Genomic DNA, 57,457 nt, shown 5'->3' with positions numbered 1-57,457 from the left:
TCGCGCAGGCCCTGGAAGTTGACGCCCTTGACCACGCGCCCCGCCGCCACGTCGAGGCACGGGATGACGCGGACGACGACGTCCATCAGATCCTCGCCGCGTGGATGGCGCTCACGAGGATCGCGCGGGCGCCGAGCGCGTAGAGCTCGTCCATGACGTGGTTCATGTCGCCGCGCGGCACCATGACCCGCACGGCCACCCACCCCGTGTCGCGCAGCGGCGACACGGTGGGCGATTCGAGCCCGGGTGTGATGGCCGACGCCCGGTCGACGAGCTCGGCCGGCAGGTCGTAGTCGATGAGCACGTACTGGTGCGCCACCATGACGCCCTGGATGCGACGCCGGAGCGTCTCGAGTCCCGGCACGTCGTCGCGCGACGCGATGAGCACGGCGTTCGACTCCAGGATCACCGGGCCGAAGATCTCGAGACCCTGCTTGCGCAGCGTCGAGCCGGTCTCGACGACGTCGGCGACGGCATCCGCCACCCCGAGCCGCACGGCGGACTCGACGGCGCCGTCGAGGCGCACGACGGTCGCCGTGACGCCTTCGGCGGCGAGGAAGTCGCGCACCAGGGCGTCGTAGCTCGTGGCGACGCGCACGCCCTCGAGGTCCTGCAGGGTCTGGAAGCGCCCGATCGGTCCCGCGAAGCGGAAGGTCGACCCGCCGAAGTCGAGCGAGTCGATCTCGGTCGCCGCCGAGTGCGAGTCGAGCAGCAGGTCGCGACCCGTGATTCCGACGTCGAGCGCACCCGAGCCGACGTAGGTCGCGATGTCGCGCGGACGCAGGTAGAAGAACTCCACGTCGTTGCGGGGGTCGGAGACGATGAGCTCCTTGGGGTCGCGGCGCGTGGCGTAGCCCGCCTCGTGCAGCATGGCGGTCGCGGTCTCCGACAGCGTGCCCTTGTTGGGCACGGCGATTCTCAGCATGTCTGTGCTCTCTCTTCGTGAACGGTCATCGGCGGATGAGGGTTCACAGATGTCGGGAGACGTCCTCCAGCGTGAGGCCCTTCGCGATCATCAGCACCTGCAGGTGGTACAGCAGCTGCGAGATCTCCTCGGCCGTCTCGGCGTCGGACTGGTACTCGGCGGCCATCCACACCTCGGCGGCCTCCTCGACGATCTTCTTGCCGATCGCGTGCACGCCGGCGTCGAGCTCCGCGACGGTGCGCGACCCCTCGGGGCGCGCGACGGCCTTGGCGCTGAGCTCCTCGAAGAGGGCGTCGAAGGTCTTCACCCGCCCAGGCTACCGGGCGGACGATGCCCTCACTTGACGGCGAGGAGGTCGATCACGAAGACGAGGGTGCGACCCGAGAGGCGATGACCGGCTCCTGCGGGGCCGTAGGCGTACAGGGGCGGGCAGACCAGCCGGCGCCGCCCGCCGACCTTCATGCCCGGGATCCCGTCCTGCCAGCCCTTGATGAGGCCCGCGAGGGGGAACTGGATCGAGCTGCCGCGATCCCAGCTCGCGTCGAACTGCTCGCCGGTCTCGAAGTCGACGCCCACGTAGTGCACGTCGACGGTCGCGCCGGGAGCGGCCTCCGGGCCGTCGCCCACCTCGAGGTCGGTGATGACGAGCTCCGTGGGCGCGGGGCCCTCGATGAAGTCGATCTCGGGCTTGGTCTTGTCGCTCATGCGTCCAGGCTAGTGCCGATGCGCTGCCGCAGCGCGGAGTCCCGCGATCGCGGCGTCGACATCCGCAGCGCCGTACACGCTCGACCCGGCCACGAAGGTGTCGGCCCCCGCCTCGGCGGCGACCGCGATGGTGTCGAGGGCGATGCCCCCGTCGACCTGCAGCCACAGCTCGATGCCGTGGCGCTCCGCCGCGACGCGCAGGGTGCGCAGCTTCGGCATCATCTCGGCCATGAAGCTCTGGCCCCCGAAGCCCGGCTCGACCGTCATGACGAGCACCTGGTCGAACTCGGGCAGCAGATCGAGGTAGGGCTCGACCGCGGTGCCGGGCTTGAGGGCGAGAGACGCGCGCGACCCGATCGCGCGGATGCGGCGGGCCAGGGCGACCGGATCGTTCGTCGCCTCGGCGTGGAAGGTGACCGAGAACACCCCGAGCTCCGCATAACCGGGGGCCCAGCGGTCGGCGTCGGTGATCATCAGGTGCACGTCGAGCGGCACCGTCGACACGCGCTGCACCGCCTCGACCATCTGCGGGCCGAAGGTGAGATTGGGCACGAAGTGGTTGTCCATGACGTCGACGTGCACGCCGTCGGCGGAGCGGATGCGCGCCACCTCGTCCTGGATGTTGGCGAAATCCGCGGCCAGGATGCTCGGCTGGATGCGAGGGACGTTCGAGGTCACTCCTCGACCTTAGTGAGCAGCTGGATGAACATCGCGTCGGTGCCGTGGCGGTGCGGCCACAGCTGCGCGGATCCGCGCTCCGGAAGCGCGAGCGGGGCGCGTGAGATGCCGCCGAGCACGGCGGGGGTGTCGACGGCCCGGAGCTCCGGATGCCGCGCGAGAACCGCGTCGACCTGGTCGAGCGTCTCCGCGGGATGTGGCGAGCAGGTGACGTAGGCGAGCAGACCGCCGGACGCCAGCGACGCGACTGCGGCGTCGAGCAGCTGGGCCTGCAGCGCGGTGAGCGCGGCCAGGTCGGCCGCGGACTTGCGCCAGCGCGCCTCGGGTCGCCGTCGGAGCGCACCGAGACCGGTGCACGGCGCATCCAGCAGGACGCGGTCGAAGCGCGCGCCCGCTTCCCCGAAACGGCGACCGTCGCCCTCGACGACCTCCGGCGCATCCGCACCGGAGCCGAACGGGGCGAGCGCGTTGCGGACCAGTCCCGCACGGGCCGGGACGACCTCGTTCGCCTGCAGGTGGGCGCCGCCGACCCGCGCCTCGGCGGCCAGCACGGCCGCCTTGCCTCCGGGACCCGCGCACAGGTCGAGCCAGCTCTCGCCGGCCGTCACGGGCCGCGCGCGGGTGAGGGCGAGCGCCGCGAGCTGGGATCCCTCGTCCTGCACGCGCACGGCTCCGGCGGCGACCTCCGGTCGGTCGGCCGGGTCGCCGCCCGTCGACCCGAGCGCGAGCGGCGACAGCCGCCCGGGCCGGTACCCCGCGCCTGACTCGAGCGCGACGGGGTCGGCGAGGCCCGGAAGCGCCGCGAACGCCACCTGGGGCGGCAGGTTGTCGGCGGCGAGTGCAGCGTCCAGCTCCCCCGCCGCGTCCTCCCGTGCGAGGGCGGAGGCGAGGGCCCGGACGACCCACGCGGGGTGCGAGAACTCCACGGCGAGACGGGCGTCACCGTGCAGCCCGGCCAGGGACCGCTCGCGCCAGGTGTCGGCGTCGTCGCGGGCGACGGTGCGCAGCACCCCGTTCACGAAGCCGGCGGCCGATGCCTTGCGCGCGATCCGCACGAGCTGCACCGACTCGTCGATGACCGCGTGCGCGGCGGTGCGCAGGCTGAGCAGCTGGTGGACGCCGAGCCGCAGCACGTCGAGCACGGGACCGTCGATCTTCTCGGCCGGTCGGCGCGACGCGAGCTCGACCACCTTGTCGTAGTACCCCTGCATCCGGAGGGTGCCGTAGACGAGCTCCGTGGCGAAACCGGCATCGGCGGACGACAGGCCGGCCTCTCGGATGCGGACCGGCAGCAGCAGGTTCGCGTACGCGTCCGAGGTGCGGACCGCGCCGAGCACCTCCGCGGCCACGCGACGCGACGGCTGGACGCGGCTCACACGAGCTCCGTCGGAGCGTCCGCGGGGCGTCCGCGCCACCAGTCGCCCGCCGGCATCGCCCGTCGTCCGGCCGGCTGCACCGTCAGCAGTTCGAGGGGATCGTCGCCGGTGCCGACCACGACCGACCGTCCGCGCTGCGCGACCCGGCCCGGGGCGAGGGGCGGCGCACCGTGGGCGATGACGGCGTCGAGGATCTTGAACCGCTCGCCGTCGAGGGTGGTCGTCGCCCCCGGCTCGGGGGTGACGCCGCGCCGGCGGGCGTCGATGCGGGCGGCCGGCTGCGTCCAGTCCAGTCGACCGTCCTCCAGCGTGAGCTTGGGGGCGAGCGTCACCTCCCCGGTCTGTCCGACGGCGACCGCGGTCCCCGCCGCGATGCCGTCGACGACGCCGGCGAGCAGTCGCGCGCCCGACTCGGCGAGGGACTCCAGCAGATGCCCGGCGGTCTGCACGCGGCCGACCGCGACCCGCTCGCTCGCGAACACCGGGCCGGCGTCGAGCTCGGGAACCAGCTGGAACACCGCCGCCCCCGTCTCCGCATCGCCGGCGATGATCGCGCGCTGGACGGGCGCCGCTCCGCGCCAACGCGGCAGGAGCGAGAAGTGCAGGTTGATCCAGCCGTGCCGGGGCGCGCTCAGCACCGGTTCGCGGATGAGCCCCCCGTAGGCCACGACCACCCCCAGCTCCGCACCGAGCCCCCGCAGCTCGTCCTGCACGGCGGCGAGACGATTGGCCTTGATCACGGGAACGCCCGCTGCGTCGGCGGCGTCGGCGACCGGGGTCTGGGTCAGCACGCGCTTGCGCCCGAGCGGCGCATCCTCGCGGGTCACGACGGCGATGACCTCGTGCGGGCCGGCGATCAGCTCCCGCAGGCTCGGGACGGCCGCGGCCGGGCTGCCGGCGAAGAGAACACGCACACCCCCATCCTGCCCTGTGCGGGCGCCGCGGGCGGATCAGCTCTCGTCGAAGGGCTCGGGGTCGTCGAAGCGGGCGCGCAGGGGCAACGGTGCGCGACCGGGGTGGGTGCGACCGGGCAGCGGCTTCCGGCGGGTCGCGGCCTGCCGGATGACCTCCCCCCGCACCACGCGTGCGACCTCGGCCCCGTGGGCGTAGTCGAAGCGGATGAGTGCCCGGGTGCGGCCGTCGACGGTGCGCTCGGCGATCACGTCGGCCCCGGACGGGAGCGCGGCCAGCGCGGCCGAGACGGCGTCCGGCACCCCGTCGAGGGTCGCCGTGCGGGTGGCGGGCGGGAAGCGGAGGGCGCGGCGGTCCGCGAGCTCCGCGCGGGCGAAGGCCGTGACGCCGCCGGTCGCGAGGGCGCTCGCCAGCCGACCTCCGACGCCGACGAGGAAGACCGTCGCGTCGTCGGCGGCCAGCGCCGCGGCGCCGCTCCACCAGCGCAGGCAGTCCTCCGCGATGCGCAGCGACTCGCGAGCCACCATCCGCTCGCCGTCGAGCAGCAGGACGGCACGGTAGCCGCCCGCGGCGATCGGCTCGGCGCCCCGGGTGGCGACCACGAGTGCCGGTCGTGCATCCACCTCGAGCACGCGGCGCTCGCCGTCGGCCACGACCACGCGGATGCCCGGGAACGCCCGGCCGAGCTCCTCCGCGGTGCGGGCGGAGCCCGCGCCGACGCGCGTGAGCTTGGACGAGCCGCACTCGAGGCACCGGAACGAGCGCTCCTCGAGCCCGCACCAGAGGCAGCTGGGCGGCGCCCCGGACCGCTGGACGCGCAGCGGCCCGGCGCAGCGGCGGCAGCGCGCCGACGTGCCGCACTCCGCGCACCGCAGGCCCGGCGCGTATCCGGGGCGGGCGACCTGCACGAGCACGGGACCCGTCTTCGCGGCCGTGGACGCCTCGCGCCACGCGATGCTGGGGATCCGGGCGTGATCGTCCGCACCGGTTCCCGTCGCGTGGGCGGTCGGGACGACGTGCACCCGCCGGGGTCGCTCGGGCGCGAGCTCGGCGAGCCAGCCCAGCTCGACGAGCCGCTGCACCTCCGTCGTCCGGGTGTGCCCGGCGAACAGGAGCGCGCAGTCCTGCTGCTCCTGGCGGATGAGGGCGGCGTCGCGGGCGTGCACGTAGGGCGTGAGCGGCTCGGCGAGCAGCGGGTCGCCGTCGTCCCAGAGTGCGATGAGCCCGAGTCGCGCCGCGGGGGCGTACACGGCCGACCGGTTGCCGAGCACGACGACCGGGCTCTCGCCCATGGCCCGCAGCACGGCGCGGTAGCGGTCGGAGTCGGGCTGTCCGGTGTCGAAGCGCACGATGCGCTCCTCGGGCAGCAGCTGCGCGAGGGCCACCTCGAGCTGCCGCGTATCGCGGTGGTCCGGCGCGATCAGGATGGCCGACCGCCCGGAGACGACGGTGCGGGCGGCGAGTTGGGCGAGCGTCACCGCCCAGCGGCCGACCCACTCCTCCCCCACGGCGACCACGCCGGGCGGCACGGCGAGGGCGGCGCGCCCCGAGGCGAGGACCGTGTCGACGTCGTCCCCGCGGTAGCCCGTGACGTCGGGCGCGTCGAGATCGAGCGGTGCCGGCTCCGCCCGGCCCGCGTCACGTGCCGCGAGCCAGGACTTCTCGACGCGCACCTGTCGTTTCGGGATCGCGAGGCGCAGCACGTCGATCGCGGATCCGGCCGCACGGTCGGCCACCGCGCGCGCAAGCCGCCACACCTCGGGGCGCAGCACCTCGACGGGAGAGACGACGGCGTCGAGATCGGACAGCGGGCCCGGGTGCTCCTGCTGCTCGGCCAGTTCCACCACGAAACCCTGGGTCATCCGGTTGGCGGAGCGCAGCGGAGCGCTGACGCGCACACCGGGCGACACGCCCTCCATCCCCTCGGAGATGCGGTAGTCGAGCAGGCGGTCGAGCTGCGGCAGCGGCGTGTCGAGGACGACCCGCGCGATCGACGGTGCGCCGCCCGCCGGCACCGTCAGAGTCCCGCTGCGGCCCGCAGGTCCTCGACGCGGTCGAGGCGCTCCCACGTGAAGTCGGGGAGTTCGCGGCCGAAGTGCCCGTATGCGGCGGTCTGGGCGTAGATCGGACGCAGCAGGTCGAGGTCGCGGATGATCGCGGCCGGTCGCAGATCGAACACCTCGCGGATGGCCGCGGTGATCTGCTCGTCGGGGAGCACCCCGGTGCCGAAGGTCTCGACGTACAGGCCGACCGGCGCGGCCTTGCCGATCGCATAGGCGACCTGCACCTCGAGGCGGTCCGCGAGGCCGGCGGCGACGGCGTTCTTCGCGACCCAGCGCATCGCGTAGGCGGCCGAGCGGTCGACCTTGGAGGGGTCCTTGCCCGAGAACGCTCCGCCGCCGTGCCGTGCCGCTCCGCCGTAGGTGTCGACGATGATCTTGCGGCCGGTGAGCCCGGCATCGCCCTGCGGGCCGCCGATCTCGAAGCGCCCGGTGGGGTTGATGAACCGCTGCGCCTGCTCCCACGGCAGCTCGACCCGCTCGAGGACGGGGCGCACCACCAGCTCGAAGAGCTCGGAGCGCAGCTGCTCGTTCGACACCTTCGGCGAGTGCTGCGCCGACATCACGACGGTCTCGATCGTGCGGGGGGTGACCCCCTCGTAGCCCACCGTGACCTGCGTCTTGCCGTCGGGGCGGAGGTAGTCGACCTCGCCGCGGTGACGCACCTCGCTGAGGCGCTCGGCGAGGCGGTGCGAGAGCCAGATCGGCAGCGGCATGAGCTCGGGGGTCTCGCGGGTCGCGAAGCCGAACATGATGCCCTGGTCGCCCGCCCCCTGCTTGTCGAGGTCGTCGACGCTCGTGCCCTCGCGGGTCTCGAAGGCGTCGTCGACGCCCTGGGCGATGTCGGGCGACTGCCCGCCGATCGACACGGAGACGCCGCAGGAGCGCCCGTCGAACCAGACGTCCGAGGAGTCGTAGCCGATGTCGGTGATCGTCTTGCGCACGATCGCGGGGATCTCCACGTAGCCGGAGGTGCTGACCTCGCCCGCGACGTGCACGAGGCCCGTCGTGACGAGGGTCTCGACGGCCACCCGGGCTCGCGGGTCGACCGCGAGCAGTGCGTCGAGGATCGAGTCGCTCACCTGGTCGCAGAGCTTGTCGGGGTGCCCCTCCGTGACGGATTCCGAGGTGAAGAGACGCAGAGGAGAACTCACGGACAGCCTGTTTCGGTCGAGTCGTCGGTCGATGGACGGGGGGCGAACGATCCGGGCTCAGCCGACCAGGTCGAGGATCGCATCCGCGACCTGTCGCTTGGATCCGCTCGCCTCGGTCACTATATCGCCGCCCCTGGACACGATGACGATGCTGTTGTCGGGGGTGGCGAAGCCCTCCGTCCACCCCACCCTGTTGAGGACGAGAAAGTCGCACCCCTTGCGCGCGATCTTGTCGCGACCCAGCGCGAGGAGCGCCTCGTCGCCCGGCTCCGTCTCCGCGGCGAAGCCGATGACCGTGCGGCCGGCGGCCGGATGCGCGGAGAGCTCGGCGAGGATGTCGGGGTTCCGCACGAGACGCAGCGTCAGCTCGTCGCCCTGCTGCTCCTTCTTGATCTTCGCCTCGGCGACCGACTCCGGCCGGTAGTCGGCGACGGCCGCGGCCATCACGACGACGTCGGCGTCCGCGGCGACGGCGAGCGTCGCGGTCCGCAGCTCCTGGGCGGTCGCGACCTCGCGCAGCTCGACCCCGGGCGGTGCCGGCACCTCGAGGTGCGCCGCGATCAGCACGACCTCGGCCCCGCGATCCCGTGCCGCCTCCGCGATGGCGACCCCCTGGCGCCCGCTCGAGCGGTTGCCCAGGAATCGCACCGGATCGAGGGGCTCGCGGGTGCCGCCTGCGGTCACCACGACGCGCCGCCCGGCGAGGTCGCGCGGACGCAGCGCGGCGAGGGCCGCGTCGACGATCTCGTGCGGCTCCGCCATCCGTCCCGGCCCGCTGTCGGAGCCGGTCAGCTGACCGGACGCCGGACCCACCAGGTGCACGCCCCGCTCGCGGAGGGTGGCCGCGTTGGCCCGGGTCGCCGCGTTCTGCCACATCTCGGTGTGCATCGCGGGCGCCACGACCAGCGGCGCGGTCGAGGCGAGGATGGTGGTGCCCAGCAGGTCGTCGGCGATGCCGGCGGCGAGCTTCGCCAGGAAGTTCGCCGTGGCGGGTGCGACGACGACGAGGTCGGCCGACTGGCCGAGGGCCACGTGCCGCACCTCGGCGACGCCGTCGAAGAGCTCGGTCTCGACCGGGTTGCGGCTGATCGCCTCGAGCGTGGGACGGCCGACGAACCGCAGCGCCGACGCGGTCGCGACGACGTGCACGTCGTGGCCGCGCAGCACGAACTCGCGCGCCACCCCGACCGCCTTGTAGGCGGCGATGCCGCCGGTCACGCCGACGACGACCCGCAGCGAATCGCTCATGGGCGCGAGGCTACCGCGGTGCGCGACGCGTTACTCGGCGAGCGGGCTGAGGACGAGCTTGTCCTCGTTGATCTCGTGGAGGGCCACCGAGAGCGGCTTGTCGTCGATCGTCGAGTCGACGAGCGGTCCCACGTTGTCGAAGAGCGAGCCCTCGTGCAGGTCGGCGTAGTAGTCGTTGATCTGGCGGGCGCGCTTGGCGGCGAAGATCACGAGCTGGTACTTCGAGTCCACCTTCGACAGCAGCTCGTCGATGGGCGGGTCGATGATGCCCTTGTTGTCGGCCATTCCGGCACTCCTCACGATCGCGTGCGCGCGGACGGGGTTCCGGGCACTGCCAGCAATTCTACGACCTCGCGCGCCGCACGGCCGACGTCGCGGTTGACGACCTTCACATCGAACTCGTCCTGGGCCGCGAGCTCGACGCGCGCGGTGTCCAGGCGACGTGCCTGCTCGGCCGCGGATTCGGTGCCGCGGCCGGTGAGCCGGCGCACCAGCTCCTCCCAGCTCGGGGGCAGCAGGAAGACGAGCAGCGCCTCCGGCATCGCCTCCTTGACGGCGCGCGCACCCTGCAGGTCGATCTCGAGCAGCACGCTCCGGCCGGAGGCGAGGGCGGCGTCGATCGGCGGTCGCGGAGTCCCGTAGCGGGACGCGTTGTGCACCGTCGCGTGCTCGAGGAACTCGCCGTGCTCGACCATCCGGTCGAAGGCCTCGTCGTCGATGAAGTAGTAGTGCTGCCCGTCGACCTCGCCCGGGCGCGGCGGGCGCGTCGTCGCCGACACGCTGAGCAGCACCTCGGGGTGGTGATCGCGGATGTACGTCGAGACCGTGCCCTTGCCGACGGCGGTGGGGCCGGCCAGCACCACGAGACGGCTCTGCGGGCGCGGCTGCGGCCCCTCGCGGAGCTCGAGCCACTCCCGGAGCTTGTCCCGCTGACGGGCGCCGAGACCGCCCACCCGTTTCGAGTCCGCGATCGCGAGCTCGGCCATCACACGCGCCACGCGCGTCGGTCCGATTCCCGGGATGCTCGTGAGCAGCTCGCGGACGCGCAGCGTCCCCTCGGGGGTGGTGGGGTCGGCCCACGCGGTCTCGGCGACGTCGAGCGCCCGGCGCTCCCGCCGGTGGACGGCGTCCTTGACCGCCGCACGGGCGCGGCGCGCCGCGATGGCGGCTCGACCGGCTGCCGCGCGGTCGACCTCCGGCATCGTCATGAGGCCCACGATGCCACGTCGCGCGCCGCCACGTCGATCGCCGCGGCGAGACCGTCGGGGCCGGCACCGAGCACGCTGCGCGAGACGTTCGGCAGGATCGCGCCGAGCGCCGCCCGGAAGGTTGCGGGCGCCCCCGCGAGCGAGGCGCCCTGCGCGCCGAAACCGGGGGCGAGCACCGGCACCTCGGCGAGCACCGACGGGTCGACGCCGACGGCCGCGAGGTCGACGGTGGCGCCCACCACGACCCCCGCGACCCCTCGGGTCGACCGGGCGTGCTCGACCATCCGCTGGGCGATCGTCGTGCCGTCGGGCACACGGAGCGTCTGCACCTCGGCGCTCTCGGGGTTCGAGGTCGCGGCGAGCACGAACACGCCCTTGCCGTTCTCGGCCGCCCGCGCGAGCACGCCGTCGAGCGACCCGAAGCCCTGATAGGCGACCGCGGTCATGGCATCCGCCTCGAGGGGCGAGCCGGGCGTCAACCACGCCTCGCCGTAGGCGTCGACGGTCGACCCGACGTCGCCCCGTTTGACGTCGGCGATCACGAGCAGACCGGCCGCGCGCGCCGCGGTGAGGATCTCCTCCAGCGCCGCATAGCCCGCGGACCCGTGCCGCTCGAAGAAGGCGATCTGCGGCTTGACGATGCCGATCCGCGGCGCGGCCGCGTCGACGACCCGCAGGCCGAACTCGCGCAGCCCCGCGGCGTCGTCGGCCAGCCCCCAGTCGCGCAGCAGCGGTGCGTGGGCGTCGATCCCGACGCACAGCGGGCCGCGCTCGGCGACCACCGCGGCGAGACGGGCGGCGAACACCTCCGTCATCCGGCGCTCACCCGACGGGACGCGCGGTCGAGCGCGTAGTCCTGGAGGCTCCGCACCTGCACGGCCGAGTTGCGCGCCTCGAGCGACCCGACGGCCGCACCCACCTGGGCGATCGTCGTGAACAGGGGCTTGTCGGCCGCGACGGTGGCCGTGCGGATCTCGATCCCGTCGGCGCGTGCGCTGCGGCCGCTCGGGGTGTTGATGACGACGTCGACCTTGCCCTGGTTGATGAGGTCGACGATCGTGCCCTCCACGCCGCCCTGCCCCATCGAGTACTTGCGCACGGTGGTGGCCCGGATGCCGTTGCGCCAGAGCACCTCGGCGGTGCCCTCGGTGGCGACGATGTCGAAACCGAGCTGCTGCAGTCGCAGCACCGGCAGCACGACCGCGCGCTTGTCGCGGTCGGCCACCGACACGAACACGGTCCCGCCGGCGGGGAGTCCGCCGTAGGCGGCGTCCTGGCTCTTCGCGAACGCGCGCGGGAAGTCGGCGTCGATGCCCATGACCTCGCCGGTGGAGCGCATCTCGGGCCCCAGCACGGAGTCGACGACGTGGCCGTCGCGCGTGCGGAAGCGCTTGAACGGCAGCACCGCCTCCTTGACCGAGACCGGCGAGTCCAGCGGCACCCGCGATCCGTCGTCGGCGGGCAGCAGCCCCTCCACCACGAGCTCGACGATCGAGCGCCCCGTCATGATGAGCGACGCCGCCTTCGCGAGCGGGATGCCGAGCGCCTTCGAGACGAACGGCACCGTGCGGCTCGCGCGCGGGTTCGCCTCGAGCACGTAGAGCACACCCGCACCGATCGCGAACTGCACGTTGAGCAGGCCGTTCACGCCGATGCCCTCGGCGATGCGGCGCGTGGCCTCCACCACCCGGTCGAGCACGTCCCGGCCGAGCGTCACGGGCGGCAGGGTGCACGCCGAGTCGCCGGAGTGCACGCCGGCCTCCTCGATGTGCTCCATGATGCCGCCGACGTAGAGCCGCTCGCCGTCGTACAGCGCGTCGACGTCGATCTCGATGGCGTCGTCGAGGAAGCGGTCGACCAGCAGCGGCGAACCGGGGCCGATGATGGCCTGGTCGCGCACGCGGTCGAAGTAGTCCTCGAGGCTCGGGGTGTCGTAGACGATCTCCATGCCGCGCCCGCCGAGCACGTAGCTCGGGCGCACGAGCACCGGGTAGCCGATCGCCTCCGCGACCGCGACGGCGCTCGGCGCGTCGATCGCGGTGCCGTTGCGGGGCGCGACGAGTCCCGCGCGGTCGAGGATGCCGGAGAACAGGCCCCGCTCCTCGGCGAGGTCGATCGCGGCGGGGCTGGTGCCGAGGATCGGCACGCCGGCCGCCTCGAGACCCTTCGCGAGACCCAGGGCGGTCTGCCCGCCCAGCTGGACGATGACGCCGACGAGCTCGCCCGACTGCGACTCCGCGTGGATGACCTCGAGCACGTCCTCGAGCGTGAGCGGCTCGAAGTAGAGCCGATCGCTCGTGTCGTAGTCGGTCGAGACCGTCTCGGGGTTGCAGTTGATCATGATCGTCTCGAACCCGGCGTCGTGCAGCGCGAAGCTCGCGTGCACGCACGAGTAGTCGAACTCGACGCCCTGGCCGATGCGGTTGGGACCGGACCCGAGGATCACGACCTTGCGCGCGTCGCTCGGCGCGACCTCGGTCTCGAGGTCGTAGCTCGAGTAGTGGTACGGCGTCAGCGCCGGGAACTCGCCCGCGCAGGTGTCGACCGTCTTGTAGACGGGTCGCACGCCCAGCTGCCAGCGGAGGTTCCGCACCTGCTCCTCGGTGAGCCCGCGCAGCTGAGCGATCTGGGCGTCCGAGAAGCCGTGGTCCTTGGCCAGGCGGAAGAGCGCCTCGTCGAGGGGCCGCAGGCTCGCGATCTCGTCGGCCACCTCGTTGACGAGCGCGATCTGGTCGAGGAACCAGGGGTCGATGCCGGTCGCGGCATACAGCTCGTCGACCGTCGCGCCCGCGCGCATGGCCTGCTGCACCGTCACGATGCGCCCATCGGTCGGGGTCTTCGCGACCTCGATGAGCCGGTCCTTCGGAGCGAGGTGGGCGTCCCAGTGGAAGCTCGACCCGCGCTTCTCGAGCGAGCGGAGCGCCTTCTGCAGCGCAGTCGAGTAGTTGCGGCCGATCGCCATCGCCTCGCCGACCGACTTCATGGTGGTCGTGAGGGTGGCATCCGCCGAGGGGAACTTCTCGAAGGCGAAGCGCGGGACCTTGACCACGATGTAGTCGAGCGTGGGCTCGAACGACGCGGGGGTGACCTTCGTGATGTCGTTCGGGATCTCGTCGAGCCGGTACCCGATGGCGAGCTTCGCGGCGATCTTCGCGATCGGGAAGCCCGTGGCCTTCGAGGCGAGGGCGGAGGAGCGCGAGACGCGCGGATTCATCTCGATGACGATGACGCGGCCGGTCGACGGCTCGACGGCGAACTGGATGTTGCAGCCCCCGGTGTCGACGCCGACGAGCCGGATGATGTCGATGCCGATGTCGCGCAGGCGCTGGTACTCGCGGTCGGTGAGGGTGAGCGCGGGTGCGACCGTGATGGAGTCGCCCGTGTGGACGCCGACCGGGTCGACGTTCTCGATCGAGCAGACGACGACCGTGTTGTCGGCCGTGTCGCGCATGAGCTCGAGCTCGTACTCCTTCCAGCCGAGGATCGACTCCTCGAGCAGCACCTCGGTCGTGGGCGACTGGTGGAGGCCGTCGGTCACCATCCGCTCGAGCTCCGCGCGATCGTGCGCGAACCCCGATCCGAGGCCGCCCATCGTGAACGACGGGCGCACGACGAGCGGGTAGCCGAGGTTGTCGGCGGCGACGACCGCCTCGGCGAGGGTGTGCACGATGTGCGAGCGGGCGACATCCGCCCCTGCCTCGATCACGAGCTCCTTGAAGAGCTGCCGGTCCTCGCCCTTCTGGATCGCCTCGACCTTGGCGCCGATGAGCTCGACGTCGTACTTCGCCAGGATTCCGGCCTCGTCGAGCGCGATGGCCGCGTTCAGCGCCGTCTGGCCGCCGAGGGTCGGGAGCACCGCATCCGGGCGCTCCTTCGCGATGATCGCCTCGAGGATCTCGTTCGTGATCGGCTCGATGTAGGTCGCGTCGGCGAAGTCGGGGTCGGTCATGATGGTGGCCGGGTTCGGGTTCACCAGGATGACGCGCACCCCCTCGGCGCGCAGTACGCGGCACGCCTGGGTGCCGGAGTAGTCGAACTCGGCGGCCTGTCCGATGACGATCGGGCCGGACCCGATGACGAGGACGCTCTGGATGTCGGGACGCTTGGGCACTAGTTCTTCTTCTCCGAGAGGTTCGCCGCGACCATGTCACGGAAACGGTCGAACAGGTAGTTGGCGTCGTGCGGGCCCGCCGCCGCCTCGGGGTGGTACTGCACCGAGAAGGCCGGGATGTCGAGGGCCCGCAGGCCCTCCACGACGTTGTCGTTGAGTCCCACGTGGCTGACCTCGAGGCGGCCGAAGCCGGCGGGGCTCTCGATGACGCCCTCGAGCGGCGCATCGACGGCGAAGCCGTGGTTGTGGGCGGTGATCTCCACCCGCCCCGTCGTCTTGTCGAGCACGGGCTGGTTGATGCCGCGGTGGCCGTAGGGCAGCTTGTAGGTGCCGAGGCCGAGCGCGCGACCGAGCAGCTGGTTGCCGAAGCAGATGCCGAAGAACGGCAGTCCCTCCCGCAGCACACCCTGCAGCAGCTCGACGTGGTCGCCGGAGGCGGCGGGGTCGCCGGGACCGTTCGAGTAGAACACCGCCACCGGCCGGATCGCGAGGAGCTGCTCGAGGGTGACGTCCTGCGGGAGCACGTGCACCTCGAAGCCGCGGTCGGCGAGGTTCTCGATCGTCGCCTGCTTCACGCCGAGGTCGAGCACGGCGAGGTTGCCGAGCCGCTCGCCCCGCGCCGGCGTCACCGACACGGTCTCGACCGACACCTGGGCGGAGAGGTTGAGGCCGGCCATCTCGGCGCCCGAGCGCACGATCGCGAGCTGCTCATCCGCGGCGAGGTCGGCGTCCGGGCCCGAGAAGACCCCTGCGCGCATCGATCCGGCGTCCCGCAGGCGACGGGTGACGGCGCGAGTGTCGATGCCGCTGATGCCGACGATCCCGTTGCGGCTGAGGTCGTCGCCGAGGCTGCCGTTCGCGCGGAAGTTGGAGACCACGCGGGAGGGATCGCGCACCACGTAGCCGGAGACCCAGATGCGCCGCGACTCCGGGTCCTCGTCGTTGACGCCCGTGTTGCCGATGTGGGGCGCCGTCATCACGACGATCTGGCCCGCGTAGCTCGGGTCGGTGAGGGTCTCCTGGTAGCCGGTCATGCCGGTCGCGAAGACCGCCTCGCCGAGTGTGCGCCCCCGGGCGCCGTAGGCGCGGCCGGTGTAGCGGCTGCCGTCCTCCAGCACGAGGACTGCGGGGTCGGTGTCGATCATGCGGATGCCTCTCCGTCGGGGGTCGAATCGGTGCGGTCGGCGCGGCTGGCGGCCGCGGCGGTCGGCGAGAGCTCGGTGAGCCGGTCGAGCAGCTGCTCGGAGCGTTCGGAGCGCAGGTAGGTGTCGACGGCCGTGCCGCCGAGCTCCCAGCGCACGAAGACGAGCCCGCCCTCCTCCACGCCCTTGTCGATGGTCCAGCTCGCGAGACCCACCCCGCGGATGTCGGCGACCGGGATGAAGGCGGGGCGCGCTCCGGCCAGATCGAGCACGGCCCCGCCGCGGGCGATGCGCACCTCACCCCGGGCGCGGAACGCGAGTCCCTCGACGACGACCCGCTCGAGCGGCTGCTCCGCCAGGGTGGTGGCCACGTAGAGCACGCGCTCGGTCGCGAGCGGCTCTCCGATCTCGTCGGGCGGCACGGGCACCACGTCGAGCGCGGACTGGCTCCGGCGGCGGTTACGCCAGCCGAGGGCCATGAAGACGAGTGCGACGACGAGCATCGCACCGACCACGAGCGCGGGGATCAGCCGCTCATCCATGGGTGACCTCCTCGGGCGAGCGCAGCTCGCCGTCCAGAACCGTGGGGACACCGCCGTGGATGGTGGCGACGACCCGACCCGGCAGCGTGCGCCCCAGGTACGGCGAGTTGAGGCCCTTGCCGCGCAGGGCGTCCACGTCGAAGACGCGCGATGCGCTCGGGTCGACGAGCGTCAGGTGCGCCGGGCTCCCGACCTCGAACGGCGCGTCGTATCCGGCCAGCCGCCCGATCTCCGCGGGTGTCCGCGACAGCACCCGTGCGACGTCGCTCCAGTCGAGCAGCCCGCTGTCGACCACCGCGGCCTGCACGACCGAGAGCGCGCTCTCGAGCCCGACCATCCCGAACGAGGCCTCCTGCCAGGCGCACTCCTTGGTCTCGATCGGGTGCGGCGCGTGGTCGGTGGCGACGATGTCGATCGTGCCGTCGGCGAGGGCCGCCCGCAGGGCCTGCACGTCCTCGTCGCGACGCAGCGGCGGATTCACCTTGAACCGGGCGTCGTAGCCGTGGCTGTAGGGGCCGCCGTCGCCGCTGCCGGCGATGAGCTGCTCGGTCAGCAGCAGGTGGTGCGGCGTGACCTCCGCGGTCACCCGGATGCCGCGCGCCTTCGCCCAGCGCACGACCTCGACGCTCCCGGCGGTCGAGACGTGGCACACGTGCAGCCGCGCCCCGACCGCGTCGGCGAGCAGCACGTCGCGGGCGATGATCGCCTCCTCGGCGACCGCGGGCCAGCCGGCGAGCCCGAGCTCCGAGCTGAGGGCGCCCTCGTTCATCTGAGCCCCCTCGGTGAGACGGGGCTCCTGGGCGTGCTGGGCGACGACGCCGTCGAAGGTCGCGACGTACTCGAGCGCACGGCGCATGAGCAGGGCGTCGTGCACGCACCTGCCGTCGTCGCTGAAGACCCGGACGGCGGCGCGGGAGCGCGCCATCGCGCCGATCTCCGAGAGCCGCTCCCCCGCGAGCCCGACGGTGACCGCGCCGATCGGGCGGACCGTCGCGTAGCCGTGCTGGGCGCCCAGCGAGGCGACCTGCTCCACGACCCCCGCGGTGTCGGCGACGGGTGAGGTGTTGGCCATGGCGTGCACCGCGGTGAACCCGCCCGCGGCGGCGGCGCGGGTTCCGGTCAGCACGGTCTCGCTCTGCTCGAAACCCGGCTCGCGCAGGTGGGTGTGCAGGTCGACGAGCCCGGGCAGGGCGAGCAGGCCGGCGGCGTCGATCACCGTGGCGTCCCGGTGCGAGAGCGAGGTGCCGCGTTCGGTCACGACGCCGCCCTCGAGCAGGAGGTCGGTGGTCGTCGCGTCGGGGAGGCGCGCCCCCCGGATGAGGATCGTCGTCACGCCGCGACCTCCCGCGGGTCGGAACCTGAGAGCACGAGGTAGAGCACCGCCATCCGTATCGACACCCCGTTCGTGACCTGGTCGAGGATGACCGACCGGGGCGAGTCGGCGGCCCGCGCCGAGATCTCGAGCCCGCGGTTCATGGGTCCGGGGTGCATGACAATCGTATCCGTCGCGAGCCGCTCCAGTCGGGCGTCGTCGAGCCCCCATGCGCTCGTGTACTCGCGCTCGTGCGGGAAGAACGCCGCGTGCATGCGCTCCTGCTGTACGCGCAGCATCATGATCGCGTCCGGCCGCTCGGCGATGGCCGCGTCGAGGTCGGTTCCGGTGGTGACGGGCCAGGTGTCGACGCCGGTCGGCAGCAGCGTGCGCGGCCCCACGAGATGCACCTGCGCGCCGAGGGTGGTGAGGAGCCAGACGTTCGAGCGGGCGACCCGGGAGTGCAGGATGTCGCCGACGATCGTGACCCGCACGCCGTCCAGGTCGCGTCCCCGGGAGCCGTCGCCGTGCAGGGTCTTGCGCAGCGTGTAGGCGTCGAGCAGCCCCTGGGTGGGGTGCTGGTGGGTGCCGTCGCCCGCGTTGACGACCGCGGCATCGATCCAGCCGGAGCCGGCGAGCACCTCGGCGGCTCCCGAGGCGGCGTGCCGCAGCACGACGGCGTCGATGCCCATGGCGGCGATGGTCTGGGCGGTGTCCTTGAGGCTCTCGCCCTTCGAGACGCTCGACCCCTTGGCGCTGAAGGTGATGACATCCGCCGAGAGGCGCTTGGCCGCGGCCTCGAAGCTGAGCCTGGTGCGGGTGGAGTCCTCGAAGAACAGGTTCGCGACCGTGCGGCCCCGCAGCGTCGGGAGCTTCGGGACGGCGCGGGTGGCGACATCCGCCATGTCCTCCGCGACGTCGAGGATCGACACGGCCTGGTCGTGTTCCAGTCCCACCGTCGTCAGCAGGTGCCTCATGCCGCCCCCTCGATCGCGACGGCGTCCTCGCCGTCGATCTCGGTCAGCCGCACGAAGATCCGTTCGGCGGCCGCGGTCGGCAGGTTCTTGCCCACGAAGTCGGCCCGGATGGGCAGCTCCCGGTGGCCCCGGTCGACGAGCACCGCGAGCCGCACGGCGCGCGGGCGGCCGAGATCCCCGATGGCGTCGAGCGCGGCCCGGATGGTGCGGCCCGAGTACAGCACATCGTCGACGAGCACCACCGTCTTGCCGTCGATGCCGCCCGCCGGCAGGCGCGTGGGGCTCGGCGTGCGCGTGGGGTGGCGGTCGAGATCGTCGCGGTACATCGTCACGTCGAGGGCGCCGACGACACCCGCCCCGGGTTCCAGGGCGGCGAGCTGGGCGGCGATCCGCTCCGCGAGCAGCACCCCGCGGGTGGGGATGCCGAGGAGGACGAGATCGGAGGCTCCGCGATTGGACTCGAGGATCTCGTGCGAGATGCGCGTGAGCGCGCGCTGAACGTCAGCCTGCTGCAGCACGACACGTGCCGGCATCCTGACCTCCTTCCCCGCCTCTCGGGACGGACTTAAAGGATGTCTGTTGGAGCCAGTGTAGCGGGTCCGAGGAGAAGGCCGGGGATCAGCCCCAGCGCTTGAGCAGCTGGCGCTCGAGCAGCCCTACGAGGGTGTCGGTGATCTTGCCGAGCACGGCGAGCACGATGATCGCGAGGAACAGCCGGTCGATGCGTCCGTTGTTCTGGGACTCGATCAGCAGGAAGCCGAGGCCCATCGTGGAGCCGAGCAGCTCCGCCGCCACCAGGAACAGCCACGCCTGGGCGAGCGCGAGTCGGAGGCCGGACACGATCGCGGGGATCACGGCGGGCAGCTGCACGGCGGACAGCAGCCGCAGTCCGTGGAATCCGTAGGCGCGACCCAGCTCGACCAGGTGCGGGTCGACGTGGCGCAGCGCACCCGCGACCGTCGTGTAGACCGGGAACACCGCGCCGATCGCGACGAGGGTCACCTTCGAGTCCTCGCCGAAGCCCAGGTAGAGCACGAGGAGCGGCACCCAGGCGAGCGACGGCACCGCGCGCGCCGCGCCGATCGTCGGGGACAGGAACGAGTCGGCCAGTCGCGACAGTCCGACGAGCGAGCCGAGGGCGAGCCCGACCACCGAGCCGATCAGGAAGCCGAGCAGCACCCGCTGCGTCGAGATGCCGATGTACTCCCAGAGCACACCGCGCTGCGCCAGGTCGACCGCCGCGAGCACGACGGACTCCGGCGTCGGGAGTTTGAAGACGGGCACCCATCCGAGGTGCGACGCCGCCCACCAGAGGGCGAGCAGCACGGCGGGCAGGATGGCGCCGAGCACCCAGCGCCACGGGGTGCCGCCCCGACGGCGGCGCTCGACCGCACTCGAGCCGTAGGCGCTCACGGCGACGAGCGCGGCGGCCTCCCCCGTGACGTGCGGGTCCGGCGTGGGACCCGCGGCACCGCCGCGGACCACGCTGTCACCCGTCAAGTACTCGGGAGAGGCCGCCATCGTGTCAGCTGACCTTGCTCGCGTCGGCCTTCTTCGCGAAGTCCGGGTAGAAGAGCGAATCGAGCGCCTGATCGGCGGCGTCCTGCGACGGGATGTCGCCGTTGGCCACCTGGATCGGCGCGACGACCTTCAGCACCTTGAGCTGCGCGTCACCCGGCACCGGGTCGAGGTCGATCGTGGTGCGCTCGAGCAGCACCTTGTCGGCGACCGCCTGGTCGATGCCGGCGGCCTCCGCGAGCAGCGCAGCCGTCTCGTCCGGGTTCTCGAGCGCCCAGGCGCGGGCCTTCTCGTAGGCGTCGACGACGACCTGCGCGACGTCGGCGTGGTTCGTGACGAAGTCCTCGGTCGCGTTGAGGAAGCCGTAGGTGTTGAAGTCGACGTTCCGGTAGAACAGCTCGATGCCGTCGTTGATCTCGTGGGCGGCCATCATCGGGTCGAGTCCCGACCAGGCGTCGACCGATCCGTTGACGAGCGCCGTGCCGCCGTCGGCGTGCTGGAGGTTCTGGATGTTGACGTCCTTCACGTCGACGCCCGCCTCATCCAGCGCCTGCAGCAGGAAGAAGTACGGGTCGGTGCCGACGGTGACGGCGACCGTCTTGCCCGTGAGGTCGGCGACCGAGGAGATGCCGCTGCCTGGGAGGGTGGCGAGAGCCGACCACTCGGGCTGCGTGTAGATGTCGATGGTCCGGATGGGCGAGCCGTTGGCGCGCGCGAGCAGCGCGGCGGATCCGGCCGTCGAGCCGACGTCGAGGGCGCCGGCGCGCAGGCCCTCGTTCGCCTTGTTCGAGCCGAGCGACTGGGTCCAGTTCACCGTCACGCCGTCCAGCGTCGACTCGAGCCAGCCCTGGTCCTTGATGATGAGGCTCAGCGGGTTGTAGGTCGCGAAGTCGATGTTGAGCGTCGACGTGCTCCAGCCGGTGTCGGCGTCGCCGTCGGGGGCGGGGGTCGCGTTCTCGCCGGCGCAGCCGCTGAGGGCGAGCGTGGCCGCGACGACCGCGGCGGCGGCGGCCAGGATGGTCTTCTTCATGCTGTGGATGTCCTTGCTGTGCGGGTGGTGCGGATACGGGGGTGCGATCAGGCGTCGGGGCCGGCGGGCTCGGCGAGCCGCTTGGCACGCTGGGCCTTGATCGCCTTGGTGATGTAGTCCTCGGGGTGGTGCGTCTCGACGCCGAGCAGGGAGAGCAGCTCGGTGCGGAGGATGGCGAGCTGCGCGTCGCCGCGGTCGCGCGGGCGCTTCTTGCCGACCTCGAGCACGCGGCGGATCGTCGCGCCCGGGATGCCGGGCTCGCCGCCGAGCAGCACGATCCGGTCGGCGAGCTGGAGCGCCTCGTCGACATCGTGGGTGACGAGGATGATCGTCGCCGGCTCGGCCGCGTGCACCTCGAGCAGCAGGTCCTGCATCGTGAGCCGGGTGAGGGCGTCGAGAGCGCCGAACGGCTCGTCGAGCAGCAGCACGCCGGGGTTGCGCGCGAGAGCGCGTGCGAGGGATGCGCGCTGCGCCATGCCGCCGGAGATCTGCCGCGGACGGAGGCCGGTGGCGTGGCCGAGCTGCACGAGCCGCAGGAGCTCGCCGACGCGCGCGCGCCCCGCCTGCCGCGCGGTCCCCCGGGGGAGCCCGAGCTCGACGTTGCGCTCGATCGAGCGCCAGGGCAGCAGTCGCGGCTCCTGGAAGGCGACCGCGGACCGTTGGTCGACCGGGGCGACGGGGGTGCCGCCGATCGTCACCTCGCCGCCGTCGGCGCGGTCGAGGCCCGAGACCAGGCGCAGCAGCGTCGACTTGCCGCACCCCGACGGCCCGAGCAGGGCGACGATCTCGCCGGGGCGGATGTCGAGGTCGATGTCGCGCAGCACGACCCGCTCGCCGCCGTCGGGCGCCGGGAAGCGCCGCTGCACGCCGGAGATCCGCACGGGCAGTGCGGGCGCGGCGGAGACGTCGACGAGGGTCACGCGCTCGACCGTAGGGAACGGCCCGCGACGCTCGCAAAACGGGCCGTCACGAAGTGAAACATGACGCCATCCGGCGTCACGTGCGCGTCAGCGGTCGCGCGCGATGGCGGAGAGCACGCCGTTGACGAAGCCGCCGGAGTCGTCGGTGCTCAGCTCGCCCGCGAGCTGCACCGCCTCCGAGATGGCCACGCCGTCGGGGACCTCGTCGTTGAAGAGGATCTCCCAGGCCGCCGCGCGGATGATGGCGCGGTCGAGCACCGGCATCCGATCCAGCGTCCAGCCGTGCGCGTGCGCGGAGATCGCCACGTCGAGCTCGTCGAGGTGCGCGTCGACGCCCTCCACGATCTCGCGCGCGTAGCTCCACGACGCCTGCCGCGCGGGCTCGCCGTCGGCACGCCTCTGCTCCTCGACGAGGGCGTCCGCGAGCGGCCGCTCGCGCAGGTCGGCGCCGTAGAGGACGTCGACGGCCCGCTTGCGGGCCTTGGTACGGGCGCTCACCGTCAGACGCGGCCGAGGTAGTCACCCGAGCGGGTGTCGACCTTGACCTTCGTGCCCGTCTCGAGGAAGAGCGGAACCTGGATCTCGTAGCCGGTCTCCAGGGTCGCGGGCTTGGTGCCGGCGCTCGAGCGGTCGCCCTGCAGCCCGGGCTCGGTGTAGGTGACCTCGAGCACGACCGAGGTGGGCAGCTCGACGTAGAGCGCCTCGCCCTCGTGGAGCGCGATCTGCACCTCCTGGTTCTCGAGCATGAAGTTGGCTGCGTCGCCGACGGAGGCCGCCGGGATGGTGATCTGGTCGTAGTCCGTGGTGTCCATGAACACGAAGCCGTCGCCGTCGCGATACAGGTACTGGAAGTCCCGGCGGTCGACCGTCGCGAAGTCGATCTTCGTGCCGGCGTTGAAGGTGCGGTCGACGACCTTGCCGCTCATCACGTTCTTGAGCTTGGTGCGCACGAACGCGCCGCCCTTGCCGGGCTTCACGTGCTGGAACTCCACCACGTTCCAGAGCTGTCCGTCGATGTTGAGGACGGAGCCGTTCTTGATGTCGTTCGTCGTGGCCATGCTGCTTCGATGTTCCGTTTCGGTGGGGAGATGCGGGCGGATGCGCCCGTACGAGTGTAGCCAGGCCTTCGGCTAGGCGCCTCCGGCTCCGTTCAGCCCGCGGAGAGGCGGCGGCGCACGGCCTCCAGTGCGAGCAGGTAGGAGTCGAACCCGAGACCGGCGATCACCCCCGTGGCGACACCCGAGACGACGCTCGTGTGGCGGAACGCCTCGCGGGCGTGGGGGTTCGAGATGTGCACCTCGACGAGGGGCAGGCCGGCTTTCGTGACGAGCGCGGCGGCGTCGCGGAGCGCATAGCTGTAGTGGGTGAAGGCTGCGGGGTTGAGGATGACGGGCGCCTCCGCGTCGACCGCCTCGTGCAGCCAGTGCACGAGCTCCGCCTCGTCGTCCGTCTGCCGGAGGTCGATCTCGACGCCCTCGCCGGCCTCCTCGGACAGCAGCACGCGCAGGGCCGAGAGGTCCTGGTCGCCGTAGACGTCCGGTTCGCGGCTCCCGAGCCTGCCCAGATTCGGTCCGTTGAGCACCATCACGCGCGACATGCCCCGAGCCTATCGAGCGGCGGCGATCAGCTCGCGATCTCCTGATACGCGGAGAACAGCAGCGACTCGTCCGGCCCCTGCAGCACGGTCGGGCGAGCGATGTCGTCGAGCACGATGAAGCGCATGAGCGCACCGCGGGCCTTCTTGTCGCGCCGCATCGAGGCGAGCAGCGTCGGCCAGCGGCCTGCCGGATAGCTGGTGGGGAGGTCGAGCGAGTCCAGGATGCGGCGGTGCCGGTCGACGGCGTCGTCCGAGAGGTGCCGAGTCAGGCGGGACAGCTCGGCGGCGAACATCATGCCGATCGCGATGGCGGCCCCGTGCCGCCACTGGTAGCGCTCGGCGTGCTCGATCGCGTGGCCGAGCGTGTGGCCGTAGTTGAGGATCTCGCGCAGGCCCTGCTCGGTGAAGTCCTCCCCCACGACCCGTGCCTTCATCGCGATCGCCAGCTCCACCGCGCGCCGGAACTCGGGGGTCGTCGGGTCCGTGGCGCGCTGCGCGTCCGCCTCGACGAGCTCCAGGATCCCGGGCTCGGCGATGAAACCGGCCTTCACGACCTCGGCGTAACCCGCCAGGATCTCGTTGCGCGAGAGCCCCTCGAGCAGCTCCAGGTCGCAGACGACGGCGCGGGGCGCCCAGAACGCGCCGACCAGGTTCTTGCCCTCGGCGGTGTTGATGCCGGTCTTGCCGCCGACGGCCGCGTCGACCATGCCGAGCACGGTGGTGGGGATCTGCACCACGGCCACACCGCGCAGCCAGGTCGCCGCGACGAAGCCGGCGAGGTCGGTCGTGGCGCCCCCGCCCAGCCCGATGATGGCGTCGCTGCGTGTGAAGTCGGTCTGGCCGAGGATCTGCCAGCAGAACGCGGCGACCTCGACGCGCTTGGCGCCCTCGGCATCCGGGATCTCGGCGAGCAGCACCTGGTAGCGCTCGGAGAGCTGCTCGCGCAACCGCTCGGCGCGCTCGGCCAGCGGGGGCGCGTGCACGATGAGCACCTTCTCGGCGCGCGGGGGGAGGCGGTCGGCCACGGCGTCGAGGATGCCGCGTCCGACGAGCACCTCGTAGTCCCTCATGCCGTCGGTGCCGTGCACCGGGATGACCGTCGTGTCGCTCATCGGTTCTCGAGTCCGTTCCGTTGGATCCAGGTGACCACGTCCTGGGCGATGCGGTCGTACGGCAGGCGCGAGGTGTCGAAGGTCACCGCGGCGAGTTCCTCGTAGATCGGACGCCGCGCATCGTAGATGCGCTCCCAGTCGCCGACCCCGCCCCGCACCAGCGGGCGCTTGCCGTCGCCGAGGCGGGAGGCGACGGCCTCCGCGCTGACGTGCAGGTAGACGACCGGCAACCCCGCGAGAGCGCGGCGGCTGGCGGCGTCGAGCACGGCACCACCGCCGAGCGAGACGACGCCCGTGCCGTGGAGCGCCTCTGCGACGACGTCGCGCTCGAGCGCGCGGAAGTGCGGCTCCCCGTGGGTGTCGAAGATCTCGGCGATCGGACCGTGTGCGGCGACGATCACCTTGTCGGTGTCGGTGAACGGCGCGCCGAGGGCGCGCGCGACCCGCTTGCCCACGCGGGTCTTCCCGGCGCCCATGGGGCCGATCAGGACGGCGAGCGGGCCGCTCATGCCGTCGTCGTGCCGGTGCGCAGCGCATCCGGGACGGCCGCGAGGTAGGCCTCGAGGTTGCGCCGCGTCTCCCCCACCGAGTCGCCGCCGAACTTCTCGAGCACGGCGTTCGCGAGCACGAGGGCGACCATCGCCTCGGCGACCACCCCGGCGGCCGGTACGGCGCAGACATCGGAGCGCTGGTGGTGCGCCGCCGCCGCCTCCCCCGTGGCGACGTCGACGGTGCGCAGCGCGTGCGGCACCGTCGCGATCGGCTTCATGCCGGCGCGGACCCGCAGCACGGTGCCGGTCGACATGCCGCCCTCGGTTCCGCCCGCCTTGTCCGACTCGCGGTGGATGAGGCCGTCCTGGAAGACCATCTCGTCGTGCGCGGCGGAACCGGGTCGACGGGTGGTCTCGAAGCCGTCGCCGACCTCGACCCCCTTGATGGCCTGGATGCCCATGAGGGCCGCCGCGAGCTGCGCGTCGAGCCGGCGGTCCCAGTGCACGTAGCTCCCGAGCCCCGGGGGCACGCCGTAGGCGAGCACCTCGACGACGCCGCCCAGGGTGTCTCCCTCGTCGTGGGCGCGATCGATCCGCGCGACCATCGCCTCCGAGGTGGCCGCGTCGAAGCAGCGCAACGGGTCGGCGTCGAGCGCGTCGACGTCGTCGGGGGTCGGAAGCGGTGCGCCGTCGGGCACCCGCACCGTCTCGATGGAGAGGGTGTGCGCGACCAGGCGGATGCCGAGCTCGCCGAGGAACGCCCGCGCCACGGCGCCGAGCGCGACCCGCGCGGCCGTCTCGCGCGCGCTCGCCCGCTCGAGCACGTTGCGCGCCTCCGGGAAGTCGTACTTCTGCATACCGACCAGGTCGGCGTGGCCCGGACGCGGTCGCGTGAGCGCGGCGCCGCGGCCCTTGGGCAGCGTCTCGGGGTCGACGGGCGTGGCCGACATGACGTCGACCCACCGGGGCCATTCGGTGTTGCCGATGCGGAGCGCGACGGGGCTGCCGATCGTGCGTCCGAAGCGGATGCCGCCCGAGATGGTCAGCTCGTCCTGCTCGAACTTCATGCGCGCGCCGCGGCCGTAGCCGAGCTTGCGACGTTGCAGATCGGCCTGGATCTGCTCCGGGAGGATCGGCACGTCGGCGGGCATCCCCTCGAGGATGGCCACCAGTTCGGGTCCGTGCGACTCACCGGCCGTCAACCAACGCAGCATGGTTCCGATCATTCCACAGCGGCGCGCATGGCCCGGATGACGGCGTCCTCGTCGGGGAGCGGCGACGACGGGTCGCCGGACACGAAGATCCGCACCTGGTGCACCGCCTGGTGCAGCAGCATCTCGAGCCCGTGCACGACGCGGCCGCCGGCCGCGTGCCAGGCGCCGGCGAGCGGGGTCGGCCACGGGGCGTAGGCCACGTCGAGCAGCGTCTGCGCGGGATGCAGCGCCGGCACCTCGACCGGGAACTCGGCGTGCGGCGGAATCGTGCTGACCACGGCGTCGCTCTCGGCGAGCACGGCATCCGCCTCGTGGCCGAGCGACACGACGCGGCAGTCGTCGAATGTCCCCGAGGCGAGCACCTTGGCGACGTCCCGCACCGCGACGGTCACCTCGGCGCCCAGCCGGCGCAGAGCGACGGCGGCGCTCTCGGCCGTCGATCCCCCGCCGAGCACGGTGCCGCGTGTCGCGGCCGCGAGCCCGGCATCCGCGAACGCCTGGACGATGCCGTGCACATCGGTGTTGAAGGCGCGCACCGGCGCACCCGCCTCCAGCAGGATGGTGTTGCCCTGCCGGGTGCGACGGGCGACCTCGTCGACGTCGGGGACCAGTTCGGCGACCCGGCGCTTCAACGGCATCGTCAGCGACAGGCCGCGCCATTCGGGGCCGAGCCCCGCCAGGAACCCGGCGAGTCCGGCGTCGTCGACGTCGACGCGGTCATACGACCACTCGAGCCCGAGCACCCGGTAGGCGGCGAGGTGCAGTTGCGGCGACCGCGAGTGCGCGATGGGCGATCCCAGGACGGCGAGCCGCACCGGGTCAGCCACAGTAGGCGGCGTTCTCGTCGCTTGCGTTGCACCAGTCGTAGAGCTGCTGAGCGGCCTTGTCGTGCTCGGCGAGGGTATTCGAGAACACTGTCTCACCGGTCTTGAGGTTGATCGGCACGAAGTAGAGCCACGAACCGTCCGCCGGGTGCAGCGCCGCATCGATGGCGTCCGCACCCGGGAGCCCGATCGGTCCGACCGGGAGGCCCGGGTTCGCGTAGGTGTTGTAGAGGTTCGAGGCGTCGGCCCGTTCCTCCTTCGTCGTCCACACGGTGTGGGTGTTGCCCGTCCCGTAGGCGACCGTCGCATCCGACTGCAGGTTCATCCCGCGGTCGAGGCGGTTCTGGAACACGCGCGCGATCTTCGCCATGTCGGCGACGTTCGGGCCCGACTCTCGCTGCACGATCGACGCGAGGGTGAGCACCGTGAAACGGCTCTCCGCGGGCACGCCGGCCTCGTCGAGCTTCTGGATCATCGTGTCGACGAGCGTCTTGATCGCGTCATGGGGCGTGACACCCGGATCGAAAGTGTAGGTCGCCGGGAACAGCCAACCCTCGATGTTCGGTGCGTTCGCGGGGATGCCGAACTGCGTGAAATCGGCGGCCTCCGCCTGCAGGTCCGCGATCGCCAGTCCCGTCGCCGAGGCGACGAGCTCGAGCGCGCTCTCGGCGCTCACGCCCTCCGGGATCGTCACCTGGTTCACGATCTTGTTCGCGGGATCCTGGAGCGCCGCGATCGCCGAGGCGGCGCTCATCTCCTTCTGCAGGCGGTAGTTGCCGGGCTCGAAGGTGATGCTGTCGTCGGCGAGGAGCAGCTGGTACACGGCGTCGAAAGTCATCGTGACCCCGGCCTGCTCGAGCTTCGTGGCGACATCGGAGCCGATGTCACCCGACTCGATCACGATCGTCACCTCCTCGCCGTTGCCCGCGCCCTCGTAGTCGATCGGCGGCGCGATCCCGAGGAGGTCCTGGATCTTCTCGCTGTAGTTGCTCCAGACGTACACGCCGCCCGCCGTCACCAGCCCGAGGATCACGACGACCGCGATGATCCAACCCCACGGCCCGCGGCCGCGACGGCGACGACGGCCGCCCGTGCTCTCCCGCGCGGCACGGCGCGAGGCCGGCGCAGCCGGACCCTCCGCGTCGGAGGCGGTTTCCTGCGTCGTCGTCGGCGCGGTACCCGGGCCGAAGATGTCGTCCCAGCTCGGTTCAGAGGCCAATGTCATGGTCTTTCGTGCGGGGGACGACGGACCCGGGGGGACGGTCCGACATCCGCTCGGAGTCGAGGGCGTTCTGCAGGATGATAACAGCGGCGACCTGGTCGACGACGGAGCGCGAGCCCTTCGCGCGCCGACCGCCGGCCTGGAGTTGCCTGTGAGCCGTCACGGTGCTGAGCCGCTCGTCGACCAGGCGCACGGGCAGCTCGGATGCGGCGGCGAGCTCGGCGGCGAGCTCGCGCGCGTCGGTGGTGGACGGGGTGTCCGCGCCGCTCAGCGAGAGCGGCAGCCCCACCACCAACTCGACTGCGGCGAGCTCGGCCGCGTGGGCGAGCACCCCCGCCACGGTCCGCTCGTCGCGCGGCAGGGTCTCGATCGGCGTCGCCAGCAGGCCGTCCGGATCGCAGCGGGCGACGCCGACGCGGGCCTTGCCGACGTCGACGCCGATCCGGACCCCGCGCCGCATCAGCCGCCGAGCGCCCCGCGCACCGCGGAGAGCGCGGCCGGGAGCGCGGCCGCGTCGGTGCCGCCGCCCTGCGCCATGTCGTCCTTGCCGCCGCCGCCGCCGCCGAGGGTCGCGGCCGCCTGCTTGGCGAGCGGACCGGCCGTGACCCCGGCCTCCCGGGCCGCGGCCGTCGTCGCGACGATCACCGAGGGCTTGTCGGCCACGCGCGCCGCGAGGACCACGACCGCCGCCTCGGATTGCAGCCGTTCCCGCACCGAGGTCACGAGGCTGCGGAGCTCGTCGACGGACTGCAGCTCGCCCAGGTCCTCGATGACGGCGAGCACCGGGCCGACGCGCGAGGTCTTCGCCGCCAGCTCCGGGACGCGCCCGGCGAGCCGGCTCGCCTCGAACGCGGCGATCTTCTTTTCCGCGGCCTTCAGCTGGGCGACCAGGTCGGTGATGCGACCGGGCAGCTGCTCGCGCGGCGTCTTCAGGCTCGCGGTGAGCTGGTTGACGATCGCGCGCTCGGCGGCGAGGTCGCGGAACGCGTCGAGGCCGACGAGCGCCTCCACGCGCCGGTTCGCCGAGCCGACGCTCGACTCCGAGACCAGGTTCACCAGGCCGACCTCCGCCGAACTGCGCACATGGGTTCCCGCGCACAGCTCACGCGACCACGGTCCGCCGATGTCGACCATCCGCACCGTGTCGCCGTACTTCTCGCCGAACAGGGCCATAGCCCCTGCCTTGCGCGCCTCGTCGAGCGGCAGGATGCGCGTCACGACCTCGAGGTTGTCGCGCACCGCGTTGTTGGCGATCTCCTCGATCTCGGCGCGGGTGTCGGTGCTGAGGGCCTGATTCCAGGAGAAGTCGAGCCGCATGTAGCCCGCCTTGTTGAACGAGCCGGCCTGGTGCGCCTCCTGGCCGAGGGTCTGCCGCAGGGCCGCGTGGATGAGGTGCGTCGCCGAGTGCGCCTGGGCCGCCGAGTGACGGTTCTCCCGGTCGACGACGCTCGTGGCCGCATCCCCGACGCCGATCTCGCCGGACCGCACCCGCGCGGTGTGGCTCACGAGCCCCTTCACGGGACGCTGCACGTCGAGCACCTCGAGGTCGAAGCCGTCGCCGACGATCGCGCCCTTGTCGGCCGCCTGGCCACCGGACTCCGCGTAGAGCGCGGTCTCGGCGAGGATCACCTCGACCGTCTGGCCTGCGCGCGCCGAGGTCACGGGCGAGCCGTCGACGATGAGCCCGAGCACCTTCGAGTCGGTCTGCAGGTAGTCGTAACCCGTGAAGACCGTCTCGCCCTGGGCGCGGAAGTCCGAGTACACGGAGAGGTCGGCGAGGCCGGCCTTCTTGGCCTTCGCGTCCGCCTTCGCGCGCGAGCGCTGCTCGGTCATCAAGCGGTCGAACGCCCCGCGGTCGACCGACAGCCCCGCCTCCTCGGCGATCTCGAGGGTGAGGTCGATCGGGAAGCCGAAGGTGTCGTGCAGCAGGAACGCGGTGTCGCCCGAGAGCGACGAGTCGCCGGCCTTCTTCGTGTCGTCGAGCGCCACGTCGAGGATCGTCGTGCCCGACGACAGGGTGCGCAGGAAGATCTCCTCCTCGCCGAGCGCGAGGCGCGAGGTGCGGTGGTACTCCTCCTCGACATCCGGGTAGGCGTCGCGCATCGCGAGCCGGGACGCGTCGAAGAGCTCCGCGAAGCTCGGGGCGTCCACCCCGAGCAGGCGCATCGCGCGGACGACACGGCGCATCAACCGGCGCAGGATGTAGCCGCGCCCCTCGTTCGACGGCGCCACGCCGTCGGTCATGAGCATGAGGCTCGAGCGCACGTGGTCGGCGATGACGCGCATCCGCACGTCGTCGTCGTGGTCGGCGCCGTACCGGCGCCCCGAGAGCTCCGCCGCCACGTCGAGCACCGGACGCACCTGGTCGATCTCGTACATGTTGTCGACGCCCTGCTTGAGGAACGCGACGCGCTCCATGCCCATGCCGGTGTCGATGTTCTTGCGCGGCAGCTCGCCGACGATGTCGAAGTCGACCTTCGAGCGCACGTTCGTGATCAGGTACTGCATGAACACGAGGTTCCAGATCTCGAGGTAGCGGCTGTCGTCGGCGGCGGGGCCGCCCTCCGGGCCGTACGCCGGGCCGCGGTCGAAGTAGATCTCGGAGCACGGACCCGCAGGCCCCGGCTGGCCGGTCGACCAGTAGTTGTCCTCCTTGCCGAAGCGCTGGATGCGCGACTCGGGCACCCCGATCGCCTTCCAGTACCCGAGCGCCTCGTCGTCGTCCTCGTAGACCGTGACCCACAGATCGCGCTCCGCGAAGCCCAGCCCGCCATCCGACTCCGGGCTCGTCAGCAGCTCCCAGGCGTAGGCGATCGCCTGCTCCTTGAAGTAGTCGCCGAAGCTGAAGTTGCCGTTCATCTGGAAGAACGTGCCGTGGCGGGTGGTCTTGCCCACCTCCTCGATGTCGAGGGTGCGGATGCACTTCTGCACGCTCGTGGCGCGCGGGAACGGCGCGGGCACGACGCCCGTGAAGTACGGGATGAACGGCACCATCCCGGCGACGGTGAACAGCAGCGCCGGGTCGTCGGTGACGAGCGATGCCGACGGCACCACGGTATGTCCGCGGTCGCCGAAGAAGCTCAGCCAGCGACGTTGGATCTCAGCGGTCTGCACAGGTACTCCGTAAGGCTGTCCCACCGGGAGCGGCCCGCGGGCCGCCGGCCCGATGGCGGGATGGGTTCAGGACTTGGCGCGCTTGGCGAGGTCGTCGATCGCGTCCTGCGCGTTGGCGACGGCCTGGCGCAACTCGGACTCGCGGGCCTTGTAACCCGTGACGACCGCGTCGCCGAACTCCTTCGCCTTGCTGTCGACGTCGTCGAAGAACTTCTTGCCGGCATCCGTCTTGGACACCTCGTGCGCGACCACGAAGCCGATGGCGACTCCGGCGATCAGAAGCAGTGCACCCTTCATCGTGTTCCTCACTTCCCGTTCGCGGCGTCGGCGGCGGATGCCGCGCAACTGTCTTAGCCTATGCCGTCTTGGGGATGCGCGTTTGGGGGTTGCGTTCAGAGCGACGAAAGCCCCGGGGCGAACCCCGGGGCCTCCTGTGCTTGTCGGCGCGCTGCGTAGCTGTATTCTCCGGCGCCGCGGTGACCCGCGGCGCTGAGTACTACGTCGCTCGCTCAGCGAGCGGCGTAGTACTCGACCACGAGCTGCACGTCGCAGGTCACGGGGACCTCGGCGCGCTTCGGGCGACGCACGAGGCGCGCCTGCAGCTTGTCGAGCTCGACCTCGAGGTAGCCCGGGGTCTTGGGGAGCACGTCGACGTGGCCACCGGCGGCGGCGACCTGGAACGGCTCGGTGCCCTCGGAGCGGGCCTTGACGTGGATGAGCTGGCCCGGCTTCACACGGAACGACGGGCGGTCGACGATCTGACCGTCGACCTGGATGTGACGGTGCACGACGAACTGACGGGCCTGGGCGGTGGTGCGGGCGAAGCCGGCACGCAGCACGAGGGCGTCCAGACGCATCTCGAGCAGCTCGACGAGGTTCTCACCGGTGAGGCCCTGGGTGCGGCGGGCCTCGTTGAAGACGATGCGCAGCTGCTTCTCGCGGATGCCGTACTGCTCGCGCAGACGCTGCTTCTCGCGGAGGCGGACGGCGTAGTCGCTGTCGGCCTTGCGCTTGGTGCGGCCGTGCTCGCCCGGGGCGTAGGGGCGCTTCTCGAGGTAGCGGGCGGCCTTCGGCGTCAGCGGGATGCCGAGAGCACGGGACAGACGGACCTTGCGGCGGTCCTGGGACTTGGTGGGCATGGATGACCTTCCAACACATGGCCGCGACTCTCACGGCTCACAGACGTGCATCCCTCCGTCCGCGATCCGGGCGCACGTCGACGCGACCGGCGGAACTCGAGGGGGGATGTGTTCGACAGGCGAACCGGGAAAGTCTACCAGATCAGCCGTCGGCGCCGGCCGCGTCGTCGTCGCGCGCGGCGGGCTCCCGCTTGGGCATCGGCTCTCCAACGAGCAGCGCACGGAGGCGCGCGAGGCGCGGGCCGAGCTCGCGCTCGTAGCCGTTGCCGGTCGGGTCGTAGTAGCGGGTGCCTCGGAGCTCCTCGGGCAGGTACTGCTGCTCGGCCACGCCGTACGGGGCGTCGTGCGCGTAGCGGTACCCCTTGCCGTGACCGAGACGCGTGGCGCCCGGATAGTGCGCGTCGCGGAGATGGATCGGAACGCGCCCGATCCGTCCCGCGCGCACGTCGGCGATGGCGGCGTCGAGCGCGAGGTAGGAGGCGTTCGACTTGGGCGCGGTGGCCAGGTAGACGACGGCCTCGGCGAGCAGGATGCGGCCCTCCGGCATGCCGATGAGCGCCACGCCTTCCGCGGCCGATACGGCGAGCGTGAGCGCCTGCGGGTCGGCCATGCCGATGTCCTCGGCGGCGAGGATCATGACGCGGCGCGCGATGAACCGCGGGTCCTCCCCCGCCTCGATCATGCGCGCCAGGTAATGCAGCGCCGCGTCGACGTCGGAGCCCCGCACCGACTTGATGAACGCGCTGATGACGTCGTAGTGCTCGTCGCCCTGGCGGTCGTAGCGCAGCAACGCGCGATCGACGGCGGCCGCCACGACCTCCGCCGAGACGACGACGGCGCCGTCGGCGGCATCCTGGGCCGCGAGCGTCGCGGCCGCCTCGAGGGCGGTGAGCGCGCGACGCGCGTCGCCCGAGGCCAGGCGCACGATGGCGGCACGCGCCTCCGGTTCGAGCTCGACGGCCCCGGCGAGGCCCCGCGGGTCGGCGACCGCGCGCTCGACCAGGGTGCCGAGGTCGTCGTCCGAGAGGGTCTGGAGGGTGAGCAGGAGCGAACGGGACAGCAGCGGGGAGATGACGGAGAACGACGGGTTCTCGGTGGTCGCGGCGATCAGCACCACCCAGCCGTTCTCGACGCCGGGCAGCAGCGCGTCCTGCTGCGCCTTCGTGAAGCGGTGGATCTCGTCGAGGAAGAGCACCGGCGTGATGCCGTAGAGGTCGCGGGTGGTCCGCGCCTCGTCCATCACCTGTCGCACGTCCTTCACCCCGGCGGTGACCGCCGACAGCTCCACGAAGGAGCGACCGGAGCTGCGCGCGATCGCCTGGGCGAGGGTCGTCTTGCCCGTGCCGGGAGGACCCCACAGGATCACCGAGACGGATGCCCCGCCGCCGTCGGAGGAGCGCGCGAGGTTCACGAGCGGAGAGCCGGGGCGCAGCAGGTGCGTCTGCCCGACCACCTCGTCGAGGGTGCGCGGTCGCATCCGCACGGCGAGGGGCGTCGACCCGCTCATGAGCCCCTCCGCGCCTGCCACGCTCACATGCTATGCGCCGCCTGCGACCGCCGATCGTCTCGGCGACCGACGGCGGACCCTCGCGCACCGCCGCGTCGGTTTTGAGCCCTTCCGCGCGCTCACTAAAGTCGACCTGGGTCGCCGCACGTCGGCGACCGCACGTCGAGAGGACCACGGGTGGCATCGAGTCGGCAGCAGCGTGAGCAGCGTGAGGCGCGCGAGCGCCTGCGCGCCTACCAGGCCCGGCAGGAGGTGCACGAGGTCCGCGGGCGCCGACGCCGGCGCGACAACGTGCTCGGCATCGTCGGCGGCGTGATCGTGGCGGCTCTCGCAGTGACCACGCAGATCGTCTACTTCACGGCGGGACCGGGGGCTCCCACCCCCGAGCCCTCGGCGTCCGCGACTGCCGACGCGGGGCAGAACGTCGGCGCACCCGACTCCTCGCTCGCGGAGGGCCGCACCTGGACGGGTGAGATCGTGCTGAACGAGACCGTCACGCTCGGCATCTCGCTCGACGGGCTCGCCGCCCCGCAGGCGGTGTCGGGCTGGATCCAGGATGTCCAGGACGGCTACTACGACGGCAAGACCTGCCATCGCCTCGCCACCGCCGACACCTTCTCGTTCCTGCAGTGCGGATCCCTCGACGGGACCGGCGCCGGGGACCCCGACTTCTCCTACGGTCCGATCGAGAACGCGCCGCCGGACGACATCTACCCCGCCGGCACGATCGCGATGGCCCGCGCGAGCGGCGACGCCTACAGCAACGGTCACCAGTTCTTCATCGTCACGGGCGACACCACGCTTCCCTCGGATGCGGCGGGCGGCTACACCGTCGTGGGGACGGTCACGAGCGGCCTCGACCAGCTGATCCGGGACATCACCTCGGCGGGCGTCGACCAGGCGACCCTCGGAAGCGACGGCACGGGCTCCCCCGCCGTCCCGACCACCATCACGAGCGTCACCCTGCAATAGGCTGACACGGGTCGGCGAGAGGCAGCCGACCGACGAGGCGAAAGCGGGAGATCAGTGAGCGACGAGCAGTCGGCCCCTTGGGGTCGCGTCGACGACGACGGAACGGTGTACGTGCGGGAGGCCTCCGGCGAACGCGCCGTCGGACAGTATCCGGGCGCGAGCGCCGAGGAGGCCCTCGCCTACTTCGAGCGCAAGTACGCCGAACTCGACGGTCAGGTGACGCTGCTCGAGCAGCGGCTGCGCGGCGGTGCTCCCGCCCAGGACGTCGCGAAGGCGGTCGCCGCGCTCGCGCCCACCATCCCGGAGGCGCACGCGGTGGGCGATCTCGAGAGCCTCTCGGCGCGTCTCGGGAAGCTGCAGGAGACGCTCGGCGAGGCCACCGAGAAGCAGAGCGCCGAGGCCGCGCAGGCCGTCGCCGACGCCGTGGTCGAGCGCGAGTCGATCGTCGCGGAGGCCGAGACGCTCGCCGCCCAGGATCTGTCGAAGGCGCAGTGGAAGCAGGTGTCCGCCCAGCTCGACGCGCTCTTCGCGCGCTGGCAGGCGGCGCAGCACACCGGTCCCCGCATCCCGAAGAAGGAGGGCGACGAGCTCTGGAAGCGGTTCCGCACCGCGCGGGCGACCATCGAGACGGCCCGCAAGGCGTTCTTCGCCGAGCTGGACACGGTGCACCGTGATGCGCGCGGTCGCAAGCAGCAGCTCGTCGAGAAGGCCGAGGCGCTGGCCGGCAAGGGCGCCGCGGGCATCCCCGACTACCGCCGACTGCTCGACGACTGGAAGGCGGCGGGTCGCGCCGGCAAGAAGGCCGACGACGCGCTCTGGGCGCGCTTCAAGGCGGCCGGCGACGTGCTGTACGGAGCGAAGGCCGAGGCCGATGCCGTCGAGAGCGCGGAGTTCGGCGCCAACCTCGAGAAGAAGCTCGCACTGCTCGACGAGGCCGAGCCGCTCCTCTCGGCGACGGATCGTACGGCGGCCCGCACGAAGCTCACGGAGCTCCAGCGCCGCTGGGACGAGATCGGCAAGGTGCCCCGGGATCAGATCCGCGTCGTCGAGGACCGCATGCGCAAGATCGAGACCGCGGTGCGCAAGCTCGAGGACGACCACTGGAACCGCACCGACCCCGAGAAGCAGGCGCGGTCGGAGGGATTCGCCGCGCAGCTCGAGCAGGCGATCGCGAAGGCCGAGGCCGACCTCGCGGCCGCCCAGAAGGCGGGCGACAAGAAGCGCATCGCACAGGCGGAGGACGAGCTGGCCGCGAAGCGCGCCTGGCTCACCGCGCTCGGGTAGTCCGAGCGCCTCCTCCACAGCCCGGGTTCCGCACCGATCGTGCCCGACGGAGCCCGTCGCGGCCGCGTGCCCGCCAAGCTGGGGCGATGACCAGCTTCCCCGCCATCTCGGGTCTTCCGGAGGTCGAACTCCAGGCCATGCGGCTCGACGGCGAGAGCTACCGTCTGGGGCTCATCGAGATCCCGATCGGCATCCGGACGACACCGCACGCGCGCGCCGCAGCCGTGCTGAGCGGACGCTCCCCCCGACTCGTGGCCGCCCTCGAGACGGCCGCGTGGATCTGGGGTGCCGCCGCACGACCGCCGCGAGACGCGTTCCTGGTGGGTCTCGCCGCACGGTGGCGTCCCGTGGCCGGTGCGGGCATCGACGTGATCGAGAGCGTCATCCGCCCGGGAGATGTGGTGCCGCTCGGACCGCACGCGGTCACGAGCCCGCTGCGCACCGCCCTGGACCTCGTGCGATTCCGCGCGGGCTCCCCCGCGCTCGACCCACCGCTGCTGCGCGCGCTCGCGTCGCGCGGGGGCTTCACCGCCGACGACGCGGTCCGCGCGCTCGACCGCGGGCGCAACCTCTCGGGCAAGCGAGCGGCCGCGACCCTGCTGCGCGCGGCGCTCAGCCCGAGTTGACGCGGTAGACGTCGTAGACGGCGTCGATGCGGCGCACCGCGTTGAGCAGCCGGTCGAGGTGGACGGTGTCGCCCATCTCGAAGACGTAGCGGCTGAGGGCGAGCCGGTCGTTCGACGTCGACACGCTCGCCGAGAGGATGTTGACGTGGTGCTCGGAGAGCACCCGCGTGATGTCCGAGAGCAGCCCGGCGCGATCGAGGGCCTCGACCTGGATCTGCACCAGGAAGACGCTCGAGGAGTTCGGCGCCCACTGCACCTCGATCATCCGGTCCGGTTCGGCGAGCAGCGTCTTGACGTTCACGCAGTCGCCGCGATGCACGGAGACGCCGGCACCGCGGGTCACGAAGCCGACGATCTCGTCGCCCGGCACCGGGGTGCAGCACTTGGCCAGCTTCACGAGGATGTCGGGGGCGCCGCGCACGAGCACCCCGGAGTCGCTGGGCCGCAGGGCACGGCCGCGCTTGGGGGTGAAGGCGAGGGTCTCCTCCTCGTTCTCCACCTCGGTCTGCAGCGAGCCGAGCACCTTCTCGATCACCGACTGGGTGGACACGTGGCCTTCGCCGACGGCGGCGTAGAGGGCCTCCACCCCGTCGTAACGCATCTGCGCCGCGACCTGGTTGACGACGTCCTGGCTCATGAGCTTCTGCAGCGGGAGGTTCTGCTTGCGCATGGCGCGCGCGATCGAGTCCTTGCCCTGCTCGATCGCCTCCTCGCGGCGCTCCTTGGTGAACCAGCCGCGGATCTTGTTGCGCGCGCGCGCCGACTTCACGAAGTTCAGCCAGTCCTGGCTGGGGCCGGCATCCGGGTTCTTCGAGGTGAAGATCTCGACGACGTCGCCCGAGTTCAGGGTGGACTCGAGCGGCACGAGTCGCCCGTTCACCTTGGCGCCCATGGTGCGGTAGCCGATCTCGGTGTGCACGGCGAACGCGAAGTCGACCGGCGTCGCACCCGACGGGAGGCCGATGACCTTGCCCTGCGGCGTGAAGACGTAGACCTCCTTGGCACCGATCTCGAAGCGCAGGTTGTCGAGGAACTCCCCCGGATCCGCGGTCTCCGCCTGCCAGTCGCTGATGTGCGCGAGCCAGGCCATCTCGGTGCCGGACTGCGTCGCACCGGCGTCGCTGCGCCCCGTCGCCATCCGCTCCTTGTACGCCCAGTGGGCGGCGACGCCGAACTCGGCCCTCTCGTGCATCTCGTGGGTGCGGATCTGGATCTCGACCGCGCGTCCCTTGGGGCCGATCACGGTCGTGTGCAGCGACTGGTACAGGTTGAACTTCGGGGTCGCGATGTAGTCCTTGAACCGGCCGGGGATCGGGTTCCACCGCGCGTGGATCGCGCCGAGCACGGCGTAGCAGTCGCGAATCGAGTTCACGAGCACCCGGATGCCGACGAGGTCGTAGATCTCGTCGAACTCGCGCCCCCGCACGACCATCTTCTGGTAGATCGAGTAGTACTGCTTGGGGCGGCCCACGACCTGCCCCTTGATGCGGGCCGCGCGCAGGTCCTCGCCGACCGCGTCGATCACCTGCTGCACGAACTCCTCGCGCTGCGGGGTGCGGTCCTTGACGAGGCTCTCGATCTCGACGTAGAGCTTCGGGTAGAGCACGGCGAAGCTCAGATCCTCGAGCTCCCACTTGATGGTCTGGATGCCGAGACGGTGCGCGAGCGGCGCGTAGATCTCGAGGGTCTCCTGCGCCTTGCGCGCGGCCGACTCCTGCGGCACGAACCCCCAGGTGCGTGCGTTGTGCAGGCGGTCGGCGAGCTTGATGATCAGCACGCGGATGTCCTTCGACATCGCGACCACCATCTTGCGCACCGTCTCGGCCTGCGCGGAGTCGCCGTACTTGAGCTTGTCGAGCTTCGTCACGCCGTCGACCAGCATGGCGATCTCGTCGCCGAAATCGCCGCGCAGCATGTCGAGCGTGTAGGCGGTGTCCTCGACGGTGTCGTGCAGCAGCGCGGCGGCGATGGTCTTCGGGCCGATGCCGAGATCGGCGAGGATCTGCGCGACCGCGACCGGATGCGTGATGTACGGCTCGCCGCTGCGCCGGGTCTGCCCGTCGTGGGCCCGCTCCGCGGCGCTGTAGGCGCGCTCGATGAGGGCCAGATCGGCCTTCGGGTGGTGCGAGCGCACCGTCTTCAGGAGTCTGTCGACGGCACCCGTCGGCTGCGCCCGGGAGAAGAGCCGTGGCAGCAGCGCGCGACGCGTCGCCGTGCTCTGCATCTCGGTGCTCATGCGCCCTCCCGGACCTCTGATTCTAGGCGGGGAGGGCGCACGTCACCGGATCAGGCAGCGACGGTCTCGCCGCGGCGCTGCCGCACGCGCTTGTCGCGCTTCGCGATCTCGGGCTCGCCCTCGCGGAACACCGAGTAGAGCGGAGCACCGAACGCGGGCGTCGAGTACGTGCCCGCGATCGTTCCGACCAGCAGCGCGAGCGAGATGTCGCGCAGCGTGTCGGCACCCAGCACGAAGGCGCCGATGAACAGGATGGCGGCGACCGGCAGGGCCGCGACGACACCGGTGTTGATCGAACGCACGAGCGTCTGGTTGACGGCGAGGTTGACCGCCTCGCCGAAGGTGCGATGCGAGTCGTCGCCGAGCTCCGCGGTGTTCTCGCGGATCTTGTCGAACACCACGACGGTGTCGTAGAGCGAATAGCCGAGGATCGTCAGGAAGCCGATCACCGCGGCGGGGGTGATCTCCCACCCCGTGGCCGCGTAGATGCCGACGCTGATGATCAGGTCGTGCATGAGCTTCAGGATGGCGGCGATCGACATCTTCCAGGTGCGGAAGTAGAGCGCCATGAAGACGAGGGCCAGCACGATGAACACCCCGAGGGCGCGCAGCGCGCTCTCGGTGATGTCGGCGCCCCAGGTCGCGCCGATGAACGACGACGAGACCGAGTCGGTGCCGTAGGCGTCCTCGAGGTTGAGCGTGACCTGCTGCGTCTCCTGATCGGTGAGCTGGTCGGTCTGCACGCGCACGCCGTCGTCGCCGACCGTGCTGACGCGCACCACGGCATCCGACACGACATCGTGCACGGCGGTCTCGGCGAGCCCCGTGTCGATCGGGATGTGCGACTCCGGCACGTCCGCGACGAGGAACTGCGACCCGCCGCGGAACTCGATGCCGAAGTTGAAGCCGTTCAGGAAGTTCCCGCCACCCCGCACGAACGGGACCGCGATCGACGCGATCATGAGCACGGCGGCGATCGTGAACCACATCCGCCGCCGGCCGACGAAGTCGACCTTGCGCGCGCCGGTGTAGAGGTCGTTGCCGAGACGCTGGAACGGGCCGGCCATCAGCGTGCCTCCTTCTTCCCGCTCGTGGACTTCTTCGATCCGGTGCTCGCGGCTTCGAGCTCGGCCGCCTTGCGCTCGGCGATAGTCTGGCGACGCTCGGCCTCGCGGCTGGCGCCCTGGCGGCGCGCGTCCTTCGAGATCCGGAACTCCGCGCGCCCGCGGTACACCGCACCGAGGGCGGTCGGGTCGAGCCCGGTCGCGGGGTGCCCGCTCGAGAAGAACTTCGTGGAGGCGAGCAGCTGCAGCACGGGGTGCGTGAACAGGATGACGATGATCACGTCGATCACGGTGGTGACGCCGAGGGTGAGCGCGAAACCGCGTACCGAGCCCACCGCGAGCACGAAGAGGATGATCGCCGACAGCAGGTTGACGCTCTTGGCGGCCAGCACCGTGCGCAGCGCACGCTTCCAGCCCGCCTCGACGGCACCGACGAGGCCGCGGCCGTCGCGCAGCTCGTCGCGGATGCGCTCGAAGTAGACGATGAACGAGTCGGCCGTGAAGCCGATGGCGACGATCAGACCCGCGACGCCCGCGAGCGAGAGCCGGTAGCCCTCGCGCCAGGACAGGATGTTGACCACGAAGTACGTGATCACGCCCGCCACGATGAGCGACGCGATCGTGACGGTGCCGAGCAGCCGGTACTGGAACAGCGAGTAGATGAACACCACGATGAGGCCGATGAGGCCCGCGATCAGGCCGCTCTGGAGCTGCGAGGCTCCGAGGGTCGCCGAGATGGTGTCGGTGCTCTCGACCGTGAAGCCCACCGGCAGTGCACCGTACTTGAGCTGATCCGCGAGGGTCTTCGCCGACTCCTGGGTGAACCCGCCGGAGATCTGCGCGTGGCCGTCGGTGATGGCGTCGTTCGCCGTCGGGGCGATCACCACGGCGCCGTCGAGCACCACCGCGAAGCGGTTGCGCGGATCCTCGAGCGACACCAGTCGCGTCGTGACATCCGCGAACGCGGCCGTGCCGTCCGAGTTGAAGGTGAGGTTGACCACCCACTCGCCCGTGGACGAGCCGGTCGACGTCGTCTTGACGCCCGCCTGGGCGTCCGAGATGTCGGCGCCCTCGACCTCGACCGGGCCGAGCAGGTACTTCTCCGTGCCGGCCTGGTTGCAGGTGATGAGCGGCTCGTCCGCCGGCGCCGTGTTGGCTCCCGAGTCCTGCACCTGGTCGCAGGTGAAGGCGTCGTACTGCTCCTGCAGCGCCGGGGTGATCCACGAGGTGTCCGAGCCGTCGGTGGGGGTCGCCGTGGGCGTGTCGCTCGGCGCCGGGGTGTCGGTCGGAGCCGGGCTCTCGGTCGCCGACGCCGTCGCGTCGTCGGTCGGCTCGTCGGTCGGCGATGCCGTGGACGTCGAGGGCGTGCCGGCGAGCAGCACGGCGCGGAACTCCATCTTGGCGGAGGCCTTGATGCGTTCGAGGGTGGCCTGATCCGGCGTACCCGGGATCGAGATGACGATCTTGTCGCCGCCCTGGGTGGTGATCTCGGACTCCGAGACGCCTGCCGCGTCGATGCGGTTGCGGATGATCTGCACCGACTGCTGGAGCTGCTCGTCGGTGACCGTCTGCCCGTCCTCGAGCGTCGGCGTCAGGATGATCTGGGTGCCGCCCTCGAGGTCGAGAGCGAGCTTCGGGGCCCAGCCCCAGCCCCACCAGAGGGCGCCCGCGGTGTTGAGCCCGACCAGCAGGACGATGATGCCCGCAAGCCAGGAGAGAGAGCGCCAGGCCTTGCGGACCGGCGTGCTGCGTGCTGCCACGGTTACTCGGTCGGCTTCGTGCGCGGGGCGCGCTTGGGCTTCTCCACCCGCTCGCCGAACTCCGGCTCGACCGCCTCGGTCGCCGCGTCCTCGGCCTCGACGGCCTCGGTCTCCGGCTCGTCGACGATGACGTCCTCGTCGGCGTGCTCGAGCTCGGTCGGGTCGACGACGCGCACGATCGTCTGGCGGTGCACGCGCAGCTTGGTGCCGGGGGTCGTCTCGACGATCGCCTCGTTCTTCTCGTCGTCGAGCGAGATGAGGGTGCCGAAGATGCCGTGCTGCGTCATGATCTCCGCGCCGGGGACGAGCTTGGTCTGCATGTTCTCGGCTTCGGCCTTGCGCTTACGGGAACTGCGCCAGGTGAAGAAGATCATGACCACCAGCAGGCCGGCGAGCAGGATCAGCGTGTAGTCCATGAGGAGAGGGGAGCCTTCCGGGATGTGTGAGGAACGGCGGCCAGCCTACGGAGCGAGGCTTCGCGGTCCCCGAGAATCATACGTCATCGTCGAACAGCGTCCCCGACACGGTCGGTGCGGCCGACGGCGGACGCCGCCCCAGGTGCTCCCACGCGCGGGGGGTCGCCACCCGGCCGCGGGGGGTGCGGCTGATCATGCCGATGCGCACCAGGAACGGCTCCACGACGGATTCGATCGTCTCGGACTCCTCGCCGACCGAGACCGCCAGCGTCGAGAGGCCGACCGGTCCTCCGTCGAACCGCGTGATCAGGGTGTCGAGCACCGCGCGATCCAGACGGTCCAGCCCGATCGGGTCGACATCGTAGAGCTCGAGCGCCTCGTGCACGACCGCTTCGTCGGCGTCGCGGTCGTGGACGAGCGCGTAGTCGCGCACCCGCCGCAGCAGCCGGTTGGCGATCCGGGGGGTTCCGCGGCTGCGGGAGGCGATCTCGGCCCGCGCCCGCGGCGCGAGATCCAGCCCGAGCAGCCGAGCCGCGCGGCCGAGCACCTCGTCGAGCTCGGTGTCGTCGTAGAACTCGAGGTGGGCGGTGAAGCCGAAGCGATCGCGCAGCGGATTCGGCAGCAGGCCGGAGCGGGTCGTCGCGCCCACGAGGGTGAACGGAGCCAGGTCGAGCGGGATGCTGGTGGCGCCGGCGCCCTTGCCCACCATGATGTCGATCCGGAAGTCCTCCATCGCGAGGTAGAGCATCTCCTCGGCGCTTCGCGCCATCCGGTGGATCTCGTCGATGAACAGCACCTCGCCCGGCACGAGGCTCGACAGCAATGCGGCCAGGTCCCCGGCGTGCTGGATGGCGGGGCCGCTCGACATGCGCAGGGGCCGCGCCCCCTCGTGGGCGACGATCATCGCGAGCGTCGTCTTGCCGAGGCCTGGCGGACCGGCGAGCAGGATGTGATCGGGCGCGCGCTGCTGCAGCTCCGCGGCACGCAGCAGCAGCTCGAGCTGGCCGCGCGCCTTTGACTGCCCGACGAACTCGGCGAGCGAGCGCGGACGCAGCGCGCCCTCGAAGGCGAGCTCGGCCTCGTTCTCGGGATCGGGCGCCGTGATCGGGTCGCTCACGAGCGCGCCCCCGCACGCTGGGGACCGAGCCGCGAGAGCGCGAGCCGGAGCAGCGCCGCCGTGTCGGCGGGGGCGGTGTCGCCGAGCTCGCCGAGCAGCTCGTCGACGGCGGCGCCGGCGGTGCGCTCCGGCCAGCCGAGCCCCACGAGCGCCGTCACGACATCCGCGCCCCGGGCCACCACGGGGGCGCCGGACCGCACGGCGGCCGGCGCCACGAGCTTGCCGGCCAGTGAGACGGTGATGAGCTTCGCGGTCTTCGGCCCGATGCCCGAGACCCGGCGGAAGGGCGCGTCGTCCTCGTCGGCGACGGCCCGCGCGATCTCGTCGGGGGCGAGCTGCGCCAGCACGCCGAGCGCCGACTTGGGCCCGACGCCCGACACCCCGCGCAGCAGGTCGAAGAGCTCGAGCTGCTCGCGCGTGGCGAAGCCGAACAGGCTGAGGTCGTCTTCGCGGACGATGAGGGCGGTGTGCACCGACGCCTCGGAACCGACCCGCAGGCTCAACGCGTGCTCGGGCGTGAGCGCCACCGACATGCCGATGCCGCCGACCTCGATGACCGCGCTCCCCCCGGTGACGTGCAGCACCGTTCCGCGGACACTCGAAATCATGTTCTAGAGTCTACGTTTCGCCGCGGACTTCTCGGCGTCGCGCCACGCCCGTTGCGCCGGGGTCAATCCGCCGCTCGCTCCCGCGTCGGGGGCGGTCGCGCCTCCGCGCCAGCCGTGGCAGATGGCGATCGCCAGGGCATCTGCCGCATCCGCCGGTCCTGGCACCTCGCTCAGCCCGAGCACGCGCGCCACCATCGTGCCGACCTGCGCCTTGTCGGCCGAGCCGTATCCGGTGATGGCCGCCTTGACCTCGCTCGGCGTGTGCAGCGCCACCGGGAGCCCCGCCTCCGCGGCCTTCGAGACCGCGATGCCGCTCGCCTGCGCCGTACCCATGACGGTGCGCAGGTTCTGCTGCGCGAAGACGCGCTCGACCGCGACCGCGTCGGGCGCGAACTCGGCGATCACGGCCGCGATGCCCTGGGAGATCGCGAGCAGGCGCGCGGGCAGCTCGGCATCCGCGGGTGTGCGGATGACGTCGACGTGCACGAGCGAGACCTGTCGGTTCGGCTGCACGTCGACGACGCCGACGCCGCACCGCGTCAGCCCGGGATCGATCCCGAGCACGCGCAACGCCCGGCCGGCGATGGATCAGTCCTCGGCGTCGAGCTCGGCCTGCACGTCGGCCGGGATGTCGAAGTTGCTGAAGACGTTCTGCACGTCGTCGCTGTCCTCGAGCGCGTCGATGATCCGGAACACCTTGCGAGCCGTCTCGGCGTCGACCTCCACCTTGAGGCTCGGCACGAACTCGGCCTCCGCGGAGTCGTAGTCGAGTCCCGCGTCCTGGAGGGCCGAGCGCGCCGCCACGAGCTCCGAGGGGTCGGTGATGACCTCGAACCCGCCGCCCTGGTCGACGACGTCCTCCACGCCCGCCTCCATCACGGCCTCGAGGATCGCGTCCTCGGTGACCCCGTCGGCCTTGGTGATCGAGATGACGCCCTTCCGCGCGAAGTTGTACGACACCGAACCCGGGTCGGCCAGGGTCGCCCCGTTGCGGCTGAGCGCCGTGCGCACCTCGGCAGCCGCACGGTTCTTGTTGTCGGTGAGGCACTCGACGAGCAGCGCCACCCCGTTCGGGCCGTACGCCTCGTACATGATGTTCTGGTAGTCGACCGACTCGCCCGAGATGCCCGCGCCGCGCTTGATCGCGCGGTCGATGTTGTCGTTCGGCACCGAGGTCTTCTTGGCCTTCTGCACCGCGTCGTACAGGGTCGGGTTGCCGGCCAGGTCGGCCCCGCCCATCTTGGCGGCCACCTCGATGTTCTTGATGAGCTTCGCGAACGACTTCGCCCGGCGTGCGTCGATGACCGCCTTCTTGTGCTTGGTCGTCGCCCACTTGGAATGCCCGCTCACGGTGCTCCTCTCGAAGAAATCCGCGGGCCAGTCTATCCGGGTCGCACTCAGCGGGCCGTCGCGGCACCCGGGTCGGGCAGCCGGACGCCGTACTGCCGCGCCTCGAGGGCCGCCAGAGCGCGCACGATCTGCGGTTCGTCCGCGCGCCACCCCGAGAGCGCGCGCGGTGAGATGCGCAGCAGCTCCGAGGCCCGCGCGTCGTCGAGCGCCCGCAGGGCGAGCAACCGTTCCCCGTCCTCGAGTCGCAGCAGTGCGCGGGTCTCGGCCGACCGCCACGCGAAGCGCAGGCGGGGCCAGAGCCACAGCAGCAGGACGACCGCGATCGGCAGGAACGCGACGCCGATGCCGGCGACCGTCGCCAGGGTCTCGACGGCCGCCTGACCCGTCCGTCCGGCGTCCGCGAGCGAGCCCCCCGCGTCGGATGCCGCGTCGAACGGCGCGCGGATGCCGCCCCCGATGAGCGGCACGTCGCCGAGGGTGCCGCCGATCTCGCCCATCGTGTCCTCGAAGCCCGTGCCCGCGTCCTCGAGCTGCGCCCACACGCCGCCGAGCACCGCGATCGCGTTGTGCACCGCGACGCCGACCAGCACGGCGACGACGGTCACCCCGATCGCCAGGGCGTCGGCGATGATCTGGGCGGTGCGGCGCGGGGCGAAGTCGGCGTAGAGGCTCATGCCGACAGCATGGCCGGTCGCGCCGCATCCCGCGAGCGGTCAGGCGGCGGCGCGCACCCGGTCGAGGAAGCGCTCGTGGAAGCGGTGCTCCCCCGTGACCTCGGGATGGAACGAGGTGCCCAGCAGGTTGTCCTGCTCGACCGCGACCACCCGCCCGTCGGGCAGCGACGCCAGCACGGAGGCGCGCGGCCCCACCGACTCGACCACCGGCGCGCGGATGAAGACCGCGTGCACGGCGGGCTCGCCCAGCTCGGGGATGTCCAGATCGGTCTCGAAGGAGTCGTTCTGGTTGCCGAAGGCGTTGCGGCGCACCGCCACGTCGAGCCCGCCGAGGCTCTGCTGCCCCGTGATGGAGTCGAGCACGGTGTCGGCGAGCATGATCAGGCCCGCGCAGGTCCCGTACACCGGCATGCCCGCGGCGATGCGCGCGCGCAGGGGCTCCGCGATCCCGAAGAGCCGGGAGAGCTTGTCGATGACGCTCGACTCCCCGCCCGGGATCACCAGACCGGAGACCGTCGCCAGCTCCTCGGGGCGCCGCACCGGGATCGCCTCCGCACCGAGCCCGCGGAGCACCGCGAGGTGCTCGCGCACATCGCCCTGCAGGGCGAGCACGCCGACCTGCGCGACCGAGCCGGGGCTACCAGCCACGCTCGGACAGGCGGTGCGGGGCGGGCAGATCGGCCACGTTGATGCCGACCATCGCCTCGCCGAGCCCGCGGGAGGCGTCGGCGATCACGGCCGGGTCGTCGAAGAAGGTCGTCGCCTTCACGATCGCGGCGGCGCGCTTGGCCGGCTCGCCCGACTTGAAGATGCCCGAACCGACGAAGACGCCGTCGGCCCCCAGCTGCATCATGAGCGCCGCGTCCGCCGGCGTCGCCACGCCTCCGGCGGTGAAGAGCACGACCGGCAGCTTGCCGGTCTCGGCGATCTCGGCGACGAGCTCGTAGGGCGCCTGCAGCTCCTTCGCCGCGACGTAGAGCTCGTCCTTGGTCTTCGAGCGCAGCACGTTGATCTCCGAGGTGATCGTGCGGATGTGCTTGGTCGCCTCCGACACGTCGCCGGTGCCGGCCTCGCCCTTCGAGCGGATCATCGCCGCGCCCTCGGTGATGCGCCGCAGCGCCTCGCCGAGGTTGGTCGCGCCGCACACGAACGGCGTCGTGAACTGCCACTTGTCGATGTGGTTCACGTAGTCGGCGGGCGAGAGCACCTCGGACTCGTCGATGTAGTCGACGCCGAGCGCCTGCAGCACCTGCGCCTCGACGAAGTGGCCGATGCGGGCCTTCGCCATGACCGGGATCGAGACCGATGCGATGATCTCGTCGATGAGGTCGGGGTCGCTCATGCGCGCGACACCCCCCTGGGCGCGGATGTCGGCGGGCACCCGCTCGAGCGCCATGACGGCGACGGCCCCGGCGTCCTCGGCGATGCGCGCCTGCTCGGCCGTGACCACGTCCATGATCACCCCGCCCTTGAGCATCTCGGCGAGGCCGCGCTTGACGCGGTCGGTGCCGAGGGAGGTCGCGGAGGGGGAACCGGATTCGGAGGTGCTCATGCACCAGATCCTATTCCGCCCGCGGAGGGGCCGACCGCGCGTGACGACACACGGGGCCACGGGGTCGGACGTGGCCCGGGCTCAGCGGGCGGGCCAGGCCTCGGCGAGCTCCTGCCGCACCTCGCCGAGCAGCTTCGGCAGGGCCTTGGTGCGGGCGATGATCGGGAAGAAGTTGGCATCCGTCGCCCAGCGGGGCACCACGTGCTGGTGCAGGTGCCCGGCGATGCCGGCGCCCGCGATGGCCCCCTGGTTCATGCCGATGTTGAATCCGTCGGCCCGGGAGGTGCGGCGGATGACGCGCATGGCGGTCTGGGTGATCTCGCCGATCTCGGAGACCTCGGCCGCGTCGGCCTCGTCGTAGGTGGCGATGTGCCGATACGGCACCACGAGCAGGTGTCCGCTGTTGTACGGGAAGAGGTTGAGCAGGGCGTACGCCTTCTCGCCCCGGTGCACGATCAGCGCGTCCTCGTCGGAGAGGGTGGGCGCCGTGCAGAAGACGCAGTCGTCGCCCGGTGACCCGCCGCCCTGCTCGATGTAGGCGATCCGGTGCGGCGTCCAGAGCCGCCCGAAGCCGTCCGGGATGCCGGCGAAGGAGCCGGCGGGCTCGGCATCGGGGTACTCGGTGCCGTCGTAGTCGCGTGTCATCCCCGCCAGATTATCGGCTCGCGGTGGCACATCTCGGGGGTGGGCGCGATGCGCCCACCCCCGAGTCGGCCCGACTACTTGACCTTGATCTTCGTGACCTCGACCGGGACGGTGTTGATCGCGTCCGAGCGCAGGGTGGCGGTCGTCGACCACGTGCCCCACAGCAGGCCCTTCAGGGTGTAGTCGAAGGTCACCGCACCGCCCGCGGTGGGCGGGCTCGTGAGGATCTGGTACGCGAGGTCGGTGTCGACGTCCGCGACGGTCACCCCGCTCGATCCGGTGCGGTTCTCGGCCCCGACCAGCGAGCCGACCGAGGAGTCCTCCGTCAGGGCGCCGCCGTAGGTCATCCAGTTGTTCTCGGTGGCGCCGAGCTGGATCCAGACCTCGAACGAGTTCGCACCGCCGTCGCTCCAGGACGGAACGTCCTCCCAGTCGACCACGAGGTAGTCGTTGACCCCGTCGTTCAGCGTGCCGATGTAGAGATCGCCTCCCGCCTCCGGGTTGAGGTCGGTCCAGAAGGGCGCGATCACGTTGTTCGGCGTGGCCGCGTCGGGGAACGACGCCGGGGGCGCGTACTCGACGTCGCCCGAGGTGCCGCCGCCGATGACGACGTAGCCGTTGGAGACGACGCCGATCCGGTCGTAGACCTCGCCGCCGTAGGTGTAGCCCGGCACCGTGAAGTTCACGATGCTCTCGTCGCCCACGTCCGCGATCGGCGCGATGCCGAAGGCGGAGAGCGGCAGGTATCCGCTCACCACCTCGTCGGTGGAGACGCCGTCCACCGCGTCCACGGTGGGCGGGAGCGCCGCCGTCAAGGTGCCGGTCCAGGTGGCGCCGAGCGCCCGCTTGTGCGCCGGAGCGGTGACCCCGGTGACCTTCAGCAGCGGGTTGGCGACGACGTCGATCGTGGCCTCGACGTCCACCGGCAGCGTGCTCGACGCCGTGACGGTGCAGGTCGTGGTCTTGCCGATCCGGATCTCGGTCGGCGTGCAGGACTGCGCGAGCGCCAGCGAGGCCTCGCCGACGTTCACCGCCACCGGCATGACCACCGGGATCCCTCCGCGGGCGCTCGTGATCGTGAGCTGTCCCTCGTGCCATCCGTCCTCGGCCCCGATCCCGCTGAGCACGATCGTGAGCGTCTTGGACTTGCCCGGTGCGACCGTGAAGTGGGACGGGCTCACGATGGCGGAGACCCCGCCCTCGAAGCTCGTGGCCACCGAGAACGTCTGCGGCTTGCCGCTCACGTTCGTCACGGTGCGCTTCACGACTGCGGCGCCCGGAAGCGGGTCGACGTAGATGCTCGGGATGTTGAGGTCGAGCCGGCTGAGCGGATCCGCGGCGCTCGCCACGAAGTCCTCGGCGGTCTCGCTGATCGTCAGGTTCGGCGACACCGCGCGATCGGCGCGGATGCTGCCGGCTCCCCGGTCGAACACCCCGGCGGGACTGCCGTCGGCGTTCACGACGCTCTGCACCGACGAGGTCATCAGCGCCGACTTCACCTGGCCCGGCGTCCAGTCCGGGTGGGCGGCGATCACGAGGGCGGAGACGCCGGCCGCGTGGGGCGACGACATCGAGGTACCCGCGATCGCCTGGTAGAGCTCACCCTGCGGTCCGGTCGCGAGGTCGGTGGACTCCGGGGTGAGACCCGCCAGGATCTGCACACCCGGTGCCGTGATGTCCGGCTTCACGAACTCGCCGATCGGTCCGCGCGAGGAGAAGCCCGCCATCACGTCGCCCTGCGCGGCCGTCGACTCGCCCGCAGCCCAGGTCGCGGTGGCGTCCGGGTGCGCGGCCAGGAAGGCGAGCAGGTCGTCGTTCGGGCCTTCGAGGTGGATGGCCGGCAGGAAGTGGTTGTCGGTCTCCACGTCGCTCGCGGTCGGGTTGAACAGGATCATGCCCGCCGCGCCGCCCTGCAGGGCGTTGTAGCCCTTCTCGACGCGCCCGTTCGATCCGCGCTGGCAGACCACGACCTGCCCGTCGACGGAGCCGGCGGGGAACGGCTCGAGGCAGAGCGCACCGCCCGTGTAGCCCGGCACGGATGCGGCGAGCACGACCGGGGCGTCGGTGACGCCCTGGGTGAGGGTGGCGCCGCTCTTGGCGTAGCTGGAGCCGTCGCCCGCCGTGAGCGTCAGGGTCGACGCGAACTGGCGGTCGAAGGTCGACGCGCCGACGGTGGTGACCCAGGGCCCCGCGTGATTCGCGGTCGAGGCGCCCGGTCCGTCGTTGCCCGCCGAGGCGTTCACCGAGATGCCGGCCGCGTAGGCGTCCAGGAAGGCGAGCTCCACGGCGTCGGTGTACACCGATCCGGAGCCGCTCACCGAGTAGTTGATGACGTCGACGCCGTCCACGATGGCCTGCTGCACCGCGGCGAGCAGGTCGGAGGTGTACCCGCCGAGCGGTCCGAGCGCGCGGTAGGCGATCACGGAGGCTCCGGGGGCGATCCCGCTGACCGGGCCGCGGTCGACGCCGAAGATCGGCGCGCTCGCGACGTAATCGCCCGCCGCCGTCGTCGCGGTGTGGGTGCCGTGGCCGTCCGAGTCGCGTGCCGAGCAGCCCCCCGCCGAGCAGAAGTCCTCCTCGCCGATGTCGTTCAGCGCCTGGTAGGTGTCGAGGAACGCGTGGGCTCCCACGAGCTTGTCGTTGCAGCTGAACGCCGCGTCGCCGCCCTCGCCGAAGTCGCAGGCCCACGGGCCGCCCGCGGGCGTCGGGAGGCCGTTGTCGGCGAGCATCGGGTGCTCGGGCCAGATCCCGGTGTCGATCACGCCCACGATGACGCCCTCACCGGCGAGATCCCGTCCGCCGAGCGACGGCCAGACCGCGTCCGCCCCGATGAAGGTGCTGGCGTCGTTGTCGATGGCGCCCGCCGCGGCGGCGGAGCTGAGAGCCGTGCCGTTCGCCGCGACCGCTGCGGTCGAGGCGGCGAGCGAACCGGTGTCGGAGGCCGGCAGCTGCCGCAGGGAGTTGTCCTGCACCGCGGCCACGCCGTCGACCGCGAGCACCGTCTTCGCGTAGCGGGCCGGAACCGTCATGGCGATCCCGCCGTACGCGACGGCGTAGCTCTCGAGCGCCTTCGCCGAGGGCACGGCGCCCGTGATGGCCGCCTGCGTCTCGGCGATCACGCCGTTCACGTACTCCAGGTACTCGGCGACGGCGGGGTCGGACAACGAGAGGTCCTTTCCGGTGATCTCCGGGCTCGTCGCCGCGTATCCGTCGACTCCGCCTGCGTACGAGGCCACGGGGTCGACGTCGACCTTGACCATCACCGGCACGATCGCGGCGTCGGAGCGCGCGAGCAGCTCGGCGTCGCTCTCGGCCAGCTGACCCGACTTGGTGCGGGCGCCCTCCTCGGGAGGGCCCTCGGGGCTCACCGCCGCAGCGGTGAAGTCGGGAACCGGTTCGGCGGCGTACGCGGGAGCGGCGATCGCCCCCATGACGAGTGCCGAAGCGGCGCAGACGGACACGAGGACAGATCGACGAGAGCGCATGGCTTCCCTTCCGCGAGTGGTGGTGCGGTCGTGGCGCCGGACCCCTGTTCGCGGGTAGACCCCCCGGTCTGGACAGCGCCTGGTCGAAACCGTATCCGGCTCGCGCGAAGGAGCGCTAGGGGGTTCTACGCAACATCACTGCGTCTCGCGCAGGATCGTTGCATCAGACCTGGGCGTGGCTGTCGATCGCGTCGCGGATGCGTCGGACGGCGTGGCTGTCGATCGCGTCGCGGATGCGTCGGACGGCCTCGTCGACCGGGATCCCGTTGTCCTGTCGGCCGTCGCGGAACCGGAAGCTCACCGTGCCCGCCTCGCGATCCTGGGCGCCCGCGATGAGCTGGAACGGCACCTTCATGAGGGTGTGCGTGCGGATCTTCTTCTGCATCCGCTCGTCGCTCGCATCGAGCTCGGCCCGGACGCCATCGGCCCGCAACCGGTCGACGATGCCGCCCAGGTAGTCGGCGAACTCCTCGGCCACCGGCACGCCGACGACCTGCACGGGTGCCAACCACGCCGGGAAGGCCCCCGCGTAGTGCTCGAGCAGGATCGCGAAGAAGCGCTCGATCGAGCCGAACAGGGCGCGGTGGATCATGATGGGGCGCTTCTTCTGCCCGTCGCGATCCGTGAACTCGAGCTCGAACCGCTCCGGGAGGTTGGGGTCGACCTGGACGGTCGAGAGCTGCCAGGTGCGGCCGATCGCATCCCGGGTCTTCAGGTCGATCTTCGGGCCGTAGAAGGCCGCCTCCCCCGGCATCTCGGTGAGCTTGAGCCCCGAGGCCCGGGCGACGTTCCGCAGCGCGTTCGTCGAGTAGTCCCAGAACTCGTCGCTGCCGATCCACTTCGACTTCTCGTCGTCGCGCATCGAGAGCTCGAGCTCGAAGTCGTCGAGCCCGAAGTCGCGCAGCATCGAGATGACGAACTCGAGGACCTTGGTCGCCTCCTCCTCGAGCTGATCGGGGGTGACGAACAGGTGCGAGTCGTCCTGGGTGAAGCCGCGCACCCGGGTCAGCCCGTGCAGGGCGCCCGAGAGCTCGTTCCGGTACACAGTGCCGTTCTCGGCGAGCCGCATCGGCAGGTCGCGGTAGCTGCGCGCGCGCTCCTTGTAGATCAGGATGTGCATCGGGCAGTTCATGGGCTTCAGGTAGTAGTCCTGGCCCTGCTTGGTGACCTCCCCGTTCTCGTCGACCTCCTCGTCCATCCGGATGGGCGGGAACATGCCGTCCTTGTAGGTGACGAGGTGATTCGAGGTGAGGAAGAGGTCCTCCTTCGAGATGTGCGGGGTGTACACGTAGGTGTAGCCCGCGGCGATGTGCCGGCGACGGGCGTGCTGCTCCATCTCCATGCGCACCACGCCGCCGCGCGGGTGCCAGACCGACAGTCCCGAACCGATCTCGTCGGGGAACGAGAACAGGTCGAGCTCCTTGCCGAGCTTGCGGTGGTCGCGCTTGGCCGCCTCCTCGAGACGCTCGAGATACGCGCGCAGCTCGTCCTTGCTCGGCCACGCCGTTCCGTACACGCGCTGCAGCTGGGGGTTCTTCTCCGACCCCCTCCAGTAGGCCGCGGCGACGCGCGTGAGCTTGTAGGCGCCGAGCGCACCGGTGTTGGGCACGTGCGGCCCCCGGCAGAGGTCCTTCCAGGCGACCACGCCTTCGCGATCCACGTTGTCGTAGATCGTCAGCTCGCCCGCACCCACCTCGACGCTCTCGCCGTCCGTGCCGGACTCGGCGCCGCCCTTCAGGCCGATGAGCTCGAGCTTGTACGGCTCGGCCGCCAGCTCGGCGCGCGCCTCGTCCTCGGTGACGACGCGGCGCACGAAACGCTGCCCCGAGCGGATGATGCGGTCCATCTCCTTCGAGATCGCCGCGAGATCGTCGGGGGTGAAGTGCTGCTCGACGTCGAAGTCGTAGTAGAACCCGTCCTGGACCGGCGGGCCGATGCCGAGCTTCGCCTCCGGGTTGATGCGCTGCACGGCCTGCGCCATCACGTGCGCGGTCGAGTGGCGGAGGATGTTCAGACCGTCCGCGGAGGAGACGTCGACAGGCTCGACGACGTCCGTCTCGGTGACCGTCGACGCCTTGTCCTTCAGCTCGCCGTTCACGCGGATCGCGATGACGGCGCGGTCGGGGAACAGGTCGAAGCCGGTCTGCGCGCTCATTCCCCCAACTGTACCGGCGACGACACGCCCGCAGAGTCGGCGTCCGCGCCGTCCGCCGCACCGACCCCGACGTCCCGCAGCCCGGGCACGGCGTCGAGGAGCGCGGCGCGCATGACGGCCGCCAGGCGCTGTGAGAACGACGCCGTCAGGTGGTGGGTGTCGACCCGGATCACCGAGCCGTCCGCCGCCCACGGGCACACCCCGGCATCCGTGCAGAACCACGGGCCGGTGTCCACGTAGCCGACACCGGCGGCCCCCGCGGCCGCCCGCTCGGCCGCCGACTGCACCCACCACTCCTCCGTGATCGCGGCGCGGCACCGGGAGCCCCCCGTCTCGAAGTCGGCCGAGCCGCAGGCGGGGGCGCCGAGCGGCGGCGGGGCGACCACGACGACCTTCGACGAGACGGGGGCGAGCGCGTCGAGAGTCGCCGCCATCCCGGTGCGCCACTCCTCGCGGGCGGAAGCTCCGGTGGCCCCGCTCACGAGGCGGTCGAGCGTGCGCGACGAGGTCGTCAGGATCACGAGGTCGGGCGAGCTCTCCAGGATGCCGGCGACGAAGTCGCCGCGGATCTCGGCGCAGCGCGCGACCCAGGCGGGGTCGGTGGCACCGACGTAGTACGACGCGACGGCGGCGGTCGGGCACGCCCCTCGTGTCGCGAGCACGATCCTCCAGTCGGGACCGAGGGCGCCGGTGAGGGCGGGCAGCCAGCTCGCGGCGACGGAGTCGCCGACCACGACCGCCGTCCGCGTGCCGTCCGCGTCGCCCGCGACGCACAGGGTCGACCAGGACTCGCGGTGCACGCAGCTCTCGTCACCGTAGGCCGTCGTGGCCGCGTCCGCGGCGGTGATCAGGGCATCCGGAACGTGGGTCCACCTCGCCGACGCGCTCACCGCGGCGGCGAGGGAGGCGGCATCCGGAAAGACCCCCGGCGGATCCGCATCGTCGGGCTCCGCCGTGGATGTCGGGTCGCCGGCGCCCACCGGGGCTGCGCTCTGCTCCGGTGCGGGGACGACCACGGGTGCGGCCGCCGCGAGCCGCTCGCTCTGCACGAGGGATGCGGCGCCGAGCGCCAGCACCAGCACGGCGGCGACGATCGCCGCCCACGGGGTCGCGCGTCCCCAGCGCTGCCACGGCTGTTCGAGCACCTGTCGCATCATCCAGGCGAGGATGAGCGCCGCGAGCACGATCGTCAGGCCGTCCACGAGCGAGAAGGTGCGACGGTTCTGCATGATCGCCAGCGCGGACAGCATCGGCCAATGCCAGAGGTACAGGCCGAACGCGAGACCTCCGAGCCAGACCGCCGGTCGTGATCCCAGCAGTCGGTGCGCTCCGATCGGGCTGGCGGAGTTCGCGCCGATCAGCACGAGCGCCGTGCCGAGCACGGGCCAGACGGATGCGATCCCCGGGAACCACGGGTCGAAGTCACCGAGGAACCCGAGCCCGACCACCATCGCCAGCCCGAGCCACCCGAGCACCGCGCCCCAGGCGCGACCCGGTCTCAGGCGCGCGCCGAGCAGCGCCAGCAGGGCGCCCGCGCCGAACTCCCAGATCCGTGCGCTCGTGTCGAGGTAGGCGACGGGTTGCACGTGGAGGGTCTCGACGACGCTCCACACCCACGACGCGACCGTCACGACGGCGATCGCACTCGTCGCCAACCGCAGCCGCCGCCGGGGTGTGCTCCCCCGGCGCAGCACGAGCGCCATCCCGGCAACCAGCAGCAACCAGATCGCGTAGAACTGCACCTGCATGGACAGCGCCCAGAAGTGCTCGACCGGATTCAGCACGCGGTCGTCGGAGAGGTAACCGTCGGTGGCGAACGCCAGGTACCAGTTCTCGCCGAAGAGCGCAGCCCATCGGGTGGAGCGGAGGATGTCCGACGCGAGCGACGGGCGGGTGACCGCCAGTACGAACGCGGTGGTCGCGGCGACTGTTCCGAGCACGAGCACCGCGGCGGGCAGCAGGCGGCCGGCGAGGCTGCGCAGGTAGCGGAGCGCCCCCACCCGTCCGGAACGAACCCAGCGCAGCACGAGCGTGACGGTGATGAGGTAACCCGAGACGACCAGGAAGACGTCGATCCCCCCGGAGATCCGACCCCACCACAGGTGCGAGGCGGCGACGAGCAGGATGGCGACCGCGCGCAGCCCCTCGAGCTCCGGGCGGTACGGGGAGCGGAACTCGGTCCCCGGATCGACGGCGCGCTCCGCGGACGCGACGGCCGCGGTCATCGCAGGGATCGGGGGTGCACTGCCATGTCCATCATCGTGACCGGCTCCGGCGCGGCACGACGTGCGCCACGCGGTCGATCGACCACTCCCGCATCATCGGGTGGTGACGGTGTACCGGCCGTCGGCGCACCCGGTCACCGACCAGCCGCCGTCGACCCGCGTGAGGGTCAGCCCGGAGACCCCGGTCACCTCGACCGCGGGCTCGTCGTCGCCCGGCACCCAGACCTCCAGACCGCAGCCGCGCTCCGGCGCGGAGCCCTCGAGCTCCATGGCCCGGCCCTCCGCCCTCAGCGAGGTGACGAGCCCGGGAGCCGAACGCGGATAGGCGCGCGACAGCACCGTGAGCAGATCCTCGCGCGGGGGCGCATCACCCCCGGTCGCGCAGTCCTGGACCATGAGCCCGTTGCCGGTGTCGCCGATCCCGTTCTGCGGATCGCCGCACGCCTGCTTCCAGACCCAGTACGCGCCGCCGTAGGCGTGGGCGTCCTCGAGCGCCGCGTAGCGGCCGAGCCTCTCCCCGACGTCCGCCGGGTCGCCCCAATAGCCGTACTCCCCCGACCACACCGGCATCCCGTAGGCGTCGGCGACCCGCTGCGCGAGCACGAACTGCCGGGCCATGCCGACGATCGGCGGGATCCCCAGGTCGCGGTCGAGCGTCAGGGACTCGGCGTAGAGGTGCGGCGAGAACACGAGGTTGGGGTCGGAGCTGAACCCGAGCGACGGACCGGAGTCGAACCCGAGACCGGACCACAGGATGGTCGGCTCCACGAACACGATCTGCGGTGCGCCCGCGTCGCGGATCGCGCCGATCGCGCGCTCGTAGAAGCGGCCCAGCTGGTACGCGGTGGTCACCGGGGCCGCCTCGCCGAAGCCGGGCTCGTTGAGGAGGTCGTATCCGGCGACCGTGGGGTCGTCCCGGAACTCGGTGGCGAGCCGGCCCCACGCCTCGACGAGCGCACTCTGCACGCCGTCCGTGTCGAAGTAGAGGTTCTGGAACGCACGGTCGCTCGCCGGCGAGATGTCCCGGCTGAGGAACTGGCAGCGCGGGGCGCCGTCGGTGACGGTCGCCCACTCGGGCGCCCCGTCGTACCCCCACATCGGGTCGGTGCCCGGACGGCATGCGGTTCCCTCGGGTGTCGCTCCCGCCCACCACGAGTCCTGGTGCATGTCGAGCACGATGTAGACCTCGTGCGCCGCCGCCCAGTCGACGGCATCGTGGATCAGGCCGAGGTACTCCGCGTCGAACTCGC

The 57,457-nt window shown here is 71.7% G+C and carries 54 protein-coding genes (2 of these 54 running past the window's edge); 3 read left to right on the top strand and 51 right to left on the bottom strand.

Annotated elements, in window-relative coordinates; translation table 11 throughout:
* From hisF to NUH29_RS01285, 35 genes are all read right to left on the bottom strand, one after another.
* Window positions 1–86, bottom strand: the beginning of a protein-coding gene (gene hisF, locus NUH29_RS01455) for an imidazole glycerol phosphate synthase subunit HisF (protein ID WP_258797089.1). It extends 676 nt beyond the left edge of the window; only the first 86 of its 762 coding nucleotides appear in the window; the start codon lies at window positions 84–86; its stop codon lies beyond the left edge, outside the window.
* On the bottom strand, window positions 86–925 hold the full coding sequence (gene hisG / locus NUH29_RS01450; RefSeq protein ID WP_258797088.1) for an ATP phosphoribosyltransferase: 840 nt from the start codon (window positions 923–925) through the stop codon (window positions 86–88). The genes hisF and hisG overlap by 1 nt, the downstream gene beginning before the upstream one ends.
* Window positions 926–968: 43 nt before the next feature.
* A complete protein-coding gene (locus tag NUH29_RS01445) occupies window positions 969–1,232 on the bottom strand; it encodes a phosphoribosyl-ATP diphosphatase (protein WP_258797087.1) in 264 nt (87 codons plus the stop codon).
* Between the two features lie 29 nt (window positions 1,233–1,261).
* Window positions 1,262–1,630, bottom strand: coding sequence for an FKBP-type peptidyl-prolyl cis-trans isomerase (locus NUH29_RS01440; protein ID WP_258797086.1), 369 nt, complete (start codon window positions 1,628–1,630; stop codon window positions 1,262–1,264).
* A gap of 9 nt (window positions 1,631–1,639) precedes the next feature.
* Window positions 1,640–2,308, bottom strand: coding sequence for a ribulose-phosphate 3-epimerase (gene rpe, locus NUH29_RS01435; protein ID WP_258797085.1), 669 nt, complete (start codon window positions 2,306–2,308; stop codon window positions 1,640–1,642).
* Entirely contained in the window at window positions 2,305–3,684 is a 1,380-nt protein-coding gene (locus NUH29_RS01430; protein WP_258797084.1) for an RsmB/NOP family class I SAM-dependent RNA methyltransferase, read from the bottom strand. Before NUH29_RS01430 ends, rpe begins: the two co-directional genes overlap by 4 nt.
* On the bottom strand, window positions 3,681–4,598 hold the full coding sequence (gene fmt / locus NUH29_RS01425; protein ID WP_258797082.1) for a methionyl-tRNA formyltransferase: 918 nt from the start codon (window positions 4,596–4,598) through the stop codon (window positions 3,681–3,683). The genes NUH29_RS01430 and fmt overlap by 4 nt, the downstream gene beginning before the upstream one ends.
* A gap of 36 nt (window positions 4,599–4,634) precedes the next feature.
* Window positions 4,635–6,611 (bottom strand): primosomal protein N' family DNA-binding protein, encoded by a 1,977-nt coding sequence (locus NUH29_RS01420; RefSeq protein ID WP_258797080.1) that lies wholly within the window; start codon window positions 6,609–6,611, stop codon window positions 4,635–4,637.
* A gap of 2 nt (window positions 6,612–6,613) precedes the next feature.
* Complete coding sequence (metK, locus tag NUH29_RS01415; protein WP_258797078.1) at window positions 6,614–7,810, bottom strand: methionine adenosyltransferase; 1,197 nt, start codon at window positions 7,808–7,810, stop codon at window positions 6,614–6,616.
* Window positions 7,811–7,867: 57 nt separating this feature from the next.
* The gene (gene coaBC / locus NUH29_RS01410) at window positions 7,868–9,058 is read right to left on the bottom strand and encodes a bifunctional phosphopantothenoylcysteine decarboxylase/phosphopantothenate--cysteine ligase CoaBC (RefSeq protein WP_258797077.1); all 1,191 of its coding nucleotides are present in this window, start codon (window positions 9,056–9,058) and stop codon (window positions 7,868–7,870) included.
* A 30-nt stretch (window positions 9,059–9,088) separates the two neighbouring features.
* On the bottom strand, window positions 9,089–9,343 hold the full coding sequence (gene rpoZ, locus NUH29_RS01405; RefSeq protein ID WP_258797076.1) for a DNA-directed RNA polymerase subunit omega: 255 nt from the start codon (window positions 9,341–9,343) through the stop codon (window positions 9,089–9,091).
* 11 nt (window positions 9,344–9,354) lie between these two features.
* On the bottom strand, window positions 9,355–10,266 hold the full coding sequence (gene gmk / locus NUH29_RS01400; RefSeq protein ID WP_258797075.1) for a guanylate kinase: 912 nt from the start codon (window positions 10,264–10,266) through the stop codon (window positions 9,355–9,357).
* A complete protein-coding gene (gene pyrF, locus NUH29_RS01395; RefSeq protein ID WP_258797074.1) occupies window positions 10,263–11,081 on the bottom strand; it encodes an orotidine-5'-phosphate decarboxylase in 819 nt (272 codons plus the stop codon). Before pyrF ends, gmk begins: the two co-directional genes overlap by 4 nt.
* A complete protein-coding gene (gene carB / locus NUH29_RS01390; protein ID WP_258797073.1) occupies window positions 11,078–14,377 on the bottom strand; it encodes a carbamoyl-phosphate synthase large subunit in 3,300 nt (1,099 codons plus the stop codon). The genes pyrF and carB overlap by 4 nt, the downstream gene beginning before the upstream one ends.
* Window positions 14,377–15,522: a glutamine-hydrolyzing carbamoyl-phosphate synthase small subunit gene (gene carA, locus NUH29_RS01385; RefSeq protein WP_258797072.1), complete on the bottom strand. Its 1,146-nt coding sequence runs from the start codon at window positions 15,520–15,522 to the stop codon at window positions 14,377–14,379. Before carA ends, carB begins: the two co-directional genes overlap by 1 nt.
* Window positions 15,519–16,061, bottom strand: coding sequence for a PH-like domain-containing protein (locus tag NUH29_RS01380; protein WP_258797071.1), 543 nt, complete (start codon window positions 16,059–16,061; stop codon window positions 15,519–15,521). Before NUH29_RS01380 ends, carA begins: the two co-directional genes overlap by 4 nt.
* Complete coding sequence (locus NUH29_RS01375; protein WP_258797070.1) at window positions 16,054–17,394, bottom strand: dihydroorotase; 1,341 nt, start codon at window positions 17,392–17,394, stop codon at window positions 16,054–16,056. Before NUH29_RS01375 ends, NUH29_RS01380 begins: the two co-directional genes overlap by 8 nt.
* The gene (locus tag NUH29_RS01370; RefSeq protein WP_258797069.1) at window positions 17,391–18,350 is read right to left on the bottom strand and encodes an aspartate carbamoyltransferase catalytic subunit; all 960 of its coding nucleotides are present in this window, start codon (window positions 18,348–18,350) and stop codon (window positions 17,391–17,393) included. The genes NUH29_RS01375 and NUH29_RS01370 overlap by 4 nt, the downstream gene beginning before the upstream one ends.
* A complete protein-coding gene (gene pyrR, locus NUH29_RS01365; protein WP_258797068.1) occupies window positions 18,347–18,883 on the bottom strand; it encodes a bifunctional pyr operon transcriptional regulator/uracil phosphoribosyltransferase PyrR in 537 nt (178 codons plus the stop codon). The genes NUH29_RS01370 and pyrR overlap by 4 nt, the downstream gene beginning before the upstream one ends.
* An 85-nt stretch (window positions 18,884–18,968) precedes the next feature.
* On the bottom strand, window positions 18,969–19,871 hold the full coding sequence (locus NUH29_RS01360; RefSeq protein ID WP_258797067.1) for an ABC transporter permease: 903 nt from the start codon (window positions 19,869–19,871) through the stop codon (window positions 18,969–18,971).
* Window positions 19,872–19,875: 4 nt separating this feature from the next.
* Complete coding sequence (locus NUH29_RS01355; protein WP_258797066.1) at window positions 19,876–20,898, bottom strand: aliphatic sulfonate ABC transporter substrate-binding protein; 1,023 nt, start codon at window positions 20,896–20,898, stop codon at window positions 19,876–19,878.
* A gap of 47 nt (window positions 20,899–20,945) precedes the next feature.
* Window positions 20,946–21,818 carry an ABC transporter ATP-binding protein gene (locus tag NUH29_RS01350; protein WP_258797065.1) on the bottom strand — a complete coding sequence of 291 codons (873 nt, stop codon included), beginning with the start codon at window positions 21,816–21,818 and terminating at the stop codon, window positions 20,946–20,948.
* 87 nt (window positions 21,819–21,905) lie between these two features.
* Complete coding sequence (gene nusB / locus NUH29_RS01345; protein WP_258797064.1) at window positions 21,906–22,316, bottom strand: transcription antitermination factor NusB; 411 nt, start codon at window positions 22,314–22,316, stop codon at window positions 21,906–21,908.
* Between the two features lie 2 nt (window positions 22,317–22,318).
* Window positions 22,319–22,876, bottom strand: a complete 558-nt coding sequence (gene efp, locus NUH29_RS01340; RefSeq protein ID WP_258797063.1) for an elongation factor P — start codon at window positions 22,874–22,876, stop codon at window positions 22,319–22,321.
* A 92-nt stretch (window positions 22,877–22,968) separates the two neighbouring features.
* Window positions 22,969–23,415, bottom strand: a complete 447-nt coding sequence (locus NUH29_RS01335; protein ID WP_258797062.1) for a type II 3-dehydroquinate dehydratase — start codon at window positions 23,413–23,415, stop codon at window positions 22,969–22,971.
* A gap of 26 nt (window positions 23,416–23,441) precedes the next feature.
* Complete coding sequence (gene aroB, locus NUH29_RS01330; RefSeq protein WP_258797061.1) at window positions 23,442–24,527, bottom strand: 3-dehydroquinate synthase; 1,086 nt, start codon at window positions 24,525–24,527, stop codon at window positions 23,442–23,444.
* Complete coding sequence (locus NUH29_RS01325) at window positions 24,524–25,036, bottom strand: shikimate kinase (RefSeq protein ID WP_258797060.1); 513 nt, start codon at window positions 25,034–25,036, stop codon at window positions 24,524–24,526. The genes aroB and NUH29_RS01325 overlap by 4 nt, the downstream gene beginning before the upstream one ends.
* Complete coding sequence (aroC, locus tag NUH29_RS01320) at window positions 25,033–26,232, bottom strand: chorismate synthase (protein ID WP_258797059.1); 1,200 nt, start codon at window positions 26,230–26,232, stop codon at window positions 25,033–25,035. Before aroC ends, NUH29_RS01325 begins: the two co-directional genes overlap by 4 nt.
* Before the next feature lie 8 nt (window positions 26,233–26,240).
* A complete protein-coding gene (locus NUH29_RS01315) occupies window positions 26,241–27,047 on the bottom strand; it encodes a shikimate dehydrogenase (protein ID WP_258797058.1) in 807 nt (268 codons plus the stop codon).
* A gap of 4 nt (window positions 27,048–27,051) precedes the next feature.
* Complete coding sequence (gene mltG, locus NUH29_RS01310) at window positions 27,052–28,281, bottom strand: endolytic transglycosylase MltG (RefSeq protein ID WP_258797057.1); 1,230 nt, start codon at window positions 28,279–28,281, stop codon at window positions 27,052–27,054.
* Window positions 28,265–28,738 (bottom strand): Holliday junction resolvase RuvX, encoded by a 474-nt coding sequence (gene ruvX, locus NUH29_RS01305; protein WP_258797056.1) that lies wholly within the window; start codon window positions 28,736–28,738, stop codon window positions 28,265–28,267. The genes mltG and ruvX overlap by 17 nt, the downstream gene beginning before the upstream one ends.
* Complete coding sequence (gene alaS / locus NUH29_RS01300) at window positions 28,738–31,392, bottom strand: alanine--tRNA ligase (RefSeq protein WP_258797055.1); 2,655 nt, start codon at window positions 31,390–31,392, stop codon at window positions 28,738–28,740. The genes ruvX and alaS overlap by 1 nt, the downstream gene beginning before the upstream one ends.
* Window positions 31,393–31,458: 66 nt before the next feature.
* Window positions 31,459–31,689: a hypothetical protein gene (locus tag NUH29_RS01295; protein ID WP_258797054.1), complete on the bottom strand. Its 231-nt coding sequence runs from the start codon at window positions 31,687–31,689 to the stop codon at window positions 31,459–31,461.
* Window positions 31,690–31,901: 212 nt separating this feature from the next.
* Window positions 31,902–32,531 (bottom strand): 30S ribosomal protein S4, encoded by a 630-nt coding sequence (gene rpsD / locus NUH29_RS01290; protein ID WP_258797053.1) that lies wholly within the window; start codon window positions 32,529–32,531, stop codon window positions 31,902–31,904.
* 142 nt (window positions 32,532–32,673) lie between these two features.
* Window positions 32,674–34,038, bottom strand: coding sequence for a replication-associated recombination protein A (locus NUH29_RS01285; protein WP_258797258.1), 1,365 nt, complete (start codon window positions 34,036–34,038; stop codon window positions 32,674–32,676).
* 177 nt (window positions 34,039–34,215) lie between these two features.
* On the opposite strand from NUH29_RS01285, the gene NUH29_RS01280 reads away from it, so the two are divergent.
* The 3 genes from NUH29_RS01280 to NUH29_RS01270 all read left to right on the top strand — a co-directional run bounded on the left by NUH29_RS01280 (window position 34,216) and on the right by NUH29_RS01270 (window position 36,920).
* Entirely contained in the window at window positions 34,216–35,010 is a 795-nt protein-coding gene (locus NUH29_RS01280; protein ID WP_258797052.1) for a peptidylprolyl isomerase, read from the top strand.
* A gap of 54 nt (window positions 35,011–35,064) precedes the next feature.
* Window positions 35,065–36,294: a DUF349 domain-containing protein gene (locus tag NUH29_RS01275; RefSeq protein WP_258797051.1), complete on the top strand. Its 1,230-nt coding sequence runs from the start codon at window positions 35,065–35,067 to the stop codon at window positions 36,292–36,294.
* Between the two features lie 86 nt (window positions 36,295–36,380).
* Window positions 36,381–36,920: a hypothetical protein gene (locus tag NUH29_RS01270; protein WP_258797050.1), complete on the top strand. Its 540-nt coding sequence runs from the start codon at window positions 36,381–36,383 to the stop codon at window positions 36,918–36,920.
* Here the strand turns inward: NUH29_RS01270 and NUH29_RS01265 are convergent.
* The 16 genes from NUH29_RS01265 to NUH29_RS01190 form a co-directional block, all read right to left on the bottom strand.
* Window positions 36,907–39,156 (bottom strand): RelA/SpoT family protein, encoded by a 2,250-nt coding sequence (locus NUH29_RS01265; RefSeq protein WP_258797049.1) that lies wholly within the window; start codon window positions 39,154–39,156, stop codon window positions 36,907–36,909. The two genes, NUH29_RS01270 and NUH29_RS01265, sit on opposite strands and share 14 nt — an antisense overlap.
* A gap of 50 nt (window positions 39,157–39,206) precedes the next feature.
* The gene (secF, locus tag NUH29_RS01260) at window positions 39,207–40,223 is read right to left on the bottom strand and encodes a protein translocase subunit SecF (protein ID WP_258797048.1); all 1,017 of its coding nucleotides are present in this window, start codon (window positions 40,221–40,223) and stop codon (window positions 39,207–39,209) included.
* A complete protein-coding gene (gene secD, locus NUH29_RS01255; protein ID WP_258797047.1) occupies window positions 40,223–41,980 on the bottom strand; it encodes a protein translocase subunit SecD in 1,758 nt (585 codons plus the stop codon). Before secD ends, secF begins: the two co-directional genes overlap by 1 nt.
* Before the next feature lie 2 nt (window positions 41,981–41,982).
* Window positions 41,983–42,396 (bottom strand): preprotein translocase subunit YajC, encoded by a 414-nt coding sequence (gene yajC, locus NUH29_RS01250; protein ID WP_258797046.1) that lies wholly within the window; start codon window positions 42,394–42,396, stop codon window positions 41,983–41,985.
* 76 nt (window positions 42,397–42,472) lie between these two features.
* Window positions 42,473–43,513 carry a Holliday junction branch migration DNA helicase RuvB gene (ruvB, locus tag NUH29_RS01245; RefSeq protein ID WP_258797045.1) on the bottom strand — a complete coding sequence of 347 codons (1,041 nt, stop codon included), beginning with the start codon at window positions 43,511–43,513 and terminating at the stop codon, window positions 42,473–42,475.
* Window positions 43,510–44,121 carry a Holliday junction branch migration protein RuvA gene (gene ruvA / locus NUH29_RS01240; RefSeq protein WP_258797044.1) on the bottom strand — a complete coding sequence of 204 codons (612 nt, stop codon included), beginning with the start codon at window positions 44,119–44,121 and terminating at the stop codon, window positions 43,510–43,512. The genes ruvB and ruvA overlap by 4 nt, the downstream gene beginning before the upstream one ends.
* Before the next feature lie 3 nt (window positions 44,122–44,124).
* Entirely contained in the window at window positions 44,125–44,685 is a 561-nt protein-coding gene (ruvC, locus tag NUH29_RS01235; RefSeq protein ID WP_258797043.1) for a crossover junction endodeoxyribonuclease RuvC, read from the bottom strand.
* A gap of 24 nt (window positions 44,686–44,709) precedes the next feature.
* The gene (locus NUH29_RS01230) at window positions 44,710–45,471 is read right to left on the bottom strand and encodes a YebC/PmpR family DNA-binding transcriptional regulator (RefSeq protein WP_258797042.1); all 762 of its coding nucleotides are present in this window, start codon (window positions 45,469–45,471) and stop codon (window positions 44,710–44,712) included.
* 47 nt (window positions 45,472–45,518) lie between these two features.
* On the bottom strand, window positions 45,519–46,145 hold the full coding sequence (locus NUH29_RS01225; RefSeq protein ID WP_258797041.1) for a hypothetical protein: 627 nt from the start codon (window positions 46,143–46,145) through the stop codon (window positions 45,519–45,521).
* A gap of 39 nt (window positions 46,146–46,184) precedes the next feature.
* Window positions 46,185–46,793, bottom strand: a complete 609-nt coding sequence (gene pdxT / locus NUH29_RS01220; RefSeq protein ID WP_258797040.1) for a pyridoxal 5'-phosphate synthase glutaminase subunit PdxT — start codon at window positions 46,791–46,793, stop codon at window positions 46,185–46,187.
* Window positions 46,783–47,697 carry a pyridoxal 5'-phosphate synthase lyase subunit PdxS gene (gene pdxS / locus NUH29_RS01215; protein ID WP_258797039.1) on the bottom strand — a complete coding sequence of 305 codons (915 nt, stop codon included), beginning with the start codon at window positions 47,695–47,697 and terminating at the stop codon, window positions 46,783–46,785. The genes pdxT and pdxS overlap by 11 nt, the downstream gene beginning before the upstream one ends.
* Window positions 47,698–47,778: 81 nt before the next feature.
* A complete protein-coding gene (locus NUH29_RS01210; RefSeq protein WP_258797038.1) occupies window positions 47,779–48,342 on the bottom strand; it encodes an HIT family protein in 564 nt (187 codons plus the stop codon).
* A 74-nt stretch (window positions 48,343–48,416) separates the two neighbouring features.
* On the bottom strand, window positions 48,417–51,773 hold the full coding sequence (locus tag NUH29_RS01205; RefSeq protein WP_258797037.1) for a S8 family serine peptidase: 3,357 nt from the start codon (window positions 51,771–51,773) through the stop codon (window positions 48,417–48,419).
* Between the two features lie 217 nt (window positions 51,774–51,990).
* A complete protein-coding gene (gene thrS / locus NUH29_RS01200; RefSeq protein ID WP_258797036.1) occupies window positions 51,991–53,982 on the bottom strand; it encodes a threonine--tRNA ligase in 1,992 nt (663 codons plus the stop codon).
* Window positions 53,979–56,207 (bottom strand): acyltransferase family protein, encoded by a 2,229-nt coding sequence (locus tag NUH29_RS01195; RefSeq protein ID WP_258797035.1) that lies wholly within the window; start codon window positions 56,205–56,207, stop codon window positions 53,979–53,981. The genes thrS and NUH29_RS01195 overlap by 4 nt, the downstream gene beginning before the upstream one ends.
* A 93-nt stretch (window positions 56,208–56,300) precedes the next feature.
* On the bottom strand, window positions 56,301–57,457 hold the end of the coding sequence (locus tag NUH29_RS01190) for a cellulase family glycosylhydrolase (RefSeq protein WP_258797034.1). It continues 1,207 nt past the right edge of the window; the window shows 1,157 of its 2,364 coding nt (coding positions 1,208–2,364); its start codon lies beyond the right edge, outside the window; the stop codon is at window positions 56,301–56,303.

It is taken from the genome of Protaetiibacter mangrovi (assembly GCF_024752305.1).
Lineage (GTDB): Bacteria > Actinomycetota > Actinomycetes > Actinomycetales > Microbacteriaceae > Homoserinibacter > Homoserinibacter mangrovi.
The sequence above is the reverse complement of the archived record's forward strand: the minus strand, read 5'-3'. Positions and strand labels throughout refer to the sequence as shown.

Bases quoted from the DNA above. Each gene is read 5' to 3' on its own strand.
- pdxS (WP_258797039.1), bottom strand. From the start codon at position 47,697: ATGAGCACCTCCGAATCCGGTTCCCCCTCCGCGACCTCCCTCGGCACC.
- carA (WP_258797072.1), bottom strand. From the start codon at position 15,522: ATGATCGACACCGACCCCGCAGTCCTCGTGCTGGAGGACGGCAGCCGC.
- NUH29_RS01225 (WP_258797041.1), bottom strand. From the start codon at position 46,145: ATGAGCCTCTACGCCGACTTCGCCCCGCGCCGCACCGCCCAGATCATC.
- mltG (WP_258797057.1), bottom strand. From the start codon at position 28,281: ATGACATTGGCCTCTGAACCGAGCTGGGACGACATCTTCGGCCCGGGT.
- NUH29_RS01360 (WP_258797067.1), bottom strand. From the start codon at position 19,871: ATGGCGGCCTCTCCCGAGTACTTGACGGGTGACAGCGTGGTCCGCGGC.
- rpsD (WP_258797053.1), bottom strand. From the start codon at position 32,531: ATGCCCACCAAGTCCCAGGACCGCCGCAAGGTCCGTCTGTCCCGTGCT.
- NUH29_RS01355 (WP_258797066.1), bottom strand. From the start codon at position 20,898: ATGAAGAAGACCATCCTGGCCGCCGCCGCCGCGGTCGTCGCGGCCACG.
- NUH29_RS01195 (WP_258797035.1), bottom strand. From the start codon at position 56,207: ATGACCGCGGCCGTCGCGTCCGCGGAGCGCGCCGTCGATCCGGGGACC.
- secF (WP_258797048.1), bottom strand. From the start codon at position 40,223: ATGGCCGGCCCGTTCCAGCGTCTCGGCAACGACCTCTACACCGGCGCG.
- NUH29_RS01210 (WP_258797038.1), bottom strand. From the start codon at position 48,342: ATGACACGCGACTACGACGGCACCGAGTACCCCGATGCCGAGCCCGCC.
- NUH29_RS01335 (WP_258797062.1), bottom strand. From the start codon at position 23,415: ATGTCGCGCGTGATGGTGCTCAACGGACCGAATCTGGGCAGGCTCGGG.
- coaBC (WP_258797077.1), bottom strand. From the start codon at position 9,058: ATGAGCGATTCGCTGCGGGTCGTCGTCGGCGTGACCGGCGGCATCGCC.
- NUH29_RS01380 (WP_258797071.1), bottom strand. From the start codon at position 16,061: ATGGATGAGCGGCTGATCCCCGCGCTCGTGGTCGGTGCGATGCTCGTC.
- aroC (WP_258797059.1), bottom strand. From the start codon at position 26,232: ATGCTGCGTTGGTTGACGGCCGGTGAGTCGCACGGACCCGAACTGGTG.
- rpoZ (WP_258797076.1), bottom strand. From the start codon at position 9,343: ATGGCCGACAACAAGGGCATCATCGACCCGCCCATCGACGAGCTGCTG.
- NUH29_RS01270 (WP_258797050.1), top strand. From the start codon at position 36,381: ATGACCAGCTTCCCCGCCATCTCGGGTCTTCCGGAGGTCGAACTCCAG.
- NUH29_RS01325 (WP_258797060.1), bottom strand. From the start codon at position 25,036: ATGAGCGGCCCGCTCGCCGTCCTGATCGGCCCCATGGGCGCCGGGAAG.
- gmk (WP_258797075.1), bottom strand. From the start codon at position 10,266: ATGACGATGCCGGAGGTCGACCGCGCGGCAGCCGGTCGAGCCGCCATC.
- ruvA (WP_258797044.1), bottom strand. From the start codon at position 44,121: ATGATTTCGAGTGTCCGCGGAACGGTGCTGCACGTCACCGGGGGGAGC.
- NUH29_RS01295 (WP_258797054.1), bottom strand. From the start codon at position 31,689: ATGAAGGGTGCACTGCTTCTGATCGCCGGAGTCGCCATCGGCTTCGTG.
- hisG (WP_258797088.1), bottom strand. From the start codon at position 925: ATGCTGAGAATCGCCGTGCCCAACAAGGGCACGCTGTCGGAGACCGCG.
- NUH29_RS01205 (WP_258797037.1), bottom strand. From the start codon at position 51,773: ATGGGGGCGATCGCCGCTCCCGCGTACGCCGCCGAACCGGTTCCCGAC.
- yajC (WP_258797046.1), bottom strand. From the start codon at position 42,396: ATGGACTACACGCTGATCCTGCTCGCCGGCCTGCTGGTGGTCATGATC.
- NUH29_RS01265 (WP_258797049.1), bottom strand. From the start codon at position 39,156: ATGAGCACCGAGATGCAGAGCACGGCGACGCGTCGCGCGCTGCTGCCA.
- thrS (WP_258797036.1), bottom strand. From the start codon at position 53,982: ATGAGCGCGCAGACCGGCTTCGACCTGTTCCCCGACCGCGCCGTCATC.
- NUH29_RS01440 (WP_258797086.1), bottom strand. From the start codon at position 1,630: ATGAGCGACAAGACCAAGCCCGAGATCGACTTCATCGAGGGCCCCGCG.
- efp (WP_258797063.1), bottom strand. From the start codon at position 22,876: ATGGCCACGACGAACGACATCAAGAACGGCTCCGTCCTCAACATCGAC.
- pyrF (WP_258797074.1), bottom strand. From the start codon at position 11,081: ATGACGGAGGTGTTCGCCGCCCGTCTCGCCGCGGTGGTCGCCGAGCGC.
- aroB (WP_258797061.1), bottom strand. From the start codon at position 24,527: ATGAGCGACACGACGGTCATCCCGGTGCACGGCACCGACGGCATGAGG.
- pyrR (WP_258797068.1), bottom strand. From the start codon at position 18,883: ATGCCGGCACGTGTCGTGCTGCAGCAGGCTGACGTTCAGCGCGCGCTC.
- ruvX (WP_258797056.1), bottom strand. From the start codon at position 28,738: ATGCGGCGCGGGGTCCGGATCGGCGTCGACGTCGGCAAGGCCCGCGTC.
- NUH29_RS01370 (WP_258797069.1), bottom strand. From the start codon at position 18,350: ATGAGGCACCTGCTGACGACGGTGGGACTGGAACACGACCAGGCCGTG.
- NUH29_RS01285 (WP_258797258.1), bottom strand. From the start codon at position 34,038: ATGAGCGGGTCGACGCCCCTCGCCGTGCGGATGCGACCGCGCACCCTC.